The 57,671-nt window shown below is 65.3% G+C and carries 43 protein-coding genes, 1 pseudogene and 1 riboswitch (2 of these 45 cut by a window edge); of the genes and pseudogenes, 26 read left to right on the forward strand and 18 right to left on the reverse strand.

Annotated elements, in window-relative coordinates; translation table 11 throughout:
* The 7 genes from F3J45_RS09890 to F3J45_RS09920 form a co-directional block, all read left to right on the forward strand.
* Window positions 1-1,107, forward strand: the 3' portion of a protein-coding gene (locus tag F3J45_RS09890) for a serine/threonine transporter (RefSeq protein WP_167060996.1). The gene continues 174 nt to the left of window position 1, outside the view; the window shows 1,107 of its 1,281 coding nt (coding positions 175-1,281); the start codon falls outside the window, past its left edge; the stop codon is at window positions 1,105-1,107.
* Window positions 1,108-1,275: 168 nt separating this feature from the next.
* Window positions 1,276-1,776 carry a thiol peroxidase gene (gene tpx / locus F3J45_RS09895; RefSeq protein WP_167060999.1) on the forward strand — a complete coding sequence of 167 codons (501 nt, stop codon included), beginning with the start codon at window positions 1,276-1,278 and terminating at the stop codon, window positions 1,774-1,776.
* Window positions 1,777-2,119: 343 nt separating this feature from the next.
* Window positions 2,120-3,433: an MdtA/MuxA family multidrug efflux RND transporter periplasmic adaptor subunit gene (locus F3J45_RS09900; protein WP_167061002.1), complete on the forward strand. Its 1,314-nt coding sequence runs from the start codon at window positions 2,120-2,122 to the stop codon at window positions 3,431-3,433.
* Entirely contained in the window at window positions 3,430-6,528 is a 3,099-nt protein-coding gene (locus tag F3J45_RS09905; protein ID WP_167061005.1) for an MdtB/MuxB family multidrug efflux RND transporter permease subunit, read from the forward strand. The genes F3J45_RS09900 and F3J45_RS09905 overlap by 4 nt, the downstream gene beginning before the upstream one ends.
* Entirely contained in the window at window positions 6,525-9,632 is a 3,108-nt protein-coding gene (locus tag F3J45_RS09910) for an efflux RND transporter permease subunit (protein ID WP_167061008.1), read from the forward strand. The genes F3J45_RS09905 and F3J45_RS09910 overlap by 4 nt, the downstream gene beginning before the upstream one ends.
* On the forward strand, window positions 9,629-11,116 hold the full coding sequence (locus tag F3J45_RS09915; RefSeq protein WP_167061011.1) for an efflux transporter outer membrane subunit: 1,488 nt from the start codon (window positions 9,629-9,631) through the stop codon (window positions 11,114-11,116). The genes F3J45_RS09910 and F3J45_RS09915 overlap by 4 nt, the downstream gene beginning before the upstream one ends.
* A gap of 339 nt (window positions 11,117-11,455) precedes the next feature.
* Complete coding sequence (locus F3J45_RS09920) at window positions 11,456-13,543, forward strand: bifunctional diguanylate cyclase/phosphodiesterase (protein WP_167061014.1); 2,088 nt, start codon at window positions 11,456-11,458, stop codon at window positions 13,541-13,543.
* Here the strand turns inward: F3J45_RS09920 and F3J45_RS09925 are convergent.
* Complete coding sequence (locus tag F3J45_RS09925) at window positions 13,540-13,800, reverse strand: DUF1652 domain-containing protein (RefSeq protein WP_167061018.1); 261 nt, start codon at window positions 13,798-13,800, stop codon at window positions 13,540-13,542. The two genes, F3J45_RS09920 and F3J45_RS09925, sit on opposite strands and share 4 nt — an antisense overlap.
* Window positions 13,801-14,201: 401 nt before the next feature.
* Entirely contained in the window at window positions 14,202-14,849 is a 648-nt protein-coding gene (locus F3J45_RS09930; protein WP_167061021.1) for a DUF1345 domain-containing protein, read from the reverse strand.
* A gap of 126 nt (window positions 14,850-14,975) precedes the next feature.
* Here F3J45_RS09930 and xerC point away from each other — a divergent pair, with 126 nt between their 5' ends.
* Entirely contained in the window at window positions 14,976-15,890 is a 915-nt protein-coding gene (gene xerC / locus F3J45_RS09935) for a tyrosine recombinase XerC (RefSeq protein WP_167061024.1), read from the forward strand.
* 15 nt (window positions 15,891-15,905) lie between these two features.
* Here the strand turns inward: xerC and F3J45_RS09940 are convergent, their stop codons facing one another.
* Together F3J45_RS09940 and gspG are read right to left on the reverse strand one after the other, a co-directional pair.
* A complete protein-coding gene (locus F3J45_RS09940; RefSeq protein WP_167061028.1) occupies window positions 15,906-17,096 on the reverse strand; it encodes a type II secretion system F family protein in 1,191 nt (396 codons plus the stop codon).
* Between the two features lie 11 nt (window positions 17,097-17,107).
* Window positions 17,108-17,533, reverse strand: a complete 426-nt coding sequence (gene gspG / locus F3J45_RS09945) for a type II secretion system major pseudopilin GspG (RefSeq protein ID WP_167061031.1) — start codon at window positions 17,531-17,533, stop codon at window positions 17,108-17,110.
* 183 nt (window positions 17,534-17,716) lie between these two features.
* Here gspG and F3J45_RS09950 point away from each other — a divergent pair, with 183 nt between their 5' ends.
* The 4 genes from F3J45_RS09950 to F3J45_RS09965 all read left to right on the forward strand — a co-directional run bounded on the left by F3J45_RS09950 (window position 17,717) and on the right by F3J45_RS09965 (window position 23,051).
* The gene (locus tag F3J45_RS09950) at window positions 17,717-18,310 is read left to right on the forward strand and encodes a lytic transglycosylase domain-containing protein (protein WP_167061035.1); all 594 of its coding nucleotides are present in this window, start codon (window positions 17,717-17,719) and stop codon (window positions 18,308-18,310) included.
* 102 nt (window positions 18,311-18,412) lie between these two features.
* Complete coding sequence (locus F3J45_RS09955) at window positions 18,413-19,873, forward strand: HAMP domain-containing sensor histidine kinase (protein WP_167061039.1); 1,461 nt, start codon at window positions 18,413-18,415, stop codon at window positions 19,871-19,873.
* 288 nt (window positions 19,874-20,161) lie between these two features.
* Window positions 20,162-21,652 (forward strand): PAS domain-containing sensor histidine kinase, encoded by a 1,491-nt coding sequence (locus F3J45_RS09960; protein WP_167061042.1) that lies wholly within the window; start codon window positions 20,162-20,164, stop codon window positions 21,650-21,652.
* Window positions 21,627-23,051: a sigma-54 dependent transcriptional regulator gene (locus F3J45_RS09965; RefSeq protein WP_167061044.1), complete on the forward strand. Its 1,425-nt coding sequence runs from the start codon at window positions 21,627-21,629 to the stop codon at window positions 23,049-23,051. The genes F3J45_RS09960 and F3J45_RS09965 overlap by 26 nt, the downstream gene beginning before the upstream one ends.
* Window positions 23,052-23,296: 245 nt before the next feature.
* Here the strand turns inward: F3J45_RS09965 and F3J45_RS09970 are convergent, their stop codons facing one another.
* The 4 genes from F3J45_RS09970 to F3J45_RS09990 all read right to left on the reverse strand — a co-directional run bounded on the left by F3J45_RS09970 (window position 23,297) and on the right by F3J45_RS09990 (window position 26,507).
* Window positions 23,297-23,443, reverse strand: coding sequence for a hypothetical protein (locus tag F3J45_RS09970; protein WP_205300460.1), 147 nt, complete (start codon window positions 23,441-23,443; stop codon window positions 23,297-23,299).
* Window positions 23,444-24,114: 671 nt separating this feature from the next.
* Window positions 24,115-24,408, reverse strand: coding sequence for a hypothetical protein (locus F3J45_RS09980; protein WP_167061047.1), 294 nt, complete (start codon window positions 24,406-24,408; stop codon window positions 24,115-24,117).
* A gap of 83 nt (window positions 24,409-24,491) precedes the next feature.
* Window positions 24,492-25,844, reverse strand: a complete 1,353-nt coding sequence (locus tag F3J45_RS09985; RefSeq protein ID WP_167061050.1) for a GntP family permease — start codon at window positions 25,842-25,844, stop codon at window positions 24,492-24,494.
* A 123-nt stretch (window positions 25,845-25,967) separates the two neighbouring features.
* Window positions 25,968-26,507 carry a gluconokinase gene (locus tag F3J45_RS09990; RefSeq protein ID WP_167061053.1) on the reverse strand — a complete coding sequence of 180 codons (540 nt, stop codon included), beginning with the start codon at window positions 26,505-26,507 and terminating at the stop codon, window positions 25,968-25,970.
* A 207-nt stretch (window positions 26,508-26,714) separates the two neighbouring features.
* On the opposite strand from F3J45_RS09990, the gene F3J45_RS09995 reads away from it, so the two are divergent.
* The 3 genes and pseudogenes from F3J45_RS09995 to F3J45_RS30495 all read left to right on the forward strand — a co-directional run bounded on the left by F3J45_RS09995 (window position 26,715) and on the right by F3J45_RS30495 (window position 29,167).
* Complete coding sequence (locus F3J45_RS09995) at window positions 26,715-27,734, forward strand: LacI family DNA-binding transcriptional regulator (RefSeq protein ID WP_167061056.1); 1,020 nt, start codon at window positions 26,715-26,717, stop codon at window positions 27,732-27,734.
* Window positions 27,735-27,847: 113 nt separating this feature from the next.
* A pseudogene (locus F3J45_RS30490) lies at window positions 27,848-28,630 on the forward strand (PAS domain-containing protein); the annotation flags it as partial.
* 99 nt (window positions 28,631-28,729) lie between these two features.
* Window positions 28,730-29,167: a methyl-accepting chemotaxis protein gene (locus F3J45_RS30495; protein WP_370526364.1), complete on the forward strand. Its 438-nt coding sequence runs from the start codon at window positions 28,730-28,732 to the stop codon at window positions 29,165-29,167.
* On the opposite strand, the gene F3J45_RS10005 is transcribed toward F3J45_RS30495, so the two are convergent.
* The 5 genes from F3J45_RS10005 to F3J45_RS10025 form a co-directional block, all read right to left on the reverse strand.
* Window positions 29,142-32,411, reverse strand: a complete 3,270-nt coding sequence (locus F3J45_RS10005) for a transporter substrate-binding domain-containing protein (protein WP_167061061.1) — start codon at window positions 32,409-32,411, stop codon at window positions 29,142-29,144. The genes F3J45_RS30495 and F3J45_RS10005 overlap by 26 nt on opposite strands.
* 13 nt (window positions 32,412-32,424) lie before the next feature.
* The gene (locus F3J45_RS10010) at window positions 32,425-33,039 is read right to left on the reverse strand and encodes a response regulator transcription factor (RefSeq protein WP_167061064.1); all 615 of its coding nucleotides are present in this window, start codon (window positions 33,037-33,039) and stop codon (window positions 32,425-32,427) included.
* Between the two features lie 215 nt (window positions 33,040-33,254).
* Complete coding sequence (locus F3J45_RS10015; RefSeq protein WP_167061066.1) at window positions 33,255-33,497, reverse strand: DUF1272 domain-containing protein; 243 nt, start codon at window positions 33,495-33,497, stop codon at window positions 33,255-33,257.
* Between the two features lie 64 nt (window positions 33,498-33,561).
* Complete coding sequence (gene cobM / locus F3J45_RS10020) at window positions 33,562-34,314, reverse strand: precorrin-4 C(11)-methyltransferase (RefSeq protein ID WP_167061069.1); 753 nt, start codon at window positions 34,312-34,314, stop codon at window positions 33,562-33,564.
* Window positions 34,315-34,344: 30 nt separating this feature from the next.
* Window positions 34,345-34,755, reverse strand: a complete 411-nt coding sequence (locus F3J45_RS10025) for a cobalamin biosynthesis protein (RefSeq protein WP_167061071.1) — start codon at window positions 34,753-34,755, stop codon at window positions 34,345-34,347.
* A 408-nt stretch (window positions 34,756-35,163) separates the two neighbouring features.
* A riboswitch (cobalamin riboswitch) is annotated at window positions 35,164-35,379 on the forward strand.
* Between the two features lie 99 nt (window positions 35,380-35,478).
* On the opposite strand from F3J45_RS10025, the gene cobW reads away from it, so the two are divergent.
* From cobW to F3J45_RS10045, 4 genes are read left to right on the forward strand one after another with little or no spacing between them, the layout of a single operon-like run.
* Window positions 35,479-36,546 carry a cobalamin biosynthesis protein CobW gene (gene cobW, locus F3J45_RS10030; protein WP_167061074.1) on the forward strand — a complete coding sequence of 356 codons (1,068 nt, stop codon included), beginning with the start codon at window positions 35,479-35,481 and terminating at the stop codon, window positions 36,544-36,546.
* A gap of 3 nt (window positions 36,547-36,549) precedes the next feature.
* Window positions 36,550-40,311, forward strand: a complete 3,762-nt coding sequence (gene cobN, locus F3J45_RS10035; RefSeq protein WP_167061077.1) for a cobaltochelatase subunit CobN — start codon at window positions 36,550-36,552, stop codon at window positions 40,309-40,311.
* A gap of 1 nt (window position 40,312) precedes the next feature.
* Window positions 40,313-41,314, forward strand: coding sequence for an ATP-binding protein (locus tag F3J45_RS10040; protein ID WP_167061080.1), 1,002 nt, complete (start codon window positions 40,313-40,315; stop codon window positions 41,312-41,314).
* Window positions 41,315-41,349: 35 nt separating this feature from the next.
* Window positions 41,350-41,982 (forward strand): VWA domain-containing protein, encoded by a 633-nt coding sequence (locus tag F3J45_RS10045; protein WP_167061082.1) that lies wholly within the window; start codon window positions 41,350-41,352, stop codon window positions 41,980-41,982.
* A 102-nt stretch (window positions 41,983-42,084) separates the two neighbouring features.
* Here F3J45_RS10045 and F3J45_RS10050 read toward each other — a convergent pair whose 3' ends face one another.
* Window positions 42,085-42,351 (reverse strand): hypothetical protein, encoded by a 267-nt coding sequence (locus tag F3J45_RS10050; protein ID WP_167061085.1) that lies wholly within the window; start codon window positions 42,349-42,351, stop codon window positions 42,085-42,087.
* A gap of 355 nt (window positions 42,352-42,706) precedes the next feature.
* On the opposite strand from F3J45_RS10050, the gene F3J45_RS10055 reads away from it, so the two are divergent.
* The 4 genes from F3J45_RS10055 to F3J45_RS10070 all read left to right on the forward strand — a co-directional run bounded on the left by F3J45_RS10055 (window position 42,707) and on the right by F3J45_RS10070 (window position 48,543).
* Window positions 42,707-44,035: a sigma-54 dependent transcriptional regulator gene (locus tag F3J45_RS10055; protein ID WP_167061088.1), complete on the forward strand. Its 1,329-nt coding sequence runs from the start codon at window positions 42,707-42,709 to the stop codon at window positions 44,033-44,035.
* A gap of 353 nt (window positions 44,036-44,388) precedes the next feature.
* Window positions 44,389-45,048, forward strand: coding sequence for an ABC transporter ATP-binding protein (locus F3J45_RS10060; RefSeq protein WP_167061090.1), 660 nt, complete (start codon window positions 44,389-44,391; stop codon window positions 45,046-45,048).
* Window positions 45,045-47,492: an ABC transporter permease gene (locus F3J45_RS10065; protein ID WP_167061093.1), complete on the forward strand. Its 2,448-nt coding sequence runs from the start codon at window positions 45,045-45,047 to the stop codon at window positions 47,490-47,492. Before F3J45_RS10060 ends, F3J45_RS10065 begins: the two co-directional genes overlap by 4 nt.
* A complete protein-coding gene (locus F3J45_RS10070) occupies window positions 47,482-48,543 on the forward strand; it encodes a lipocalin-like domain-containing protein (RefSeq protein ID WP_167061096.1) in 1,062 nt (353 codons plus the stop codon). The genes F3J45_RS10065 and F3J45_RS10070 overlap by 11 nt, the downstream gene beginning before the upstream one ends.
* Before the next feature lie 344 nt (window positions 48,544-48,887).
* Here F3J45_RS10070 and F3J45_RS10075 read toward each other — a convergent pair whose 3' ends face one another.
* A complete protein-coding gene (locus F3J45_RS10075; RefSeq protein WP_167061098.1) occupies window positions 48,888-50,963 on the reverse strand; it encodes a methyl-accepting chemotaxis protein in 2,076 nt (691 codons plus the stop codon).
* A 261-nt stretch (window positions 50,964-51,224) separates the two neighbouring features.
* On the opposite strand from F3J45_RS10075, the gene feaR reads away from it, so the two are divergent.
* Window positions 51,225-52,109, forward strand: a complete 885-nt coding sequence (gene feaR / locus F3J45_RS10080; RefSeq protein ID WP_205300236.1) for a transcriptional regulator FeaR — start codon at window positions 51,225-51,227, stop codon at window positions 52,107-52,109.
* 277 nt (window positions 52,110-52,386) lie between these two features.
* On the forward strand, window positions 52,387-53,874 hold the full coding sequence (locus F3J45_RS10085; protein ID WP_167061104.1) for an aldehyde dehydrogenase family protein: 1,488 nt from the start codon (window positions 52,387-52,389) through the stop codon (window positions 53,872-53,874).
* A 195-nt stretch (window positions 53,875-54,069) separates the two neighbouring features.
* Here the strand turns inward: F3J45_RS10085 and F3J45_RS29835 are convergent, their stop codons facing one another.
* Genes F3J45_RS29835 through F3J45_RS10095 form a run of 3 tightly spaced genes read right to left on the reverse strand, consistent with a single transcriptional unit; the run spans window position 54,070 to window position 57,147 of the window.
* Complete coding sequence (locus tag F3J45_RS29835) at window positions 54,070-55,701, reverse strand: TonB-dependent siderophore receptor (protein ID WP_205300462.1); 1,632 nt, start codon at window positions 55,699-55,701, stop codon at window positions 54,070-54,072.
* Window positions 55,668-56,891 carry a FecR domain-containing protein gene (locus F3J45_RS29840; protein WP_205300463.1) on the reverse strand — a complete coding sequence of 408 codons (1,224 nt, stop codon included), beginning with the start codon at window positions 56,889-56,891 and terminating at the stop codon, window positions 55,668-55,670. The genes F3J45_RS29835 and F3J45_RS29840 overlap by 34 nt, the downstream gene beginning before the upstream one ends.
* Window positions 56,884-57,147: an RNA polymerase sigma factor gene (locus F3J45_RS10095; RefSeq protein ID WP_205300464.1), complete on the reverse strand. Its 264-nt coding sequence runs from the start codon at window positions 57,145-57,147 to the stop codon at window positions 56,884-56,886. The genes F3J45_RS29840 and F3J45_RS10095 overlap by 8 nt, the downstream gene beginning before the upstream one ends.
* A 247-nt stretch (window positions 57,148-57,394) precedes the next feature.
* Between F3J45_RS10095 and F3J45_RS10100 the strand changes: the two genes are divergently transcribed.
* A protein-coding gene (locus F3J45_RS10100) for a multidrug effflux MFS transporter (RefSeq protein WP_167061106.1) crosses the window boundary here: on the forward strand, window positions 57,395-57,671 show its 5' portion. Its footprint extends 941 nt past the window's final position; 277 of the gene's 1,218 nt are visible here — the first part of the coding sequence; it begins with the start codon at window positions 57,395-57,397; the stop codon falls past the right edge of the window.

Consider the following 57,671-nt stretch of genomic DNA (forward strand, 5'->3'; position numbering starts at 1 on the left):
CTGATCCTGGCGGCGCTGGCCTTCCCCATGACCTACTTCTCCCACCGTGCACTGACCCGTTTCGTGCTGTCCGGGCGCAGCGGTGGCGACATCACCCAGGTGGTCGAGGAGCATTTCGGCATCAAGGCCGGTGCGCTGATCACGGTGCTGTACTTCTTCGCCATCTTCCCGATCCTGCTGATCTACAGCGTGGCACTGACCAACACCGTCAGCAGCTTCATGGAGCACCAGTTGCACATGGCGCCACCGCCACGGGCGATCCTGTCGTTCGTGCTGATTCTCGGCCTGCTGGCGATCGTGCGCTGCGGCGAGCAAGCCACGGTCAAGGTGATGAGCCTGCTGGTCTACCCGTTCATCGTTGCCCTGGCGCTGCTGGGCCTGTACCTGGTGCCGCACTGGACCGGCGGCATCCTCGACAGCGCCGCCCAGGTGCCGTCGGGCTCGGCCTTCCTGCATACCCTGTGGCTGGCGATTCCGGTGATGGTGTTCTCGTTCAACCATTCGCCGATCATCTCGGCCTTCGCGGTGGACCAGAAGCGCAGCTACGGCGAGCACGCCGACCAGCGTAGCGGCCAGATCCTGCGCCGTGCCCACCTGCTGATGGTGGTGATGGTGCTGTTCTTCGTGTTCAGCTGCGTACTGACCCTCGACAGCGCCCAACTGGCCGAAGCCAAGGCGCAGAACCTGTCGATCCTGTCGTACCTGGCCAACCACTTCAGCAACCCGACCATCGCCTTTGCCGCACCGTTGATCGCGTTCGTGGCCATTGCCAAGTCGTTCCTGGGCCACTACATCGGCGCCAGCGAAGGCCTCAAGGGCATCATTGCCAAGACCGGCGCGCGTCCGGGCGCCAAGGCCCTGGACCGTGTGGTTGCCGCGCTGATGCTGGTGGTGTGCTGGGTGGTTGCCACGCTCAACCCAAGCATCCTGGGCATGATCGAGTCGCTGGGCGGCCCGATTCTCGCCGTGCTGCTGTTCCTGATGCCGATGTACGCCATTCGTCGCGTGCCGTCGATGCGCAAGTACAGCGGTGCGCTGTCCAACGTGTTCGTGGTCGTGATCGGCGTCGTGGCGCTGACCTCGGTGGTGTACGGCCTGATCCCGTGATACACCGCGCCAGATGAGCAATGTCCGGGTCGGCTGTCGCCACCCGGACATTTTTTTGTCCACAATAATTGTCCGGCAATAAAACAATTTCACGTTTGCTTATAGGCACTTGCGCTGCTTCATGCTTAACTCAGGGTCCTTTTCAAACCCCGCATAAGGATTTCCGCCATGGCTCAAGTGACTCTCAAAGGCAACCCGGTACAGGTCAAGGGCGAGCTGCCGAAGGCTGGCGCCCAGGCACCTGCTTTCTCCCTGGTAGCCGGCGACCTGGCCGACACCACGCTGGAAAGCTTCGCTGGCAAGCGCAAGGTGCTGAACATCTTCCCAAGCGTTGACACCCCAACCTGCGCCACCTCCGTGCGCAAGTTCAACGCCCAGGCCAACGACGTGGCCAACACCGTGGTGCTGTGCATCTCGGCCGACCTGCCGTTCGCCCAGGCGCGCTTCTGCGGTGCTGAAGGCCTGGAGAACGTGAAGAACCTGTCGACCCTGCGCGGTGCCGAGTTCCTGCAGAACTACGGCGTTGCCATTGCCGACGGCCCGCTGGCTGGCCTGGCTGCCCGTGCGGTGGTGGTGCTGGACGAGAACGACAAGGTGCTGCACAGCGAGCTGGTTGGCGAAATCGCCCACGAGCCGAACTACGAGGCAGCCCTGGCGGTGCTGAAGTAAGGATGGGCTGGGGCAGGGCGGGTTGTTGCAGCCTGTGCCGGCCCTTTCGCGGGGCAAGCCCGCTCCTACACGGCGCATTCCGTTGGGGATGTGACATCCCAGTGGGAGCGGGTTTACCCGCGAAAGGGCTGCGGTAGGTTAAGGAACTCGTCAGCCCGCCATCGCTCCAAGCAACACCCTGTAACGGCCCGGAACCTTTTCCGGGCCGTTTTCATTTAAAGTTCAGCGTCTTGGCAACGTCAGGCAAAGGTAAACCTCTGGTAAAGGGACTTTGCTATAACGGTGCCAGTGCTTATCGTTCACATCCCCCAGCCGCCATTTCTGAACAAGGTTCGTTCAACCCATGCAAGTGTCCAATTCCCGATCCCCTCGTCGCTGGCTCGTCGGCCTGCTGATCCTGCTTCTGGTGGCGTTGCTCGCCTGGTGGTTGTGGCCCGCAGCAACAGCGCCCGAGCACAAGGCCGCCGGTGGCGGGCGTGGCGGCAAGGGCGCAGGCATGGGCATGGGCGGGCGCCCGGGCTTTGGCGGCTCCACGGACCCGGTGCCGGTGCGTGTGGAACCTGTGAAAGTGGGTGACTTCCCGCTGTACTACAAGGCCCTGGGCACGGTCACCGCCACCAACACCGTCAACGTGCGTAGCCGCGTGGCCGGTGAGCTGGTCAAGATCCACTTCAAGGAAGGCCAGCAGGTCAAGGCCGGCGACCTGCTCGCCGAAATCGACCCGCGTTCCTACCGTATCGCCCTGCAGCAGGCCGAAGGCACGCTGGCACAGAACCAGGCGCAGCTGAAAAACGCCCAGGTCGACCTGGCGCGCTATAAAGGCCTGTTCGACCAGGACAGCATCGCCAAGCAGACCCTCGACACCGCCGAAGCCCAGGTAGGGCAGTTCCAGGGGCTGGTCAAGACCAACCAGGCGCAGGTCAACGATGCCCGCCTGAACCTCGATTTCACCCAGATCCGCGCACCCATCAGCGGCCGTGTGGGCCTGCGCCAGCTCGACCTGGGCAACCTGGTGGCAGCCAACGACACCACCGCGCTGGTGATAATCACCCAGACCGAGCCGATCAACGTGGCCTTCACCTTGCCGGAAACCGAGCTGAGCACCGTGCTTGAGCGCTACCGCAGCGGCGCCAGCCTGCCGGTCGAAGCCTGGGACCGCAGTGACAGCAAGCTGCAGGCCAGCGGCGTGCTGGGCAGCATCGACAACCAGATCGACACCACCACCGGCACCCTGAAGTTCAAGGGCCGCTTCGAGAACAAGGACCTGGCCCTGTTCCCCAACCAGTTCGTCAACGTGCGCCTGCTGGCCGACACCCTCAAGCAAGTGGTACTGGCCCCGGCGGCGGCCGTACAGTTCGGCAACGACGGCACCTTCGCCTATGTGGTGAACGCGCAGAACACCGTCAACGTTCGCAAGCTCAAGGTCGGCGCCAGCGACGGCCAGAACAGCGTGATCCTCGACGGCCTCAAGGCCGGTGACCGCCTGGTGCTCGAAGGCACCGACCGCCTGCGCGAAGGCACCAAGGTCGAAGTGGTCGAAGACAGCTCGCAGGTGCCCACCACCCCTGGCCAGCACTTGCAGGGCCAGGACGCCAAGGGCTCGGCCCAGGCCGATGAGCGGCCTTCGGCTAAAGCGGCAGCCAAGGCGGGCGCATGAACCTGTCCCGCCTGTTCATCCTGCGCCCGGTCGCCACCACGCTGACCATGCTGGCCATCGTCCTGGCCGGCCTGATCGCCTACAAGCTGCTGCCGGTGTCGGCCTTGCCCCAGGTCGACTACCCGACCATCCGGGTCATGACCCTGTACCCCGGCGCCAGCCCACAGGTGATGACCAGCGCCGTCACCGCCCCGCTGGAGCGCCAGTTCGGCCAGATGCCGGGCCTGGAGCAGATGGCTTCGACCAGCTCCGGCGGCGCCTCGGTGCTGACCCTGCGCTTCAGCCTGGACATGAACATGGACGTTGCCGAGCAGCAGGTGCAGGCGGCCATCAACGCCGCCAGCAACTTGCTGCCCAGCGACCTGCCGGCGCCGCCGGTTTACAACAAGGTCAACCCGGCCGACACCCCGGTGCTGACCCTGGCGATTTCCAGCAAGACCATGCCGCTGCCCAAGCTCAACGACCTGGTCGACACCCGCGTGGCGCAGAAGCTTGCGCAGATCAGCGGCGTGGGCATGGTCAGCATTGCCGGTGGCCAGCGCCAGGCGGTGCGGATCAAGGTCAATGTCGATGCCCTGGCGGCCAATGGCCTGAACCTTGACGATGTGCGCACCCTGATCGGCGCTTCCAACGTCAACCAGCCCAAGGGCAACTTCGACGGCCCGACCCGGGTGTCGATGCTCGATGCCAATGACCAGCTGCGTTCCCCCGAGGAGTACGCCAACCTGATCCTGGCCTACACCAACGGTGCGCCCCTGCGCCTGAAGGATGTGGCCGAGATCGTCGATGGCGCCGAGAACGAGCGCCTGGCGGCCTGGGCCAACCAGAACCAGGCAGTGCTGTTGAATATCCAGCGCCAGCCCGGTGCCAACGTGATCGAGGTGGTCGACCGCATCAAGCAGCTGCTGCCGTCGATCACCGACAACCTGCCGGCAGGCCTTGACGTGTCGGTGCTCACCGACCGCACCCAGACCATTCGCGCGGCGGTCAAGGATGTCCAGCATGAACTGCTGATCGCCATCGTGCTGGTGGTGATGGTCACCTTCGTATTCCTGCGCCGCTTCAGCGCTACCCTGATTCCGTCGATTGCCGTGCCGCTGTCGCTGATCGGCACCTTCGGCGTGATGTACCTGGCCGGTTTCTCGATCAACAACCTGACCCTGATGGCGCTGACCATCGCCACCGGCTTCGTGGTCGACGACGCCATCGTCATGCTGGAGAACATCTCGCGGCACATCGAGGAGGGCGAGACGCCGATGCAGGCCGCGCTCAAGGGCGCCCGGCAGATCGGCTTCACCCTGATCTCGCTGACCTTCTCGCTGATTGCGGTACTGATCCCGCTGCTGTTCATGGCCGATGTGGTCGGGCGCCTGTTCCGCGAGTTCGCCATCACCTTGGCGGTGGCGATCCTGATTTCCCTGGTGGTGTCGCTGACCCTGACGCCGATGATGTGCGCGCGCCTGCTCAAGCGCGAGCCCGAGGCCCACGAGCAGGGCCGCTTCTACCGCGCCAGCGGTGCCTGGATCGACTGGCTGATCGAACACTATGGCCGCGGCCTGCAGTGGGTGCTCCGGCACCAGCCGCTGACCCTGCTGGTGGCCGTGGCCAGCCTGGCGCTGACCGTGGTGCTGTACATGGCGGTGCCCAAAGGTTTCTTCCCGGTGCAGGACACCGGGGTGATCCAGGGTATTTCCGAGGCCCCGCAGTCGACCTCGTTCGCCGCCATGAGCGAGCGCCAGCAGGCGCTGAGCCAGCTGATTCTCAAGGACCCGGCGGTGCAGAGCCTGTCGTCGTACATTGGCGTGGACGGCGATAACGCCACGCTCAACAGCGGCCGCTTGCTGATCAACCTCAAGCCACACGGCGAGCGCGACGTCACCGCCAGCGAAGTCATCAGCCGCCTGCAGCCGCAGCTCGACAAACTGGTGGGCATCCGCCTGTACATGCAGCCGGTGCAGGACCTGAGCATCGAGGACCGGGTCAGCCGCACCCAATACCAGTTCAGCCTGTCGTCGCCCGACGCCGACCTGCTGGCGCAGTGGAGTGGCACGCTGGTGCGGGCCCTGCAGGCGCGCCCCGAACTGCAGGATGTGGCCAGTGACCTGCAGGACAAAGGCCTGCAGGTGTACCTGGTGATCGACCGCGACATGGCCAGCCGCCTGGGCATCAGCGTGTCGCAGATCACCAACGCCCTGTACGACGCCTTCGGCCAGCGGCAGATTTCCACCATCTACACCCAGGCCAGCCAATACCGCGTGGTGCTGCAGGCGCGGGATGCCGCGGTCATTGGCCCGGCGGCGCTGGAGTCGATCCACGTCAAGGCCACCGATGGCAGCCAGGTGCGCTTGTCGGCGCTGGCGCGCATCGAGCAGCGCCAGGCCCAGTTGGCCATCTCCCATATCGGCCAGTTCCCGGCAGTGACCCTGTCGTTCAACCTGGCCCATGGCGCCTCCCTGGGCGAGGCGGTGAAGGTGATCGAACAGGTGCAGCAGGACATCGGCATGCCGTTGGGCGTGCAAACCCGCTTCCAGGGTGCGGCCGACGCCTTCCAGGCGTCGCTGTCGAGCACCTTGCTGCTGATTCTTGCCGCCGTGGTGACCATGTACATCGTGCTGGGTGTGCTCTACGAGAGCTACATTCACCCGGTGACCATCCTCTCGACCCTGCCGTCGGCGGCGGTCGGCGCCTTGCTGGCGCTGATCCTCAGCGGCAACGACCTGGGCATGATCGCGATCATCGGTATCATCCTGCTGATCGGCATCGTCAAGAAGAACGCGATCATGATGATCGACTTCGCCCTGGAAGCCGAACGCCACCAAGGCATGAGCCCGCGCGACGCCATCTACCAGGCGGCGTTGCTGCGCTTCCGGCCAATCCTGATGACCACCCTGGCCGCGCTGTTCGGCGCCGTGCCGCTGATGCTTGCCACCGGTTCCGGTGCCGAGTTGCGCCAGCCACTGGGCCTGGTGATGGTCGGTGGGCTGCTGGTGAGCCAGGTGCTGACGCTGTTCACCACGCCGGTCATCTACCTGTACTTCGACCGCCTGAGCCGCCGCTGGCGCCCGGCCACTGACGCACGGCAGGCCGAGGCATGAACCTGTCCGCACCGTTTATTCGCCGCCCGGTGGCGACCATGCTGCTGAGCCTGGCGATCATGTTGCTGGGCGGGGTCAGCTTCGGCCTTCTGCCGGTGTCGCCGCTGCCGCAAATGGACTTCCCGGTGATCGTGGTGTCGGCCAACCTGTCCGGGGCAAGCCCCGAGGTCATGGCCGCTACCGTGGCCACGCCGCTGGAGCGCAAGCTCGGCAGCATCGCTGGCGTCACTACCCTGACCAGCAGTTCCAACCAGGGCTCGACCCGGGTGGTGATCGGCTTCGAGATGGGGCGCGACATCGACGGCGCCGCGCGCGAGGTGCAGGCGGCGATCAACGCCACCCGCAACCTGCTGCCCAGCGGCATGCGCAGCATGCCCACCTACCGCAAGATCAACCCGGCGCAGGCACCGATCATGGTGCTGTCACTGACCTCCGACGTGCTGCAGAAAGGCCAGCTCTACGACCTGGCCGACACCATCCTGTCGCAGAGCCTGGCCCAGGTCAGCGGGGTAGGGGAAGTGCAGATCGGTGGCAGTTCGCTGCCAGCGGTGCGCATCGCGGTGGAGCCGCAGTTGCTCAACCAGTACGGTGTGTCGCTGGACGATGTGCGCACTGCGGTGGCCAACGCCAACCAGCGCCGGCCCATGGGCTTCGTCGAGGACGCCGAACGCAACTGGCAGGTACGGGCCAACGACCAGCTGGAAAAAGCCAAGGACTACCAGCCGATCGTGATCCGCCAGGAAAACGGCACCATCCTGCGCCTGTCGGACGTTGCAACCATCACCGATGGCGTGGAGAACCGCTACAACAGTGGCTTCTTCAACGACCAGAATGCCGTGTTGCTGGTGGTCAACCGGCAAACCGGCGCCAACATCATCGAAACCGTCGACCAGATCAAGGCGCAATTGCCGGCCCTGGAGTCGCTGCTGCCGGCCAATGTGCAATTGAACGTGGCCATGGACCGCTCGCCGGTGATCAAGGCCACCCTCAAGGAGGCCGAGCATACCCTGCTGATCGCCGTGGGGCTGGTGATCCTGGTAGTCTACCTGTTCCTGGGCAGCCTGCGCGCCTCGCTGATCCCCAGCCTGGCGGTGCCGGTGTCGCTGGTGGGCACCTTTGCGGTGATGTACCTGTGCGGCTTCTCGCTGAACAACTTGTCGCTGATGGCGCTGATCCTGGCCACGGGGCTGGTGGTGGACGATGCCATCGTGGTGCTGGAGAACATCTCGCGGCATATCGAGGATGGCCAGCCGCCCATGCGCGCAGCCTTCCTGGGGGCCAAGGAGGTCGGCTTCACCCTGCTGTCGATGAACGTTTCGCTGGTGGCGGTGTTCGTCTCGATCCTGTTCATGGGCGGCATCGTGCGCAACCTGTTCCAGGAGTTCTCGATCACCCTGGCAGCGGCGATCATCGTCTCCCTGGTGGTGTCGCTGACCCTCACGCCCATGCTCTGCGCGCGTTGGCTGCAGCCACACCGTGCCGAGCCGTCGCGCCTGCAGCGCTGGAGCGACAGGCAGCACCAGCGCCTGGTCAATGCCTATGACCGCAGCCTGGGCTGGGCCTTGCGCCATCGGCGCCTGACCCTGGTCAGCCTGCTGGCGACCATTGCCTTGAACATCGCCCTGTACGTGCTGGTGCCCAAGACCCTGATGCCGCAGCAGGACACCGGCCAGCTGATGGGCTTTATCCGCGGCGACGATGGCCTGTCGTTCGGCGTGATGCAGCCGAAGATGGACATCTACCGCCGTGCCTTGCTCGCCGACCCAGCGGTGCAGAGCGTGGCGGGCTTCATCGGCGGCAACAGCGGCACCAACAACGCCATGGTGCTGGTACGCCTGAAGCCGATCAGCGAGCGCAAGCTCGATGCGCAGAAAGTGATCGAGCGCCTGCGCAAGGAAATGCCCAAGGTCCCTGGCGGCAGGCTGTTCCTGCAGGCCGACCAGGACCTGCAGCTGGGCGGCGGCGGCCGCGACCAGACCTCTTCGCAATACCTGTACACCCTGCAGAGCGGTGACTTGGCGGCCTTGCGCCAGTGGTTCCCGAAAGTGGTGGCGGCCATGCGTGCGCTGCCCGAGCTGACGGCCATCGACGCCCGCGACGGCTCCGGCACCCAGCAGGTGACCCTGGTGGTCGACCGCGACCAGGCCAAGCGCCTGGGCATCGACATGGACATGGTCACGGCGGTGCTCAACAACGCCTACAGCCAGCGGCAGATCTCGACCATCTACGACAGCCTCAACCAGTACCAGGTGGTGCTGGAAATCAACCCGAAATACGCCTGGGACCCCAGCACCCTGGAGCAGGTGCAGGTGATTACCAGTGACGGTGCGCGGGTGCCGCTGTCGACCATCGCCCATTACGAGAACAGCCTGGCCAACGACCGCGTCAGCCATGAAGGCCAATTCGCTTCCGAGGACATCGCCTTCGATGTTGCCGAAGGCTACAGCCCTGACCAGGCCATGGCCGCGGTGGAGCGCGAAGTCGCCAAGCTCGGCCTGCCCGAGGAAGTGATCGCCAAGCTGGGCGGCACCGCCAGTGCCTTCGCCAAGACCCAGGAAGGCCAGCCGTTCATGATTCTCGGCGCGCTGGTGCTGGTGTACCTGGTGCTGGGTATTCTGTACGAAAGCTACATTCACCCCCTGACCATCCTCTCGACCTTGCCGTCGGCCGGGGTCGGCGCGTTGCTTGCGCTGTACGCCACGGGCGGTGAGTTCAGCCTGATTTCGCTGCTGGGGCTGTTCCTGCTGATTGGCGTGGTGAAGAAGAACGCGATCCTGATGATCGACCTGGCGCTGCAGTTGGAGCGTCACCAGGGGCTGACCCCGGAGGAGTCGATTCGCCGAGCCTGCCTGCTGCGCCTGCGGCCGATCCTGATGACCACGCTGGCCGCCATGCTCGGTGCCTTGCCGCTGCTGATCAGCAGCGCCGAGGGGGCGGAAATGCGCCGGCCGTTGGGCATTACCATTATTGGCGGCCTGGTGTTCAGCCAGGTCCTGACCCTTTACACGACGCCGGTGGTGTACCTGTACCTCGACCGCCTGCGCCATCGATTCAACCGTTGGCGCGGTGTGCGCACCGACGCCGCCCTGGAAACCCCGCTATGACCTTTGCCCAGACTCCACTTCACCGTGCCTTGCAGCAGCTGACCCGCGGGCGTGGCTCGCGCCTGGTCGGTGCCGGGCTGTGCGCGGTGATGCTCAGCGCCTGTACCCTGAGCCCGGATTACCACCGGCCTGAGTTGAGCAGCCCGGCGCAGTTTAAGCAGGCCGAAGGCTGGACCCAGGCCAACCCGTCCGACGCCATCGCCCGTGGCGCCTGGTGGGAAATCTATGGGGACAGCGAGCTCAATGCGCTGGTCGAGCAGCTTAACCGCAGCAACCAGACCGTCGCCCAGTCCGAAGCCCAGTACCGCCAGGCCCAGGCGCTGGTGCGCAGCAGCCGCGCTTCGCTGTTTCCAAGCCTGGACCTGACCACCAGCAGGAACCGTTCGGCGCAGGGAACCGGCAGCTCCAGTTCCAGCCTGTCGAACAACAGCAGCGGTATCCGCGACACCTATAACGCCCAGCTTGGCGTGAGTTGGGAAATCGACCTGTGGGGCAAGTTGCGCGAAGCCATGAACGCCAACCAGGCCAGCGCCGAGGCAAGCTTTGCCGACCTGGCCGCGATTCGCCTGAGCCAACAGTCGGAATTAGTGCAGAACTACCTGCAGCTGCGGGTTATCGATGAACAGAAGCGCCTGCTGGAACGCACCGTGGCCACCTACGAGCGTTCGCTGCAGATGAACCAGAACCAGTACCAGGCCGGGGTGGCCGGCCCGGATGCGGTGGCCCAGGCACGCACCCAGCTCAAAAGCACCCAGGCCGACTTGATCGACCTGGCCTGGCAGCGGGCGCAATTCGAGAACGCCATTGCGGTGTTGTTGGGCAAGGCGCCGGCCGAGTTCTCCCTGGCCGACAGCAAGCAGGTGCCGGCGCTGCCGCAGGTGCCGGTGATGCTGCCCTCGCAACTGCTTGAGCGGCGCCCCGACATCGCCTCGGCCGAGCGCAACGTGATGGCTGCCAACGCCAATATCGGTGTGGCCCGAGCCGCCTATTTCCCGGATTTGAGCCTGAGCATGAACGGCGGCTATTCCAGCAGCAGTTTCAGCAACTGGATCGAGTTGCCCAACCGCTACTGGTCGGTGGGGCCGCAACTGGCGCTGACCTTGTTCGATGCCGGCAAGCGCAGCGCCGAGGTGGACCGTACCCGGGCGGTGTATGACCAGACGGTGGCGAAGTACCGCCAGACCGTGCTGGACGGTTTCAAGGAAGTGGAGAACTACCTGGTGCAGTTGAAGGTGTACGGCGACGAAGCGGTGGTGCGCCAGGAAGCGCTGGACGCTGCGCGGGACTCGTTGCGCCTGACCGAGAACCAGTACCGGGCAGGGCTGATCGGCTACCTCGATGTGGTGAACGTACAAACCACGGCGCTTAGCAATGAGCGCAGCGTGTTGAACCTGCTGCAAGGGCGCCTGGTGGCCAGCGTGCAGCTGATTGCCGCCCTGGGCGGCGGTTGGCAGGCCGAGCAGGCGTTTGCCCAGCAAGAGTGATAGCCGCAGCGCACACGCTGCACCCGTAGGAGCGAGCGCAGCTCGCGATGGGCTGCAAAGCAGCCCCGGCGTTATCAGCCGCGAAGCTGAAACCTGGGGCCGCGGCGCGCCCCATCGCGAGCTTTGCTCGCTCCTACCAACTCGGTGTCGTTCTGCTGTCAGGCGACAAGTGGCAATGTGCCGCCATTCGCCGCTGCACGGGCTCTAGCCCAAGCGCCACAGCGCCCAGGTACACCGGTTGGATCCATTCCCATTCGCAGAAACCCCGTGCGTTTCGCCAAAGCTTGAGTACAATCGTCAGTTTTTCCCGGGCCCCCTGTCCCGATGTTGGAACTGCCAATGCTGACCGGTAGCTACTCTTCCTCGCTGGTGTTGATCTCACTGTGTGTGGCCATCCTGGCGTCCTATACCGCCCTGGATCTCACGGGCCGCATCGCCACGGCGAAGGGACGCGCCGTGTACCTATGGATGGGCGGCGGCGCGCTGGCCATGGGGATTGGCGTCTGGTCGATGCATTTCATCGGCATGCTCGCCTTCAGCCTGCCCATCAGCCTGGGCTACGACATCGGCCTGACGGCGTTTTCGTTGCTGATCGCCGTCTTGTCCTCTGGCTTTGCCCTCTGGTTGGTCAGCCAGCCGAGCCTGCCCAGCCTGCAACTGGGCCTGGGCGCGTTGATCATGGGCGCAGGCATTGCCTGTATGCACTACACCGGCATGGCCGCCATGCGCATGCTGCCTGGCATCGACTACGACCCCACCCTGTTCGGTGCCTCGCTGGCCATAGCGGTTGGGGCTTCGGCCGCTGCCTTGTGGATCGCCTTCCGCCTGCGCCAGCATACGCCTTACGTGCGGCAGATCCGCGGCCTGGCGGCGATGTTGATGGGGGTTGCCATCGTCGGCATGCACTACACCGGCATGGCCGCGGCGAATTTCCCCGAAGGCAGCTTCTGCGGCGCGCTGGCCGGCGGCGTGCAAGGCGAGGGCCTGGTCTACCTGGTGCTGATCACCACCCTGGCGGTGTTGGCGGTGGCGCTGCTGACCTCGGTGCTGGATGCACGCCTGGAGGCGCGCACCGCCGAGCTTGCCCATTCGCTGACCCTGGCCAACCAGGAACTGACCCAGTTGGCCCTGCACGACACCCTCACCGGGTTGCCCAACCGCACGTTGCTGTCCGACCGGATCGACCAGGCCATTGGCAAGGTGGCGGAGCAGGGTGGCTGTTTTGCCCTGATGTTCATCGACCTGGATGGCTTCAAGCCGGTCAACGATGCCTTCGGCCACCATGTCGGCGACCTGCTGCTCAAGGCCGTGGCGGCGCGCCTGCGGGGCCACCTGCACAGCCAGGATACCCTGGCGCGCATCGGCGGCGATGAGTTCGTGCTGCTGGTGGAGTTGCAGGAACCGGACGATGCCATGGATGTGGCGGTCAAGCAGGTGAACCTGGTGTCGCGTACCTTCCGCGTTGCCGAGCACGACCTGCAGCTGACCGCGAGCCTGGGCATCGTCCTGTACCCCGGTAATGGCCAGGACCAGCTTGAGTTGCTGCGCAATGCCGACGCCGCCATGTACCATGCCAAGAGCGCGGGCAAGAACGGCTACAGCTTCTTCGACGCCTCGATGAACAGCAACGCGCGCCAGCAACTGCAGCTGCTGCAGGACTTGCGCCAGGCCCTGGAGCACAAGCAGTTCCGCTTGCACTACCAGCCCAAGTTCGACGCCCAGGCCTGCCAGCCAATCGGTGCCGAGGCCTTGCTGCGTTGGGAGCACCCCCAGCATGGGTTGCTGTTGCCCGACCGTTTCATCGGCCTTGCGGAAAAGACCGGCCTGATCATCCCGATTGGTGAGTGGGTACTGGATGAAGCCTGCCGGCAGATGCGCCAGTGGGTGGACCAGGGCCACGCCGAATGGCGCATGGCGGTTAACCTGTCGGCCATCCAGTTCTGCCATGCCAGCCTGGTCGACAGCGTTGCCCGCGCCCTTGCCGATAACGGCCTGCCGGCCAACCGGCTGACCCTGGAAATTACCGAAACCACTGCCATGCATGACGCCGATGCCAGCCTGATGGTGCTGCAGCGTTTGTCCGACATGGGTGTGGACCTGTCGATCGATGATTTTGGCACCGGGTATTCGAGCCTGATGTACCTCAAGCGCCTGCCGGCCAACGAGCTGAAGATCGACCGCGGCTTCGTGCGCGACCTGGAGCAGGACAGCGACGATGCGGCGATCGTTTCGGCGATTGTCGCTCTTGGCCAGGCGCTGGGCCTGCGAATTGTTGCCGAAGGGGTGGAAACCGACCGCCAGCAGGCATTCCTGACACGGCTGGGCTGTGATTCGCTACAAGGCTACTTGCTTGGGCAGCCGGTACCTGCGGAGGCGTTCATGGGTAATTTGCAGGCGTTGCGCGTGCAAAGCGAGTTGGCTGTCTAGCCTGCATCGCGCAGGCTGAAGGCCGGGGCGAAGGTTTCCATTTCGGCCTCGACGGCTTCGATGATGCGTTCCACATCCGCCGCGGCCATGATCGCCGTGCAGGGAATGCCGGCAATGGCCAGCAGGGTTTCACCGGTGGCCCGGTCGAACAGGCGTGCGACCATGCTGCGCGGCGCATCCATGCTGGCTTCGAAGCCCAGCGGGTGGAAATGCCAGCGCATCACCTGGCAGGCGTTGGGGAACGTCAGTTTGTTCATGCCAGCCTCCTTGCCCGTCCTGGGCAGGGTGATCGGGGCCACAGCGCGGCACCGGGATAGTAAACATAGCACTCGGCGCCGTTGAGAATGATGGGCGAATAAGACAAATGTACTAATGCATGACGGTGTTCACAGGCTTGTCATGCAAGGCGCTTGGGCGGCATGTGCGCAGGCAAACGTTTTCCATGGTGGTTACCGGCGGAAAAGGTGCTTAGCTGGCTATCTGATCGCAAGCGGGCGGGAGGGGCTGTTTCGGACGAACGGCTAGAGCGTGCGCAAGGTGCCAATTCCCTGTAGGAGCGGGCTTGCCCCGCGAACACCGGCGAAGCCGGTGCCATGCACCGCGGTGCCTGTTTCGCGGGGCAAGCCCGTTCCTACAAGGGGTTGAGGCGCCCAACCGCTCACCCCAACAACCCAGCCGCAATATTGATGGTAAACCCCAGAATCGCTGTATTGAACACGAACCCCACCAACGAATGGGCCAACACCACCCGGCGCATGCCACGCCCACCCACGCCGATGTCGGACGTTTGCACGGCAACGCTGATGGTGAACGAGAAGTAGTGGAAATCCCAATAATCCGGGTTGCGTTCACCGTCGGCGAAGCGCAGTGCCGGCTCATGGCGGTCGCCGGTATAGAACAGCCGGGCGTAATGCAGGCTGAAGATGCAGCCGATCAGCAACCATGAGCCGGCGACCGTCAACCCGGTGTACAGGTAGTGCAGCGCCAGCGCACCACCCTGCAGGCCGCGGCTGGACACCAACTGCAAGGTGACGGCGGCAAGGCTGGCGATGGCAGCGATGCACACGGTGAACAACACCAACCCCGCGTTCTCGTCCTCGACCCGGGCCACCTTGCGCACGGTTTCCGGGCTGGCCCGGCAGGTCAACCACAGCACCAGCAACAAGTAGAGCCAGACGCCGACGTTCCAGCCGCTGAGCACTCGCTGCACGGTGTCGTCGGCGGGTATCAGCCAGGCGCCGATCACGCCGGCGAGGGCGGCAATGCTCAGGCGGGGGTGGGTACGGGTGAGGCGATGAAGAACCATAGGGGCTCGCTGGCGTTTGCTTGGCTTGAACTCTAGACCACAGATCGCCCAGGCAGTGCGGGTTCGATCAACCGCCGCGCTTTGCGGTACCATTGCGCGCAGTCGTTTCGCTTCAGGATTCACGTTTTGTCCGATCTTTCGCACAGCCCCTTGCTGCAATACCTCGCCCGCCTGGCCCCCTCCAGCCAGCAAACCATGCGCTACGTGCTCCAGGACGCCGCCGACCGGCTCGGCTTCGTCGAATGCAACCTGGCCGACATGCCCTGGCACCTGCTGGAACCCGGCCACCTGATCGGCCTGGTGGCCGCCTTGCGCACCGATGGCTATGCGCCCAACAGCTCGTCGTTGTATGTCAATGCGGTGCGCGGGGTGATGAACGAAGCCTGGCGCATGGGCCTGATCGACCACGAGCGCCTGTTGCGCATCCGCGAGGTCAAGCCGGCCAGCGGTAGCCGCCTGCCGCCTGGGCGCAACCTGCGCCGTAGCCTGATTCGCGAGCTGATGGACGTGTGCGCCGCCGACCCAAGGCCCCAGGGCGTTCGCGATGCGGCGATCATTGCGTTGCTGTATGGCACCGGCATGCGCAAGTCCGAATCGGTGGACATCGACCTGAGCCAAGTGGATTTCCAGGCCCGTAGCCTGCAGGTTACCGGCAAGGGCAACCGGCAGTTGATCAAGTACGCGCCGCCCTGGGCCTTCGACAAGCTGCAAGCCTGGCTCGACCTGCGCCGCCAGGACCTGCCCGAAGGCGCATCGGACGACCCGTTCCTGTTCAACCGGATCCGCCGTGGCAGCCACATCACCCGTGCGCGCATCACCAAGCATGCGATCTACTACATCGCCCGCCAGCGCGGGGCGCAGGTGGGGGTGAAAATCATGCCCCACGATTTTCGCCGGGCGTTCATCACCCGGGTGATCGAGGAGCACGACCTGTCGATTGCACAGAAACTGGCCCACCATGCCAATATCCAGACCACGGCCAGCTATGACCGGCGCGATGACAATGAGCGGCGGCGGGCGGTGGACCGCTTCGACTATTGAGCTTACGGCCACAGGCTAGTGGATGCTCGACGCCAGCTCGAAGATCGGCATGTACATCAGAATCACGATAAAGCCGATCAGCAAGCCAATGAAGGTCATCAGCAGGGGTTCGAACAGCTTGACGAACCACTCCACCCAGCGGCCGATTTCCTGGTCGTGGAAATCCGCGCAGCGCTCAAGCATCTCGCCCAGGTTCCCTGACTGCTCGCCGGCGCGCAGCAGCCGTAGCGACACTGGGGTCACCAATTGCCCCTGTTCCAGTGCATCGGACAGCGAGAGCCCTTCGCCCACCCGCCGGCTGGCCTGCTCCAGGCCCTGGGCCGAGGTGCTGCCGAGCAGGCCGCGGGCCATGCCCATGGCGGTGAGGATCGGAATGCCGCCCTGCAGCAGGATGCCCAGGGAGCGGTAGAAGCGTGCCAGCTCATACATCACCAGCCGCTGGTGCAGGGCCGGCAGGCGCCGCAACTGGCGCGAGCCAAAGCGCCGCAGTTGGGGGTTGCGCCGCAACACCACCAAGGCGCCAATGCCGCCTGCCGTGGCCAGGGCCAGGGGTAGCTGTTGGGCATGCAGGAACAGGCCGATATCCATCAAAACCCGCGACAGCCAGGGCAGTTCGCTGCCCATGCCCTCGAACACCAGGCTGAAGCGCGGTACCACGTAGCCCAGCAGAAACAGCACCACGCCGCCGCCTACCAGCAACAGCAGCAGGGGGTAGACCGAGGCGCCCAGCAGTTTCTGCCGCACCAGGTCCAGGCGCTGGCGGTAGCCGATATAGCGGGCCAGGGCATCGCCCAGCGCGCCGGTGCGCTCGCTCGATTGCACCAGCGCCACATACAAGGGGGGAAATACCCGTGGCTGCTGGGCCAACGCCTGCGACAGCGAACGGCCTTCGTACAGCTGGCGCACCAGCTCGCTCAGCACCTTGCGCGGCGTGCCCAGGGGGGCCTTTTCCGCCAGGCTTTCCAGCGCGTCGATCAAGGGCAGGCCGGCGCGCAGCAAGGTGGTCAGCTCCTGACTGAACAGCACCAGGTCGAACACCGTTGCCCGGCGCCAGGCCAATGCCCGCCAGTTGCGGCCCTGGCCGCGCACGCTGACCACCCGCAAGCCTTGGTCCTGGGCCTGGCGGCGGGCCTGCTCGGCGTCTTCGGCGTCGATCTGGATCTGCACCACGCCCTGTCTGCCCAGGGCCTTGAGGCTATAGCGCATGGTCGTTCTCCTTATTGCCAGCTGGTGATTTCGGCGTTTTCGCCTTCGCCGCCGGGTTGGCCATCCTTGCCCAGCGACAGCAAGTCGTACTCGCCGCCGTTCTCGCCGGGTTGCCGGTAGATGTACGGGCGGCCCCAAGGGTCCTGGGGCACCGCCTTCTGCAGGTACGGCCCGGTCCAGCGCGGCTCGCCGCTGGGGGCGGCCACCAGGGCCTGCAGGCCTTGCTCACTGTTGGGGTAATGCCCCACTTCCAGGCGGTACAGGTCCAGGGCCTTGCCCAGGCCCTCGATCTGCGCCCGCGCCACCTTGGCTTCGGAACGGCCGAGCTGGCTGAAGTACTTGGGGGCGACGATGCCGGCCAACAGGCCGAGCACCACCAGCACGACCAGAAGTTCGAGCAGGGTAAAGCCGCGTTGGGGGTTGGGTTTGCGCTGCATGGTGTAGACCTCCGCTGCTGGGGACAGGCTTTTCACAGCCCCATGCAACAGCCGTGCACGTCTGCCTCGGGGCCTTGCGCCATGCGCCATGGCAAGCGGCACAGTGCTTGCGGTGTATCAGCAAAGCCCGGGTTTTCCGGGGCATTTCCCCCACAACGGGGGCACGGCGGGGAGGCGACCGACATGCGCGCGATGATCCTGGTGATGCTGTGGCTGGCGGCGGCAAGCGCCCAGGCCGATGTGTACATTTCCATCGATGCCAAGGGCGGCTACGTACTGAGCAACGTTCACCGGCCGGGGCGCCATTACGACCGGGTGATCAGCGAACCTGTGGCCCAGGCCGGCCCCCGCGATGCGCAGCTGATCACCGGCCGGCCCTATGCCGACCTGGTGGCGGCGGCGGCACGTGCGCACAATGTGCCCCAGGCGCTGTTGCATGCGTTGATCAAGGCTGAGTCCGGCTACAACCCCAAGGCCCGCTCACGGGCCGGCGCCGTGGGCTTGATGCAACTGATGCCCGACACGGCCCGGGAAATGGGCGTGGAGGATATCCTCGACCCCGAGGACAACGTGCAGGGCGGTGCGCGCTACCTCAAGCGCATGCTGACCTTGTTCGACAACGACATTACCCTGGCCGTGGCCGCCTACAACGCAGGCCCCGACGCGGTGCTGCGCCGCGGCGCGGTGCCGCCGTTCGCCGAAACCCGGCGCTACGTGCCGGCGGTGTTGCGCGAGTACCGCAAGCTGCAGGGGCTGGCCGACGATTCACCGCTGTAACCGGGGAGGGCTGCATAAAGCGCGCATTTCGTCCTGAACCACGCGGGGTTTCCCCAACACTGGGCTATAACCTTCAACAGGTGCCCAGCCGTGGAGTCCGACATGGACATCGCCCCCCGTCACGCCATGCCAGCGCCGCCTGCCGGCAGCGAGGCCAGCGCCGCGCGCAAGCCATTCGACCTGTTGCGCTGGTACGCCTGGGTCAGCCTGGCATTCATCCTCTCGGTGGCGGCAGGGCTGGGGCTGATCTCCAGCCGCTTCATCATCGATGAGAGCATCGAGCGCGACGCCTTGCTCACGGCGCAGTTCATCACCTCGATTGCCGATGCCGAGGTGCGCCATGTGTCGATCCCCGATATACGCACCATGGGCGAACTGCTCGACCCGCGCACCGACCATACGGCCATGCCGGGTGTCGACCCCCAGGCGCGGCGCAAGGCCCGTGGCGAGTTCCTGGACCATATCGCCCATCTGCCCGACATGCTGCTGGTGAACATCTATGCCCCGGACCGCACGGTGATCTGGTCGAGCAACCCGGCGTTGATGGGCAAGCTGATCGAAGGCGACGAGGACCTGGACCGGGCCTTCGAGTATCGCCTGCGGGTGTCGGCGAGCTACCACTCTGTCGAGCAGGCGCGCAGCGAGCAGAAGTTCATCACGCCCCCCGAGCAATTGTTCATCGAAAACTACATACCGCTGCTCGATGCCGACGCCGACGAGGTCATGGCCATGGTGGAGATCTACAAGGAGCCCCACGACCTGATCGTGCGTATCGAGCATGGCCTGATCCTGCTTTGGGTGGCCATCGCCGTTGGTGCTGCGCTGGTGTATGTCGGCCTGTACACCATCATGCGCCGGGCCGTGCGGTTGATGGCGGTGCAACAGAAACGCTTGATCGGCAGTGAAACCTATGTGGCCCTGGGCGAGGTGTCGTCGGCCGTGGCCCACAGCCTGCGCAACCCGCTGGCCAGCATTCGCTCCAGCGCAGAGCTGGCCCAGGCCTTCGACGAGGGCCCGGCGCAACGCAACATCAACGAAATCATCAGCCAGGTCGACCGCATGTCGCAGTGGATTCGCCAGCTGTTGCAGTCGCTGCGCCCGCTCAATGACGAGACGGTGCCGGTGGAGTTGTCCCAGGCCCTGCAAGAAAGCCTGCAGGCCTTCGCCGTGCCGTTGGCCCGTGCGGGTGTGGCCCTGGATGTTCCCGCGTTGCCGGCGGTTCAGGTGCTGGCTCAGCCGGCGTTGCTCGCGCAGGTGTTCAGCAGCTTGATCGACAACGCGCTGGAGTCGATGGGCGAGGGCGGGCGGCTGAAGGTGGAGCTGGTGAAGCGCGACCGGCGCAGCGTTACCCTGCGCCTGTCCGACAACGGCAAGGGCATGAGCGAGCAGCAGCAACGCATGGCCTTCAGGCCATTTTTCAGTACCAAGCAGGGCGGCCTGGGTGTGGGGCTGGTGCTGGTGCGGCGGATCATGGAGCGCTTCGGCGGCTCGGTCAGGTTGAGCAGCAGCCAGGGGCACGGCACCCGGGTATCGCTGACCTTTCGCTTGGCGAATAAAGGATAATTTGCATCAAGTATTTCTTGTAAATAACTGATAAATAAAGGCTTATGGTTTTTGGGTGAAAAATACCCAAATGTGGGGAATTTTCATGATAAGGAATCTAGGATGTAGTAGTAATGCATTGATATTTATGGATATTTAAATTGGGTTTACCGTTGGCTGATTTTTTGCTTTTACCCATGTGCGACACACGGCCGTTACGTCAGTCAGGGACAGCGCCACCCTATCGCTACCAGTCGTAGCAGTGAGTGGGTGGCCTTCTGAATAACATCCCCAAGCGGGAGCCATGCGATGCAGATGCTGGGAAACGACCTTCCAGGCAAAACGGCAAGCCTGCCTGCCAGTGGCCTTGCCGCGCCGTTTCAGCCGTTCAACCTGCTGCGCTGGTTCTCGCTGATCAGCCTGCTGATCATCACGGCGGTGGCCGGTGGCCTGGGCTATGTTTCCACCCGTTTCGTCGTGCGCGACAGCGTGCAGCGCGACGCCATGCTCACCGCCCAGTTCATCCAGGCCATGGCCCAGGCCGAGGTGCGCCACTCGCAGCTGCCGCCAGGTACCACCATGGGCGAGCTGATCGACGCGCGCTTTGACCAGCAGCACCTGCAGTTCAGCCCGGCCTTGGCCGAGTCGACACGGGAGGAATTCCTCGACCATGTCGCGCACCTGCCCGACGCCTTGCTGGCCAATGTCTATGCCAGGGACCGCAGTATCGTCTGGTCGACCAACCCGTCACTGGTGGGCAAGCGCATCAGCGATGACGATGACCTGGAGCACGCCTTCCGCTCGCGCAAGTCGGTTTCCGCCAGTTACCACAAGCCTGAGGAAGACCGCGAGGAGCAGCAGTTCGAGCGTGAGCCGCGCCACCTGTTCATCGAGAACTACATTCCGCTGTTCGACAGCCAGGGCGAGCAGGTGCTGGCCATGGTCGAGATCTATAAAGAGCCCCAGGACCTGATTCGCCGCATCCAGCGCGGCTATGTGCTGATCTGGGCCTCGACCCTGGTGGGTGGGGCGCTGATCTACTTCGGCCTGTTCTGGATCGTGCGCCGGGCATCGCTGATGCTGCAGCACCAGCAGGAGCGGTTGGTGGCCAGCGAAACCTATGTGGCGCTGGGGGAAATGTCCTCGGCGGTGGCCCACAGCCTGCGCAACCCGCTGGCCAACATTCGCTCCAGCGCCGAGCTGGCGCAGGAAATCGCCAGCCCGCTGGCGCAGAAGAACATCACCGACATCATCAGCCAGGTCGACCGCATGTCGCGCTGGGTGCGCGAGCTGCTGGTGTCGCTGCGCCCGACCAGCGACAACCCCGAAGTGGTGGACCTGGTGGCGGCCATCGAAGACACCTACCTGGCGTTCGCCCAGCAGATCGAGCGCAATGGCGTGCGGTTCACCTTCGAAGGGCCGCAGCTGCAATGGGTGGCCAGCCAGTCGCTGCAGCTTACGCAGATTCTCAACAGCTTGTTCTCCAACGCCCTGGAAGCCATGCCCAAGGGTGGCGAGCTGCGTGCCCAGGTGACTGTGCAGGACGGTGGGCGCGCGCAGTTGCTGTTGAGCGATACCGGCAAGGGCATGACCCAGCAACAGGAGCGGATGGTGTTCAAGCCGTTCTTCACCACCAAGCAGGGCGGCCTGGGCGTGGGCCTTGCCCTGGTCAAACGCATCATGGAACGTTTCGGCGGCTCGGTCAGCCTGAGCAGCCGTGAAGAGGAAGGAACCCGCGTCAGCCTCACTTTCAATATTGCAGCGGGAGGGGACCATGGACCACAGCATTCTGGTCGTTGAGGACGATGAGGTTCTCGGCGAGAACATTCGCACCTACCTGAGCCTCAAGGGCTACGAAGTGGTGCTCTGCGACACCGCGGAACTTGCCTTGGAGCAGATCAAGCGGGCGCAGCCCGACGCGGTGCTCACCGACAACTCGCTGCCCGGCATGAGCGGCCACGACCTGCTGCGTACACTGGTGGCGCAGGCGCCGGAGTTGAAGGTGATCATGATGACCGGCTACGGCAACGTCGAGGATGCCGTGCAGGCCATGAAGGAGGGCGCCTTTCACTACCTGACCAAGCCGGTGGTGCTGGCCGAGCTAAAGCTGACCCTGGACAAAGCGCTGGCCACCGAGCGCATGGAACGGACCTTGTCGTTCTACCAGGAGCGCGAGGCGCAGAAGTCGGGCTTGCAGGCGTTGATTGGCGAGTCGCCGGCGATGGTCAGCCTCAAGCACACCCTGCAGCAGGTGCTCGACGCCGAGCGGCGCATGGCCAGCGACGACTTGCCGCCGGTGCTGGTGGAGGGTGAAACCGGCACCGGCAAGGAGCTGGTCGCCCGGGCCCTGCATTTCGATGGCTCGCGTGCCAAGGGGCCGTTCATCGAGTTCAACTGTGCGTCGATCCCGGCCAACCTGCTGGAAGCCGAGCTGTTCGGCCATGAGAAGGGCGCCTTTACCGATGCCAAGGAGCGTCGCGTCGGGCTGGTGGAGGCGGCCGATGGTGGCACCTTGTTCCTCGATGAAATCGGCGAGATGGACCTGGTGCTCCAGGCCAAGCTGCTCAAGTTGCTGGAGGACCGCAGCATTCGCCGGATTGGTGCGGTGAAGGAGCGCAAGGTCGACCTGCGGGTCATCAGTGCCACCAACTGCAACCTGGAGCAGATGGTGCAGCAGGGCAAGTTTCGCCGCGACTTGTTCTTCCGCCTGCGCATCATTGCCCTGAAGGTGCCGCGCCTGCATGCGCGTGGGCAGGATGTGCTGTTGCTGGCCCGGCATTTCCTGGCCCACCACGGGCGCCGCTACGGCAAGCCGAACTTGCGCTTCAGTGCCGAGGCCGAAGCGCTGATGCTCAGTTACACCTGGCCCGGCAATGTGCGTGAACTGCGCAACATGCTGGAGCAAACGGTGCTGTTGGCGCCCAACGAGGTGGTGCAGGCGCACCAGCTAAACCTGTGCATGACGCTGGTTGACGAGCCGCTGGCGCAGCCCACGGCGACCGTGTACGAGATGCCCCGCTACGAGCCGCAAGCGTGCACCAGCTTGCCGGACATGGAGCGGGACCTGGTGTGCAAGACCCTGGACCGCACCGACTGGAACGTGACCAAGTCGGCGCGGATTTTGGGGCTTTCGCGGGATATGCTGCGTTACCGGATTGAAAAGCTCGGGTTGAGCCGGCCCGACAAGCGGCAGTGGTGAGCGCTCTGATTTAACGAAGCATCCTGTAGAAGATAACCCAGCCCCTGCGGGCTGCGCTGTCGCGCAGGGAACATTGCACGTAGGCGCGCCGCCATCCTTTGTAGGAGCGGGCTTGCCCCGCGAACACCGGCGCAGCCATGCACCGCGGTGCTTGCTTCGCGGGTCAAGCCCGCTCCTACAGGATTCTCCGTTAAATCAGATATTTGCGGTTTGTTCCATAGGGGCGGGGTGAGAGGGGCAACCTGTTAGCGCTGTGTTTCGCCGCTACCCTGGCCGCCCATGCCCTCCGAGCCACTGCCATCCATTCCCGGCAGGTCGCGGTCATCGTTCAGCTTGGCCGGCGGATTCTCGGGGGCGTCACCCTGTATGCGCGGGTCGGTGTCCCGTGGCATGGGCTTTTCGATCGGGTTCAGGGTGCTGTCGACCCCAGGCTGTGGCGCCGGGTTGTGCGGGTCGTCGGGGTAGACAGCACACGCCAGGCCAACGCCGCCCCGGTAGGAGCGAGCGTAGCTCGCGATGGGCTGCAGAGCAGCCCCGGCGGTAAGCGCCGCGAAGCTGAGAGCTAGGGGCCGCTGCGCGCCCCATCGCGAGCTGCGCTCGCTCCTACAGGGAATTCGCGATGCAATTAGGCTGGTGCGGCGAGGGGATAGGCTATCAGCGCTGTGTGTCGCCGCTACCCTGACGGCCCATGCCCTCCGAGCCACTGCCATCCATTCCCGGCAGGTCGCGGGGATCGTTCAGCTTGGCCGGCGGATTCTCGGGGTCGTCACCCTGTATGCGCGGGTCGGTGTCCCGTGGCATGGGCTTTTCGATCGGGTTCAGGGTGCTGTCGACCCCGGGCTGTGGCGCCGGGTTGTGGGGGGCGTCGGGGTAGACAGCGCACGCCAGGCCAACGCCGCCCCGGTAGGAGCGAGCGTAGCTCGCGATGGGCTGCAGAGCAGCCCCGGCGGTAAGCGCCGCGAAGCTGAGACGTTGGGGCCGCTGCGCGCCCCATCGCGAGCTGCGCTCGCTCCTACAGGGAATTCGCGATGCAGTTAGGCTGCCGCGGCGAGGGGATAGGCTATCAGCGCTGTGTGTCGCCGCTACCCTGGCGGCCCATGCCCTCCGAGCCGCTGCCATCCATCCCCGGCAGGTCGCGGTCATCGTTCAGCTTGGCCGGCGGATTCTCGGGGTCGTCACCCTGTATGCGCGGGTCGGTGTCCCGTGGCATGGGCTTTTCGATCGGGTTCAGGGTGCTGTCGACCCCAGGCTGTGGCGCCGGGTTGTGCGGGTCGTCGGGGTAGGTTGGCCCGGTGCCGATGGCCAGGGCCAGCGGCGAGGCGAGCAGGGCGGCAAGCAGAAGACTTGAACGGGTCATGGCAGGCTCCTTTGCTTCGGGCAGGGCATGTACCCCTTTTGTCCCTGCCCGAAGCCGCAACGTGCCAGACCGCCGATCAGCGGTCACACCACCGTGGAAAGGGCCATGATCAGGATGATGCCGACGATCGACAGGATCGTCTCCATCATGCTCCAGGTCTTGAAGGTTTCGGCCACGGTCATGTTGAAATACTGCTTCACCAGCCAGAAGCCGGCATCGTTGACGTGGGACAGAATCAGCGACCCCGCGCCAGTGGCCAGCACCAGCAGTTCACGGTTCACCCCCGGCACCAGGTCGATCACCGGCGCGACGATGCCAGCACCGGTGATGGTGGCCACAGTGGCAGAACCGGTGGCGATGCGGATCACCGCCGCCACCAGCCAGGCCAGCAGGATGGGCGAAATCTGGGCTTGCACGGCCATTTGCCCGATCACGTTGCCCACGCCGGTGTCCACCAACATCTGCTTGAAGCCGCCACCGGCGCCGACGATCAGCACGATCGCGGCGGTTGGCGCCAGGCTCTGGTCGAGCATCTTCATGATCTGCTGGCGGCTGAAGCCGCGCGCCGAACCAAAGGTGTAGAAGGCCAGCAGCAGGGCCGCGAGCAGGGCCGTGATCGGGTGGCCGATCAGGTCCATCCACTGGCGCACGATGTGCTCGGCAGGCAACACCACGTCGGCGAAGGTCTTGAGCAGCATCAGCACCACCGGCAGCAGCACGGTCACCAGGGTGATGGTGAAGCTGGGCAGGTTGCTTTGGTCGGACTCCTTGGCGATCTGCTCCATCAGTTCCTGGGACGGGTTGCCCGGGATATGGCGGGCGATGAAGCTGCCGAACAGCGGGCCGGCAATGATCGCGGTAGGCAGCGCCACCAGCAGCCCATAGAAGATGGTTTTACCGATGTCGGCGTGGAAAATGCCGATCGCCAGCAGTGGGCCCGGGTGCGGTGGAACCAGGCCGTGGACCACCGACAGGCCGGCCAGCAGCGGGATGCCGATCTTGATCAGCGACACGCCAGAGCGCCGGGCGACGATGAACACCAGCGGCACCAGCAGCACGAAGCCGATTTCGAAGAACAGCGGGATGCCGACCAGGAAGGCGGCGCACATCATGGCCCAGTGCACGTTCTTCTTGCCAAAGGCGCGGATCAGCGTCTGCGCGATCTGGTCGGCGCCGCCGGAGTCGGCCATCAGCTTGCCAAGCATGGTGCCCAGGGCGAGGACGATGCCGACGAAGCCGAGCACGCCGCCGAAGCCGTCCTGGAACGACTTCATCACCTTGGCCACCGGCATGCCGGAGGTCAGGCCGAGGAACCCGGCAGCGAGGGTCAGGGCGACGAAGGGGTGAACCTTGAAATGGGTGATCAGCAGAATCAGCCCGACGATGGTTACCAGGGCGTCGAGCAGCAGGTAGGTGTCTGTAGCCAGTCCGAACATGGTTTTGAGGCCTCGGTCTTATCGTTGTTTTTGGCGTTGCGTTAATAGAGCAGTTTTTTGGAACTTTCGCCGCGCTTTGGCGTCGAGACAGCGCTGTCTTTGGTGAGCGGGAAAACCGCCGGGTCAGGCAGTGTGCGCCAGGTCCTGCTCACCGCAGGGCTTTAGCCAGGTGTCGACCGAGGCGGCGAGTTCAATGATCGGCCGGGTAGCGTCCAGGGCCAGGGTCAGCGGCTCGCCGTGGGGCGCTTCGAGGGCCGCGAACTGGCTGTCGATGAGGCTGGCCGGCATGAAGTGGCCGGGGCGGGCCAGCACGCGTTTCTCTGCTTCGGCGGGGGTCAGTTCGAGGAACACGAAGGCCAGTTCCGGCATGGCGGCGCGCAAGGTGTCGCGGTAACGGCGCTTGAGCGCCGAGCAGGTGAGGATTGGCCGTTCGCCAGCCTTCACCGTGGCTTGCAATTCCTGGCCCAGGCGTACCAGCCAGCCGGCACGGTCGTCGTCGTCCAGGGGAATGCCGGCGCTCATCTTGCGAATGTTTTCGGCAGGGTGGAATGCGTCGCCTTCGATCAGGCGACCGCCGCTCTTGTGGGCAATGGCCTCGCCGACGCAGCTTTTGCCGCAGCCGGCCACGCCCATCACCACGATGGCGGACAGGGGAGAATTCATCAGTACCTCCTGCGGGGTGAGACAGCGCTGTCTCGCTATGAACGAAACGCCGCCTCCCCGGTGTTATTGGTCTTGTCCTCACGCAGTATGGACGCTTGGCAGGGTGCGTGTAGTCGCCACTACCAAAGATTACATTGCCTGCATCCTGAGACAGCGCTACCTTAGTGGCCGTTCCCCATTCCTGCAAGTAGTAAAATTACAACATTCATGTCGCGCACAGGCTCTCGCACCACCGGTCGTCCCACTCTGGCGGAAGTTGCCAGGCTTTCCGGGGTTTCCCCGATTACCGCTTCGCGCGCGCTGCGCGGGGTGAGCACGGTTGCCCCGGAGCTGGCGGAAAAAGTCGCTGCAGCCGCGGCGGCGCTGGGCTATGTCGCCAACCCTGCAGCGCGGGCACTGGCCTCGGCGCGCAGCCATTCGGTGGTGGTGTTGATCCCGTCGCTGTCCAACCAGCTGTTCATCGACACCCTGGAGGCCATTCACGAAGTGATGCGCCCGCGCGGGCTGGAAGTGCTGATTGGTAACTATCACTACGACAGCGAGGAAGAAGAAAACCTCATCCGCAACTACCTGGCCTACCAGCCCTGCGGCATGCTGCTCACCGGCTTCGACCGAAGCGACGCGGCGCGGCAGATGCTCGCCGCCAGCGGCGTACCCTGCGTGCACATGATGGAGCTGGGCGGCGAGGCGGGCGCCTTGTCGGTGGGCTTCTCCCAGCAACAGGCCGGCCGCGCCGCAGCGCAGCACCTGATCGAGCGTGGCCGGCGGCGCCTGGCGTTCATCGCCGCCCAGCTCGACCCGCGGGTGATGCAGCGCGCCGAGGGTTTCCGCCAGGCACTGGCCGAGGCCGGCTTGCAGGCCACCGAGCTGGAGATGCTGACGCCGCAACCGTCATCCATTGCCCTGGGCAGCGAGCTGTTCAGCCAACTGCTGGCCCAGGCACCGGACGTCGACGGCATTTTCTTCTGCAACGACGACCTGGCCCAGGGCGCGGTGCTGCAGGCGTTGCGCCAGGGCGTGGAGGTGCCACGCCAGGTCGCCATGGTCGGTTTCAACGACTTGCCAGCGTCGGCGCACATGGTGCCGCGCCTGACCTCGATCCGCACGCCCCGGGCCGCCGTTGGCCGGGGTGCAGCCCAGGCCTTGCTGGCCTTGCTCGATGGCAAGCGGGTGGCCACCGAACAGCAGGACCTGGGGTTCGAGCTGATGGTGCGGGAAAGCTCATGAGCCTTTTATCGCCTGGGCGGAGCAGACTAATTACAAGGTGATATTAGATTGCTTGCATGGCGACGGCGCCGATCTATGCTCAGGAAACCCTGCGCATAGAGGATGCCGGCGTCATGTTCGACTTCCACAATAAATCCGACTTGCTTGAGCTTCAGCGTGCTCGCCAAGCCCTGGCCGACAGCCAGGCCAAACTGGCCGCGATCAGCCGTTCAATGGCGATGATCGAGTTCGCCCCTGACGGTACCATCCTCGATGCCAACAGCCAGTTCTGCCAGGCCATGGGCTACGCGGCCGATGAACTGCGCGGCAAGCATCACCGGCTGTTCTGCGACCCCACCTACACCAAGAGCGCCGAATACCAGCAGCTGTGGCGCGAACTGGGGCAGGGCAAGGCCATCAGCGGCACCTTCGAGCGGCTGAACAAGGCTGGCCGGGAGGTATGGCTGGAGGCCAGCTACATGCCCGTGCTCGACGAGCGCCAGCAGGTCACCAGCGTGATCAAGGTGGCGTCCGATATCACCCAGCGGGTGCAGCATGAGCACGAGAGCGAAAGCTTGCTCAAGGCCATTGGCCGCTCCATGGCGGTGGTGGAGTTCACCCCCGAAGGGCGGGTGATGAAAGCCAACGACAATTTCCTGCTGACCATGGGTTACCGCCTTGAGGAAGTGCTGGACCGCCATCACGGGTTGTTCTGCTTGCCCCATGAGCGCGAATCGAGCCACTACCGTGAGTTCTGGGCCTCGCTCAACCGCGGCGAATACCATTCGCACCGCTTCGAACGGGTCAACAAGCAGGGGCAGACGGTGTACCTCGAAGCCTCCTACAACCCCATCTTCGACAGCAAGGGCCGCCTGTACAAGGTGGTGAAGTTCGCCAGCGACATCACCGCGCAGGTCAGCACCCAGCAAAGCGCCGCAGAGGCGGCCCATGCCAGCTCCGTGCAAACCGATGCTTGCGCGCGCAAAGGCTCGGAAGTGGTGCAGCAGACAGTGGAAGTGATCGAGCAGATCTCCCATGAGCTCAATGACGCCGCGCGCACCATCGATGCGGTGAGCAAGCAGTCGGACGTGATCGGTCAGATCGTGCTGACCATTCGCGGTATTGCCGACCAGACCAACCTGCTGGCGCTCAATGCCGCCATCGAAGCGGCCCGCGCCGGGGAGCATGGCCGCGGCTTTGCGGTGGTCGCCGACGAAGTACGCAGCCTGGCCGCGCGCACCAGCAAGGCAACGCTGGAGATCGTCGACGTGGTGCGGCAGAACCATGACCTGTCACTGACCGCCGTGGCCAGCATGCAATCGAGCCTGACCCGTACCGGACGAGGGGTGGCGTTGGCCAACGAGGCCGGCACGGTGATCATGGAAATCCAGCAGGGGTCGCGGCATGTGGTCGATGCCATCAGCCAGATCAACTCGACGTTGCAATTGCACTAAGGGCTTCGGCCAGTTCCTGCTGCAGGGCCTGCAGGCTGGCATCCAGCCGCAGGTGCAGGGCATGGGTCGGCAAGCCGTTGGCCAGGGCCTGCTCCAACGCCTCGCAGTCATTGGCCAGGCCACGCACCCTGAGCATCTTGGCGCCGCCCTTGATGCGGTGGGTGATGGCATGCAGGGCGCCCTGCTCGGGCGCAGCGCCCAGGGCGCGCAGGGTGGCCAGGTCTTCACTGGCGCTTTGCGCCACCTGTTCGAGCAGGTGCCGCGTCAGTTGCAGGTCGCCTTGGGTCAGGTGCTGCAGTTCGTTGAGGTTGAAGCCGCTGGCCGTGGCCACTGGGGTGTCAGCAACCGGGTGTACCTGGGGTAGATGGGCTTTCAGGGTACGCAGGCCGATGGGCTTGAACAGGCAGTCGTCCATGCCACTGGCCAGGCAGCGTGCGCGCTCCTCGGCCTGGGCATTGGCGGTGACGCCGATGATCCGGCAGGCGCGCAGGCCAAGCGCCTTTTCCTGCTGGCGGATGGCACGGGCCAGCGCGTGGCCATCCATGACCGGCATGCTGCAGTCGGTCAACAGCAGGTCGAAGTGTTCGTTATGCCACAAGGCCAAGGCCACCTCGCCATTTTCGGCCAGCTTCACCTGGTGCCCCAGGCTCTTGAGCTGTTTCTCCAGCAGCATCAGGTTGGCCGGGTAGTCGTCCACCACCAGGATGTGCAGGGGTTCGGCGCTGCCTTCCTGCGCGGGTGCGTCCGCCTCGATGGGGGCCGGCGCCTGGCTGGCCGGCAGCTGCAGTTGGACTTCGACCCGGGTGCCGACGCCTTCGACGCTTTGCAGGGTCAGCGTGCCGCCCATCAGCTCGGCCAGCGAGCGGCTGATTACCAGCCCCAGGCCTGCGCCCTGGCTGGCCCGTGGCCCGTCGGCCTGGGTGAAGGCATTGAACAGCCGGGCCTGGTCGGCAGCGCCAATTCCTATGCCGCTGTCGCGCACATGCAGCACCAGGTGCAGGCTGTCGCCACGGCGGGTGCTTTGCAGGCAGGTGTGAACGTCGCCGCGGTCGCTGAACTTGATGGCATTGCTCAGCAGGTTGGACAGGATCTGCTTGAAACGCAAGGGGTCGGCCTGCACCCAGATCGGCTCGTCTGGCAGCTCGCTGCGCAGGTGCAGCCCCTTGGCCCGGGCGTTGCCGTCGAACACCCGCATGATGCTGCGCACCAGCTCGGCCAGGTCGGTGGCCACGGGGTGCAGGGTCATGTGGCCGGATTCGATGCGTGAAATATCCAAGGTGTCGCCGATCAGCCCTAGCAGGCCGACGGCCGAATCATGTGCGGTTTGCAAGGTTTGCGGGTCGCTGCGGCCGGCCTGGCTGTCTTCGACCGCCAGTTCCAGCAGGCCGATCACCGCGTTCATCGGCGTGCGGATTTCATGGCTCATGGTGGCCAGGAAGGTGCTTTTGGTCTGGCTGGCCTGTTCGGCTTCGTCCTTGGCCTGGCGCAGTTGTTCGAGCAGGCCGCGGCTCAGGCTTAATTGCGCCTGCAGTGCCCGTTGCGCCTCGGTGCGCTGGTGTATCAACTTGCGCAGGTAGCTGTTCCAGAACACCACGCCCGCCAGCAACAACGCCGACAGCACCAACACCTGCAAGGCCAGGGCGCGGTAATTGCGCCACGGCCCGTCGCTGACCAGGGTGCTGCTGCGCCAGCGGTTGACCAGTTGGTCCAGCTCCTCAGGCGGAATGCTCAGCAACGCCTTGTCGAGGATAGACTGCAGTTGCGGTTGGTCCGGCGCCACGGCAAACGCCGCAGTGGCCGGGTCGTCTCCCAGCACGCTGGCGATCTTCAGCCTGCCCTTGAACACGTGGTTGAGGTAGTAGCTGGCGTTGATGTAGCTACTGTAGGCGACATCGGCTTCGCCGTTGGCCACGGCTTCCATCAGGCCCAGGGGGTTGTTCACTTCCACCACCCGAGCGGTGGGGTACTGTTGTTGCACCTCGGCGCGCAACGGCGAACCGCGCAGCAAGGCGACCCGTTGCCCGTCCAGGCTGCTGCCGCGCAGTGGCCAGTTGGCCTGTTGCGCGGTTACCAGCACGCGCGGGCTGACCAGGTAGGGGCGGGTATAACGCAACAGGTTCGCACGCCCCTGGCCATAGCCCAGCGCACCGATCATCTGCGCGTCGCCGCGCCCTACCTGCTCGACCATCTGCTGCACCGAGTCACGGGTATGGAAGCTGAACTGCAGCCCGGTGCGCAGGCTGATCTGCTTGAGTAGGTCGACGGTGATGCCGCTTGGCTGCTGCTGCGCATCGTTGAAGGTCAGGGGGGCCAGCGCGGGGTCGATCAGTACGCTGACGGTCGGGTTGTGGCTGATCCAGGCCTGCTCTTCGGCGCTGAGCGCTGACAGGTGACGTTCCAGCAGCAGGCTGGTATTGCCGCTGGTCCAGCGGCGCAGGATACCCAGCCGCTCGCTTTCGCTGATTCTGCCCAGGGCAGCGTCCACCAGGCGGATCAGCCGGGGGTTGTCCTTGGCCATGGCGAACGAGAAGGCACCCGGCGGCGCGGGGGAGAAGTGATCGATCTTCATGGTGCCCTGGTAACTCTTGCCAATCAGGTAATCGGTACTGATGGCATCGCCCAGGTAAGCGTCCGCCTCCCCGAGCCCTACGGCGGCCAGCCCGGCCAAGGTCGAGCGGTACAGGCTCAATTGGGCAAGGGGGTAGAGCTTGCGCACGGCGTCGCTGGGCAAGTAGTGGTCAACCATCGCCAGGCGCAGGCCGGCCAGGGTCGGGTCATGCTCGAAGTCGCGGTCCTGGCGGGTGGCAATCACTGCCAGGTCGTCGGCGTAGGGCTGGCTGAGGCTGACATGGGCATCAGCGGCTTCGAAGGCATTGGAGCTACCCAACAGGTCGATCTTGCCTTCATGCAGGGCGGCCATGGCGTCGCTGCGGCTGGGGTAGCGCCTGACTTCGATGGGAATGCCCAATTGTTCGGCGATCAGCCCGGCGTAATCGGCAGTCAGGCCTTCATAGTCGCCCAGGCTGACGTTGATCTCGAACGGCGCGTAGTCCGGGCGCGAGCTGCCCAGGCGCAGGGCACCGCGTTGGGCCAGCCACTGCCGGTCGGCTTCGTTCAATTGCAGGGGCTGGGCGGCGCCGGTTGCGCGTGCCAGCAGGTGACGGGGTTCGCCATCGGCCGGGGCGGCCTGCGCCTGGCAGGCAAGGCCGATGGCCAGGAACAGGCTGGCCAGCAATCGCATCATGGCGGCCAACCGCTCAGTAAACGTGATTGCGTTTGGCCAGGTCTACCATCTCGACCAGTGATTCGGTCTTGAGTTTGTCCATGATGCGCCCACGGTAGGTGCTGATGGTCTTGGCGCTGAGGTTCATGCAGGCGCCGATGTTCTTGTTGTTCTCGCCGCGGGCCAGGCGCCTGAGCACTTCCATTTCACGGTTGGACAGGCTGCCCAGGCGCATGGGTTCGCTGTCGAGCGTGTTGCTGTTGACCGACATCTGCGGGAAGGTCGAATAGCCTTTGATCAGCGCCTTGAGGGCGAAGATCAGCGCGTCGTGGTCTTCATCCTTGGTAACGAACGCACCGATGCCGGCGTCCAGGCAGCGGCGCACATACAGGTCGGTGGCCTGGCCGGTCAGCACCATGATTCTGGGGGCCGATTCCAGTTGCTGCAGGCGCTTGATGACTTCCATGCCGTCCAGGCCAGGCAAGCCGATGTCGAGGATTACCACATCGGGGCGCAATTCCCGCGCAACCTGGGCAACTTCGCTGCCATTGCCGACTTCGCCAACCACCTTGAAACGCTCGCGCTCAAGCAGTAAACGCAGGGAAAGCCGCACGATGGGGTGGTCATCGACGATCAACACAGTGGTCATGTAGGTAACTCCTGTCGGAATGTGGTCCGCTTCCTGGGGTAATTCAGGAATACGTCTGCAAGTTCTTTCGCCTGTGCAGCACGATACGTCCATTCCGGCCCCGTGATAACGGCCAGTATAGTTCTGTTGATTAAGCGGCGGAGTTTGTGGAAAAGTCCTACAAAAAACAGGGGTAAGGCCCTGTTTGATGGCACAGGGCCGGTGTTTATACGGAATCAATTACACGCGGCATGGGGTTTCAAGGTGCGCTCGGTGGACGCCGGGTTGTTGCGCAGCGCTTGGCCAACCCGGGTAGGGCGTGCCACCAGCTGCCCAGCGCAGTTCGGGCAGCGGCCCTGGAAGCGGCCTTCGGCGCAGGTGCGGCAGAAGGTGCATTCAAACGAGCAGATCAGCGCATCGGGGCTGTCGCCGGGCAGGTCGAGGTCGCAGCATTCGCAGTTGGGGCGTAGCGCCAGCATGGGCATGACTCCGGTTCAGGGGGATGTCCGGAGTCTGCTACGGCGCCGCTTTACTTGGCAATGCTCAGTTGCCGGGGCGATAGAGGTGGGCGTGGCCGGCGCGGTAGAGGGCCGAGGCGGCGAAGGGGGCATCGCCCAGCACGTGCCCGACGAGAATCAGCGCAGTGCGCTTGAAGCCCTTGGCGGCCACTGCCTCGACGATGTTGGCCAGCGTGCCGCGTACCCAGTCCTGGTCGGGCCAGGTGGCGCGGTGCACCACGGCGATCGGGCAGTCGGCGCCGTAATGCGGCAGCAACTCGTCGACGATGCGCGGCAAGTGTTTCACCCCAAGGTGAATGGCCAGGGTGCTGCCATGGCGGGCCAGGTCGCCCAGTTGTTCGCCAGGCGGCATCGGTGAACTGTCACCGTAGCGGGTGAGGATTACGGTTTGCGCGATGTCCGGCAAGGTCAGCTCGCAGCCCAGTAAGGCGGCGCTGGCGGCGGTGGCGGTGACGCCGGGGATGATCTGGTAATCGATGTTGCGTTCGCGCAGCAGGCGAATCTGCTCGCCGATGGCGCCGTACAGGCTGGGGTCGCCACTGTGCACGCGGGCCACGTCCTGGCCTTTGGCATGGGCCAGGCTGATGGCCTCGATGATCTGTTCCAGGTGCAGCTCGGCGCTATTGATCACCGTCTCGGCCTGGTGCCCGTCGAGCACGGCAGCAGGCACCAGGGAGCCGGCATAGATGATCACCGGGCACTGACGGATCAGGCGCTGGCCTTTGACCGTAATCAGTTCCGGGTCGCCGGGGCCGGCGCCGATGAAGTAGACCGTCATGGAAAATCCTTGGGTAGATGAAGCGGACGATTATACGGCGCAGGCCAGGGCAACGGTCGCGTTGCCGGTCGCCTGGCGCGCGACTGCCAGCCTGGCGCTGCCGTGTTGCTGCTCGGCCAGGGCCAGTGCGCAGCTTTCGGCAACGCCCCAGCAGCCGCAGTGGGCGTAGGCGGTGGCAGAGCGGTGGCTGAGCAGGGGTTCGAAGGCTTGCAACTGGGCGGCGTCGAGCAGGACCAGGGGCAGGGCAAGGCGCTCGGCGAGCAGGCGCAGGCCGGGCTCGTCGGCTTTGCGGCTGAGGCTGGCGATGCCGCGCACAGCCGCCAGGGGCAGGCCGTGTTGGGCGAGGGCGTGCCGAAGCAGCGCGTCGAGGTCTTCCACCGGGCAGCCGCGGCGGCAACCAAAGCCGGCATATAGCGCTGGCTGCAGGTGTGAAGGTGTCATCTGCTTTTTCTATAGAGGGGCCCGGGGGGCGCAGGGCGTAAAGGAGAGCATGGGGCGGTGGGGGAGTCAAATGGCAGGTGGGGATTGGTTTTAGCCTTGTAGCGCCTGTGAAATCGAGCGCCGCCCGCGCGGCGCTTCGCGAGCTGCGCTCGCTCCTACGTTTGTTTCGGGCCAGTGAGTCCTGGGGGATTGGCGCGCGAACGCCTTGGCGCATGGCGCAATATCGCGTCGTACCAACAAGGCGGTCGCGCGCGCCTGTCACAGGCGTTACTGGCCAAAAACAAACGTAGGAGCGAGCGCAGCTCGCGATGCACCGCGCGGGCGGCGCTCGATCTCGCAGGCGCTGCATAGCTAAACCCAAACCCATCCCCAACCCCATCATTCAGTTGACCACCCGCCACCCCCCGCGTAGCCTTGCCGCTTCGAGGTTCTTCGGCCAGGCCGAAGCTAAGACGGGAACGCGGTTCAAGCCGCGGCTGCCCCCGCAACTGTAGGCACCGACAACGGATCGACACAGCCACTGCGCCCCCGGCGCGGGAAGGCGTCATCCCGCCAGCCCCTGTATTGCACAGCGGCGCTGGCACGGTGCAAGCCAGGAGACCTGCCTCGTCACGTTTTCGACTTTCAACCGGGCGGGGTGATCCGGTGGCGAACGAGCCCGGCCGGCCTGGCCCGAGGCTTTCGTCCCGCATGCCCGCGCCAACCTGCCAAGGGCAACGCGACATGAAAACACTGGCCAAGCTCCCCGTCACCATCGTTACCGGCTTCCTCGGCTCGGGCAAGACCACCTTGCTCCGCCATATGCTCGACAACGCCCAGGGCCGCCGCATCGCGGTCATCGTCAACGAGTTCGGCGAGCTCGGCATTGACGGCGAAATCCTCAAGCAGTGCAGCATTGGTTGCACCGAGGAAGAGGCCAGCGGCCGGGTCTACGAGCTGGCCAACGGCTGCCTGTGCTGCACCGTGCAGGAAGAATTCTTCCCGGTGATGCGCGAGCTGGTGGCGCGCCGCGGCGACCTCGACCACATCCTCATCGAAACCAGCGGCCTGGCACTGCCCAAACCCCTGGTCCAGGCCTTCCAATGGCCGGAAATTCGCAATGCCTGCACCGTCGATGCGGTGATCACCGTGGTCGACAGCCCGGCCGTGGCCGCCGGCACCTTCGCCGCCTACCCGGAGCAGGTCGATGCACAGCGCAAGCTCGACCCCAACCTGGACCACGAGTCGCCCCTGCACGAACTGTTCGCTGACCAACTGGCCAGCGCCGACCTGGTGGTGTTGAACAAGGCCGACCTGATCGATGCCGAGGGCCTGGCCAAGGTCCGCGCCGAAGTGGCCGAAGAGTTGCCGCCGGCGGTTAAGGTGATCGAGGCCAGCAGTGGCCGCCTGCCTCTGGACGTGCTGTTGGGTGTGGGCGCCGAGGCCGAAGCGCATATCGATGGCCGCCGTACCCACCACGATTCGCACCATGACGGTGATGACCACGACGACCACGACCACGACGCCTTCGACTCCATTTCCATCGACCTGCCAGAAGCCGACGAGCGCCTGCTGCTCGACGCCCTGAACCAGCTGGTGGTGGAGTTCGGCATCCTGCGCGCCAAAGGTTTCGCTGCGATTCCCGGCAAGCCGATGCGCCTGCTGGTGCAAGGCGTGGGTACCCGTTTCGACAAGCACTTCGACCGCGCCTGGCGCGCCGACGAGCCGCGTATCACCCGCCTGGTGCTGATTGGCCAGGACCTTGACGCCGCCCAACTGGAAGCGCGCCTGCGCCAAGCCCTGGGCGCCTGACCCATGCACCTGCTGCGGACCCAGCCCGGCGGCTTCGTGCCGGACGACAGCATTGCCGACCTCGGCCAGACACCCGCCGAGCTGGTGATCCTCTGCAGCGGCGACTCGCACCTGGCGCTGCTGGCCGAAACCGCCGAGCAGCTGCCGGCAGACTACCCCAGCCTGCGCCTGGCCAACCCGATGCAGGTGCAGAACCACGCCTCGGTCGACCTGTATGTCGACCAGGTGCTGCGCCATGCCAAGGTGATTCTGGTGTCGCTGCATGGCGGTGTCGGTTACTGGCGCTATGGCGTCGAGCAACTGGTTGAACTGGCCCCCCGCGGCGTGCAGGTGATCATGGTGCCCGGCGACGACCGCCCAGACCCGGAACTCACCGGGCTGGGCTCGGTGGCCGGGGCGCCCGCCGAACGGCTCTGGCACTACCTGCGCCAGGGCGGCAAGGCCAATGCGCTCAACCTGTTCAACTGCCTGGCCAACCAGTGGCTGGGGCGTGACTATGCCTGGGACGAGCCGCAGCCACTGCCGCGAACCTCGGTGTATCACCCGGCCAAGGCCGCCGCGCAGCTCAGCGACTGGTACAGCCAATGGCACCCGGAGCACCCGGTGGCACCGCTGCTGTTCTACCGCTCGCACCTGCAGGCGGCCAACACCGCGTTCATCGACGTGTTCTGCGAGCGCATGCTGGCCGCCGGGCTCAACCCATTGCCCATCGCCGTGGCCAGCCTGAAGGAAAGCGCCTGCCTCGAACAGGTTGAAAACTGGCTGGATGAGGTGGGTGCCGAGGTACTGGTCAATACCACCGGCTTTGCCCTGTCCAGCCCCGAACGCCCCAACCTGCGCCCGTTTCGCCGCGACATCCCGGTGTTGCAGGCGATCTGCGCGCAGGACAACCAGCCCGGCTGGGAGGCCAGCGAGCAGGGCCTCGGCGCCCGTGACCTGGCCATGCACATCGCCTTGCCGGAGCTGGACGGGCGCATCATCACCCGCCCGGTGAGCTTCAAGGACATGGCCTGGCGCAGTGAGCGCAGCCAGTCCGACGTGGTGTGCTACCGCGCCCACCCTGAGCGCATGGATTTCGTCGCCGAACTGGCCCGCCGCTGGGTCGAGCTGGCGCGCCTGCCCAATGCGCAGAAGCGCGTGGCGCTGGTGCTGGCCAACTACCCGACCCGGGATGGGCGCATTGGCAATGGCGTGGGCCTGGACACCCCGGCCGCTGCCTTGAACATCCTTCAAGCGCTGCAGGCCCAGGGTTACCCGGTGGCGGCGCTGCCGGGCACGGGCACGGCATTGATCCAGCAACTGCTGGGCGGGGTGACCAACGACCTCGACCACCTCGACCAGCGCCCCTGCGCCCAGAGCCTGGCCCTGGCCGATTACCAGGCTGCCTTCGCGCGCCTGCCTGAAGCCAACCGCCAGGCCGTGCTGGAGCGTTGGGGCCCCCCCGAGCAAGACCCGATGTACCGCGCAGGCCGGCTGATGGTGGCCGGCCTGCGCTTTGGCCTGACCTTCGTCGGCATACAGCCGGCACGCGGTTACCAGGTCGACCCCAGCGCGGTGTACCACGACCCCGACCTGGTGCCACCCCATGGCTACCTGGCCTTCCACTTCTGGTTGCGCCACACCTACGCCGCCGACGCGGTCATCCATGTGGGCAAGCACGGCAACCTTGAATGGTTGCCCGGCAAGGGGGTTGGTTTGTCCGCCACCTGCTGGCCAGACGCGCTGCTCGGGCCTTTGCCCAACATCTACCCGTTCATCGTCAACGACCCGGGCGAGGGCGCCCAGGCCAAGCGCCGCACCCAGGCCGTGATCATCGACCACTTGATGCCACCGTTGACCCGCGCTGAAACCTACGGGCCGCTGCGCCACCTGGAACAGCTGGCCGACGAGTTCTACGAAGCGCAGCTGCTCGACCCACGCCGTGCCCGCGAGCTGCAACGGGATATCCTGGAACTGGTCAAGGCCAACCACATTGATCGAGAACTGCAGCTCGAAGGGCAATTGGACGACGCCGCCGTCTGGCTGCCACGCCTGGATACCTACCTGTGTGACCTGAAGGAATCGCAGATTCGCGACGGCTTGCATGTGTTTGGCCAGTCGCCCGCGGGCCGCCTGCGCCTGGACACCTTGCTGGCCTTGCTGCGGGTGGAGCGTGGCGATGGCCGGGGCGGCAATGCCAGCCTGTTGCGCAGCCTGGCCAAGGCCCTGGTGCCGGGCTTCGACCCGTTGGACTGCGACCTCGGCCAACCTTGGCCGGGGCCGTTCCCGGCGCAGTTGCAGGCACTGAGCGCAGAGCCCTGGCGCAGCTGCGGGGACACCCGTGAACGCCTCGAACTGCTGGCCTTGCAGGTGATCGAGCAGGCGCTGGACGGCAGCCTGCAGCTGCCCGCCGAGGCCCAGTGGCAGCCCGTCAGCGACGTGGTGCTGGCCCTGCGCGAACAGGTGGCGCCAGACCTGGATGCTTGCGGCGGCGCCGAACTCAATGGCCTGCTTGCCGCGCTGGCGGGCCGTTTCGTGCCCGCTGGCCCAAGCGGCGCGCCCAGCCGTGGCCGCCTCGACGTGCTGCCTACCGGCCGCAACTTCTATACCGTGGATGTGCGCAACCTGCCCACCACCACAGCCTGGCGCCTGGGTTTCGCCTCGGCCAACCTGATCCTCGAACGCCACCTGCAGGACCACGGCGACCATCTGCGCCAGCTGGGCCTGTCGGTGTGGGGCACGGCAACCATGCGCACCGGCGGCGACGACATCGCCCAGGCCATGGCGCTGATGGGTGTGCGCCCGGTATGGGCGACCGGCAGCCAGCGGGTCGACGACTTCGAGATTCTGCCGCTGAGCCTGCTGGACCGCCCACGGGTAGACGTTACCCTGCGCGTCTCGGGCTTCTTCCGCGATGCCTTCGGGAACCTTATCCGCCTGTTCGACGCGGCGGTGCAGGCCGTGGCGGCGCTTGACGAACCGGCCGACCTCAACCCGCTGGCCGCCCGCGTGCGCAGCGAGCGCGAAGCGCTGCAGGCCCAGGGCCTGGCGGCCGATGACGCTGCCCGCCAGGCGGGCTGGCGGGTGTTCGGCGCCAAGCCCGGCGCCTATGGTGCGGGGGTGCAGAACGCCATTGACGGGCGCCTGTGGCACAGCCGCGACGACCTGGCCGAGGTGTACCTCAACCATGGCGGTTACGCCTATGGTGCCAAGGACGAGGGCACCCCGGCGCGCGCCCGCTTCGCCCAGCGCCTGAGCCAGGTGCAGGCGGTGCTGCAGAACCAGGACAACCACGAGCATGACCTGCTCGACTCCAACGATTACTACCAGTTCCAGGGCGGCATGCTGGCGGCGTCGGAAACCCTGGCCGGTGCCAGCGTGGCCAGTTACCACGGCGACCACAGCCAGGTCGACCGGCCACGCATCCGTACCCTGAAAGAAGAGCTGAACCGGGTCATCCGTGCCCGCGCCCTGAACCCCAAGTGGATCGAGGGGGCCAAGCGTCATGGCTATAAAGGTGCCTTCGAGATGGCAGCGACGGTCGACAACCTGTTCGCCTTCGACGCCACCACCCACCTGATCGACGACCATCATTACCAGGCGCTGGCCGATGCCTATGTGCTCGACCCAGCGACCCGCGACTTCATGCGCGAGCACAACCCCGAGGCCCTGCGCGACCTCACCGAGCGTTTGCTCGAAGCCCAGCAACGAGGGCTTTGGGAAGCGCCCGGCGATTACCGCGAGGCGCTTGAGGAACAACTGCTCGACGGCGAGGAACAGGCTTGAAATGAGTGAACCCGTGCAATTTCCCTTGGCTGCCGTGGTTGGCGCCGACGACCTCAAGCTGGCCCTGTGCCTGACGGCCATCGACCCGAAAATCGGTGGCGTGTTGATCGAAGGCCCGCGCGGCATGGCCAAGAGCACCCTGGCCCGGGGGCTGGCCGACCTGCTCGGCGAAGGGCCGTTCGTCACCTTGCCGCTGGGCGCCAGTGAAGAGCGCCTGGTCGGCACGCTGGACCTGGATGCAGCGCTGGGCCAGGGCAAGGCGCAGTTTTCCCCGGGGGTACTGGCCCATGCCGATGGGGGCGTGCTCTATGTGGACGAAGTCAACTTGCTGCCCGACACCCTGGTCGACCTGCTGCTGGACGTGGCCGCCAGCGGCACCAACCGCATCGAGCGGGATGGCATTTCCCACCGTCACAGCGCCCGTTTCGTGCTGATTGGCACGATGAACCCGGAAGAGGGCGAGTTGCGCCCGCAACTGCTTGACCGTTTTGGCCTGAACGTAGCCCTTGAAGGCCTGCCAGCCCCTGAGGCGCGGCAGCAGATCATCCGTCGCCGCCTGGCTTTTGACAGCGACCCGCAAGCCTTCTGCGCGCAGTGGGCTGAAGCGCAGGCGCAACTGCGTGCGCGCTGCCAGGCCGCGCGCCAGGGCTTGGCGGCGATTGCCCTGGACGACCAGGCCCTGGCCTGGATCACCGAGCGCTGCTTTGCCGCGGGCGTCGATGGCCTGCGCGCCGACCTGGTCTGGCTGCGCGCCGCCCGTGCGCATTGCGCCTGGCGGGGCGGGCAGGCGATCGAGGAGCAGGATGTGGACGCGGTGGCCGAATTCGCCCTGCGCCATCGCCGCCGCGTGGCGCCGGACGCCGCGCCACCCTCGGCACCGCCCCAGGGCGGGCAGGGTGAGGCCCAGGGCCAGGGCGGGCAGGGTGACTGGGGCGCATTGCCCACCCAACCTGTTGCCAGCGGTGCCCGGCGCGAGGTGCCGAACTGGGCAAAAAAGCCCTGAGCATCCGCCCACCAGGTAACCCACGGGCGGATGCCATGCCGCGCAAAGGCAAGCAGGCCGGTGCCAGCCGTGGCCGTGCGCGCACGGCCGCCAACGGGCGGGTAGCCTGGTTGCCAACCCTGCTCAAAGGCCGCCCGCAGCAACGCCAGGACCTGTGCTGGCAACAGCGCCAGGCACAGCCGACAGCACTGTGGTTGGTGATCGTCGATGCCTCGGCATCGACCCGTCGGCACCAGGCGTTGGCCCAGTGCAAGGGCCTGCTGGCCGAACTGTTCGACCAGGCCTATCGCCAGCGTGCCCGCCTGGCGCTACTCACCGCCAGTGGCGGTGCGCCCCAGTGGCAGCGCCACGGCCTGAAAGCCTCGGCGGCCTTGCAGCCTTGGCTGCAAGCCTTGGGCGCTGGTGGCGGAACGCCGCTGATCGCTGCACTGGAGCAGGCGCGTCGCTGGTTGCAGGCGCGGCAGAACGCTCACCCCCACGAGCCACAGCGTTGCCTGGTATTTACCGATGGTCGCCTGCAGCGCTGGGGCACGGTGCAACCGCTGCCGTGTTCAACCCTGTTGGTCGACATGGAATTGGCGCCAATTCGCCTGGGCCGCGCCAAGCAATTGGCCACGCAACTGCAGGCCGAGTATCAGCACCTGGAACAATTCAAGGTCAAGGAGTAAAGGAATAAGCGACACTTTGTCGCAAGGGGAAAGTTACCCAGCGGGCAAGTCGGATAGTTGCTCAAGTGCGTGGCGGGCACGCACTTGCAGGGAGCAGCGCTATTAGGTTGGCATCGACCAAGGCTGCAGGTCATAGCCCTTCTGCGACAATTCGGCGCGCACTTCCTCGATAAGGCTGGCCCATTGTGCCGGGTCCGAATAGATACGCGACGACACTTGCTTGCTACCGATGCGGGTGTTGGTCCGGTCGATCACTGCCAGGCTCAGTTCACCCGTACCGTTGGGGGCATCCCAGGCTACGCACTGGAACGGTTCAAAGGCGTGGTCGGCGATCAGCAAGGCTTCGTTGACACGGAGCGGGGCATTCATGGTTCGGTCTCTCTATGGTCCCAAACATCGACATTAAAGTCCGCGTGGCTGCGGGGTCGCATTAACCGAATGGCGATCTGCAGTGCGGGGTTACTCGTACTGATGCTCCAAGTTAGCGGTGGAGTCACACAGCCGTTATAAATTTTTTTTCAGGTCGCGCGACGGGCGTTGCCGTTTTGTTTCCTGCGCCGCCTGTGACGCCAATAACAATAAAAGATTCCCGCGGCCAATTGACGCGCCGGCGGCGGGCAGACCAACGGTCGTGGGCAGCGTCAAGTTCGTTGCTACTGTTAATTAGGCGCCGCAACTTACTGTTTTTCGTATAAAAACCAACTATTGGCGCCAAGGAACGGTCATGCACGAAACCGCCGCCCTTCGTCGCTTGCTGATCGTCGACCCGTGCGACGACTGCCACCGCTTGCTGCCAGGTTTGGAATCGGCCGGTTGGGATGTGCGCAGTTGCAGCCTGGACCTGGCCCTGGAGCATCGCTGCGATGTTGGCCTGCTGCGCCTGCAGGACTCGCACTTGCGCCACCCGGATGCGGTCAAGGACATGATCAAACGCAGCAACACCGAATGGATTGCGGTGCTCAATGCCGAGCAGTTGCGCATGCAGAATGTGGGTGACTTCGTTTGCGAGTGGTTTTTTGACTTCCACACGTTGCCATTCGACGTCTCCCGGGTACTGGTTACCCTGGGGCGCGCCTTTGGCATGGCGCGCCTGCGCGGCGGCAAGGGTGCCGTGCAGGTCGATGGCCTGGAGCATGAATTGCTGGGCGACAGCCGGCCGATCCTGGAGCTGCGCAAGCTGTTGGGCAAGCTGGCGCCCACCGAGTCGCCGGTGCTGATTCGCGGCGAGAGTGGCACGGGCAAGGAGTTGGTCGCGCGCACGCTGCACCGCCAGTCGCAACGCTGCGAGAAGCCGTTCATCGCGATCAATTGTGGCGCGATACCGGAGCACCTGATTCAGTCCGAGTTGTTCGGGCATGAAAAGGGCGCCTTCACCGGTGCGCACCAGCGCAAGGTCGGGCGAATCGAAGCGGCCCATGGCGGTACGCTGTTCCTGGATGAAATTGGTGACCTGCCGTTGGAGTTGCAGGCCAACCTGTTGCGCTTTCTGCAGGAAAAGCACATTGAGCGGGTGGGGGGCAGCCAGCCGATTCCGGTGGATGTGCGGGTACTGGCGGCGACTCACGTGGACCTTGAAAAGGCCATCGAGCAGGGGCGTTTTCGTGAAGACCTGTATTACCGCTTGAACGTGCTGCAGGTGGTCACCGCGCCGCTACGTGACCGGCACGGTGACCTGTCGATGCTGGCCAACCACTTTTCCCATTTCTACAGCCTGGAAACCGGCCGTCGGCCGCGTTCGTTCAGCGAGCATGCCTTGGCGGCGATGGGGCGGCACAACTGGCCCGGTAACGTGCGTGAACTGGCCAACCGGGTTCGACGTGGGCTGGTGCTGGCCGAAGGGCGGCAGATCGAGGCCCAGGACCTCGGCTTGCAGGGCTTGGAGCCTGAGGAGCAGCCGTTGGGCACCCTGGAAGACTACAAGCACCGGGCCGAGCGCCAGGCGCTGTGCGATGTGCTGGACCGGCACAGCAACAACCTGAGTGTTGCGGCCAAGGTTCTGGGGGTGTCGCGGCCCACCTTCTATCGGCTGCTGCACAAGCACCAGATTCGCTGAACCGGTGTTCGCGGCGGTTCGACAAGCCCGCTCCCACAGGACCCGGTAGGAGCGAGCGCAGCTCGCGATGGGCTGCAAAGCAGCCCCAGCACTATGAGCCGCGAGGCTGAAACCCTGGGGCCGCTGCGCGCCCCATCGCGAGCTGTGCTCGCTCCTACCGGGGGCGGCGCTGGCCTGGAGATGGGCGCTTGATCGGCAGCCCAGGGTTGAGGTGTAGGTCAAGCGCCGGTGTTCGCGTATCGCATTTTTGTGCGGCGCGGCTGCAGGCAATGTTCCCTCCTTGAACCTTACCCTTGCCGCCCCGGGCCAATCATGCTGATCTGTCGTTACCGCCCCACAGGTAACCAACCCCCATGCTGGTCGTCGAGCAACTGCAAAAAACCTTCCCCACTGCCCAAGGCCCGCTCCAGGTCCTGCGGGGTGTCGACCTGGCCCTGGCCCGCGGCGCCAGCCTGGCGCTGATGGGCGAGTCCGGCAGCGGTAAAAGCACCTTGCTGCACCTGCTGGCGGGCCTTGACCGCGCCGATGGTGGGCGCATCCTGATCGACGGCGAACCCCTCGACACCTATGGTGAAAACGCCCTGGCCCGCTGGCGGCGCGAGGGCATTGGCCTGGTATTCCAGCAATACAACCTCATCAGCAGCCTGGATGTGGCCGCCAACCTGGCCTTCCAGGCTCGGCTGGCCGGGCGCCACGACCCACACTGGGTGGCCTACCTGGCCGAACGCCTTGGGCTGGCCGGCCTGCTTGAGCGCTACCCGGAGCAATTGTCCGGCGGCCAGCAGCAACGGGTTGCCATTGGCCGGGCGCTGGCCAGCCGGCCCGCCTTGGTGCTGGCCGACGAGCCCACCGGCAGCCTGGACGAGGCCAGCAGCGACGAGGTATTGGCGCTGCTGCTGCAGTTGGTGGGCGAGGCGGGCAGCAGCGTGCTGATGGTCACCCACAGCCCGCGCCTGGCCGCTTGCCTGCAGCAGCGCTGCGTGCTGCACCAAGGCCGGGTGCAGGTGCCATGAGCCCGCTGACCATTGCCTTGCAGGCCCTGACCAGCCATTGGCGCCGCCACCGCCTGCAGTGCGTTGCCATCTTCACCGGCCTGTGGCTGGCCACGGCCCTGTGGACTGGCGTGCAGGCGCTCAACACCCAGGCCCGCAGTGACTATGCCCAGGCCCGCGCGGTGCTGGCCGGGCCGATGCAGGCGCAGATCGTGGCCCGCGATGGCCAGCGTTTCGACCAGGCGCTGTACGTGCAACTGCGCAGGCAGGGTTGGCAAGTGACGCCGGTGCTGGAAGGTCAGCTGCAGTTGGTTGGCGAGCAGGAGGCCAGCGTGCGGCTGATCGGCATCGAGCCTTTGAGCCTGCCACCGGGCATGGCGGTAGCAGGCGCCGACCCGGCCGGCTTCGACCTGCAGGCCTTTATCGAGGCGCCCGGGCAGGCCTGGGTGGGGCCTGATACCTTGCGCCAGCTGGGGCATGATGCCCACACGGCTGCGGGTAAGGCGCTGCCGCCGCTGGTCTTGAACGAGCACTTGGCGCCCGGTGTTGTGCTGGTCGACATCGGCCAGGCGCAAACATTGCTGGAGGCACCGGGGCAGTTGTCGCGGTTGTTGGGCGACAGTGACCGGCCACTGCCACAGGCATTGGCCGGTCGCCTGAAGGTACAGCCCGCGGAAGATGACACCGACCTGCAACGCCTGACCGAGAGCTTCCACCTCAACCTCACCGCCCTTGGCCTGCTGGCCTTCGTGGTGGGGCTGTTCATTGCCCATGCCGCGATTGGCCTGGCCCTGGAGCAGCGCCGAGGCCTGATCCGCACCTTGCGCGCCTGTGGCCTTAGCCTGAAGGTGCTGCTGACCGCGCTGGCCCTGGAGCTTGGTCTGTTCGCCCTGGCCGGTGGCATTGCGGGGGTGGTGCTGGGTTACTTGCTGGCGGCATCGCTGCTGCCCAACTTCGCCTCCAGCCTGCGCGGGTTGTATGGCGCCCAAGTGGCCGGGCAATTGCACTTGCCGCTGTACTGGTGGCTAGCCGGCATCGGCGTCAGCCTGCTGGGCGCGCTGCTGGCCGGCTTGGACAGCGTATTGCGTGCGGCACGGTTGCCGCTGCTTGCCCTGGCACAACCCCAGGCCTGGCGCCTGGCCCAGGTGCCCTGGTTGAGGCGCCAGGCGCTGGCCGGCGTGTTGTTGCTGGCAGCGGCCCTTGCATGCGGCTATGGGGGCAGCAACCTGGCCACTGCGTTCATGCTGCTGGCGACCCTGCTGCTGGGGGCTGCGCTGCTGTTGCCGACGGCGCTGGCGGGGTTGCTTGCGGGCCTTTCGCGCCATTGCCGGCGGCCTTTGGCACAGTGGTTCGTGGCCGACAGCCGCCAGCAATTGCCTGCGCTGAGCCTGGCGCTGATGGCCTTGCTGCTGGCGATGGCGGCCAGCGTTGGCGTGGGCGGCATGACCGAGGGTTTTCGCCGCACCTTTGTCGGCTGGCTGGACCAGCGGCTGGCCGCAGACCTGTATATCTCGCCCCGCGACAGCGCCCAGGGCCAGCAGATGCTGAGCGACTTGCAGGCCAACCCGGCGGTGCGTGCGCTGTTGCCTGCCTGGCGGGTGGAATGGCGCCTGCAGCGTTGGCCGGTGCAAGTTCAAGGGGTGGTCGATGATGGCTTCTACCGCAGCCATTGGCCCCTGCTGGCGCAAGCGCCCAACGCCTGGGAGCAATTGGCCGAAGGCCAGGGGGCGATGCTCAGCGAGCAGCTGGCGCGGCGCCTGGGGCTGGCCCTGGGCGACACCCTGCAACTGCCGAGCGAGCCGCCCCAGGCGCTGCCCGTGGTGGGCATCTATGCCGACTACGGCAACCCCAAGGGCCATGTGCTGGTCAATGCCAGCTGGCTGCGCGCGCACGCGCCGGGTGCAAGCCTCACGGGCCTGAGCCTGATGCTACAGCCTGGCCAGGCGTCGACAGTGGCTACCGAATTGCGCCAGCGCTTCGGCCTCGATGACCGCCAGGTGGTGGAGCAGGCCAGCCTCAAGGCCTGGTCTACCCAGGTGTTCAACCGCACCTTCGCGGTTACCGCCGCGCTCAACAGCCTGACCCTTGGCGTGGCCGGGGTGGCGCTGTTCATCGGCCAGCTGACCCTCGGCCAGCGCCGCCTGGGCCAGCTGGCGCCGTTGTGGGCACTGGGCGTGCCCAGGCACCGGCTGGCATGGCTGAGCCTGGGGCAGACGCTGATGCTCAGTGGCTTTACCGTGGCCCTGGCGTTGCCACTGGGCCTGCTACTGGCGTGGTGCCTGGTGGCGGTAGTGAACGTGCAGGCGTTTGGCTGGCGCCTGCCGTGGCAGGTGTTTGCCGGCCAATTGGTACAACTGGCGTTGCTTGGCCTGCTCACCAGCCTGCTGGCCAGCGCCTGGCCGTTGTGGCAACTGGCGCAGCGCCAGCCGGCCGACTTGCTGCGCAGGTTCGCCGATGAAAGCTGAAGCCTGCTGCCTGTTGGCCTGCCTGCTGCTGGTCGGCTGCGACGCGCCTGCGCCGCCGCCCAAGGGTTACGCCGGGCTTGGCGCCGAAGCGGCGGCGTTCAAAGCGGTGACGCCCGGCGTGGCGCTGGCATTCCCCCGCGACCATGGCGCCCATGACGGTTTTCGCATCGAGTGGTGGTACGTCACGGCCAACCTGCAGGATGCCCAGGGGCGCGACTGGGGTGTGCAATGGACGTTGTTCCGTTCCGCCTTGCGCCCTGGGCCGGACACTGCCGGCTGGAACAGCCCCAACCTGTGGATGGGCCACGCAGCGCTCACCGGGCCCGGCGGGCACCAGGTGGGCGAGCGCCTGGCCCGTGGTGGCATTGGCCAGGCAGGCGTCGAGGCCCAGCCGTTTCGCGCCTGGATCGACGACTGGTCGTTACAGGGCGAAAACCTCGACCACCTGCGCATGGCTGCCAGCGGCCAGGGCTTTCGCTACGCGCTGACGTTGGCCAGTGGCAGGCCGCTGGTGTTGCATGGCGCCCAGGGGTATAGCGAGAAGTCCGGCAAGGGGCAGGCGTCGTATTACTACAGCCAGCCGTTCTACCGTGTCAGCGGTGAGGTGGAGCGGGATGGCCAGCGCATACCGGTCACTGGCCAAGCCTGGCTGGACCGGGAATGGAGCAGCCAGCCCCTGGCGGCTGGGCAACGCGGTTGGGACTGGTTTTCCCTGCACCTGGAAAGCGGCGCCAAGTTGATGCTGTTCCAGGTGCGCGAAGACCAGGGCACCCCTTACCGGGCCGGTACCTGGGTGGGGCCCCAGGGGCAGGTGCGGGCGCTGCAGGGTGGTGAGGTGCAACTGACGCCATTGGCATGGACCCGGCAAGACAACGGCAAGCAGGTGCCGACCCGGTGGCGGGTACAGGTGCCGGCGGTGCAGGTGGATGTGCAGGTTGATGCCGTGCAGGGCAAGGCCTGGATGGGCACGCGGTTTCCCTACTGGGAGGGGCCGGTGCGGGTGAGTGGCGGTGGGCAGGGGCGGGGCTACCTGGAGATGACGGGGTACTAAGCCCGCACCGTGATCCCGCTCCTATGGAAAAAATCGTAACTATCTGATTTAACGGTGAATCCTGTAGGAGCGAGCGCAGCTCGCGATGGGCTGCAAAGCAGCCCCAGCACTATGAGCCGCGAGGCTGAAACCTTGGGGCCGCTGCGCGCCCCATCGCGAGCTGCGCTCGCTCCTACCGGGGCGGCGCTGGCCTGGAGATGGGCGCTTGATCGGCAGCCCAGGGTTGTGGTGTAGGTCAAGCGCCGGTGTTCGCGTATCGCATTTTTGGGCACCCACGCATTGCGGCGCGGCTGCTGGCACGGTTCCCTGCGCGACAGCGCAGCCCGCGAGGGCTGGGTTATCTCCTACAAGGCCTTGAAGCGCTGGATCAAGCCTTGTTGCCGCATGGCCAATCCATTGAGTTGCTGGCTGATGGCCGATGATTGCTCGGCCTGGCCCGACAGCGTGGTAACGACCGTGCGCACTGCCTCGACATTGCGGTTGATCTCTTCGGCAACGCTGCTCTGCTCTTCGGCTGCGCAGGCGATCTGCACGTTCATGTCGGTGATGATGCCCACGGCCTGGCGAATCTCTTCCAGCACCACCAGGGCTTGGCGGGTCTGTTCGACATTGTGGTGGGCCTGGCTGTTGCTGTGCTGCATGGCGGCGGTGACATCACGGGTGCCTTCGCGCAGGTTGTCGATCACCACCGCAATTTCTTCCACCGATGCCTGGGTGCGCTGGGCCAGCCCGCGCACTTCGTCGGCCACCACCGCGAAGCCGCGCCCGGCATCACCTGCGCGCGCGGCCTCGATGGCCGCGTTGAGCGCCAACAGGTTGGTTTGCCGGGCGATGGCGAGGATCACGTCAAGCACCGAGCCAATCTGCTCGCTGCTGGCCGCCAGTGCCTGCAGGCGCTGCATGGCATCGCCCATGCCAGCGGCCAGTTCGCCAATGCCTTGGGTGGAGCGTTCGATCACCTGCACGCCGTTGCCGGTGGCGCGTTCGGCATGGCGAGCGGCATCAGCGGCCTGGGCCGCACTGTGGGCGGCGGCTTGGGCGGTGGCAGACATTTCGTGCAGGGCGGTTGCCATCTGCTCGATTTCCTCCACCTGCTGCCGCATGCCCTGGCTGGTGCGGCTGGCGATGCGCTGGGACTGGTCGGCGGAGCCGTGCGTTTCGTGCACCGCCTGCTGCACCTGGGCAATCACCGGCTGCAGGCGGTCGAGAAAGCGGTCGAAGGCAGCGCTCAGGCGGCCCAGTTCATCGCGGCGCGGGTAAGCCAGGCGCCGGGTAAGGTCGCCTTCTCCATCGGCGATGTCGTCGAGCAGGGCGGCTACGTGCAGGATCGGCCGGGTGACGCTGCGCGCGGCCCAGGCCATCATCACGATACCGACCACCGCCAACAGCAGGCCCAGGGCAACTTCGCTGGCCAGGCTGCGCACCTGTTGCGCCTGCATCTGCTGCATTGCCAGCACCGGCGCTTCCAGCACCCGGCGGGGTACGCTGACCTGAACGTGCCAGGGCTGGGCATCGGCGATCGGCTGGATGGGCACCTGCACGGCCAGTTGCGCGGCATCGGCAACCGCCTGATCGTGCGCGGCCTTGCCCAGCCGTTGCGGGTTGGCGCTGTCGGCTGCCACAACGCCGGTGGGGCTGATGACCGACAGCGCGCCCTGGCCCTGGTAGAGCGCGGCGCTTGCCGCGCTGGCCGTGTCCTGCAGCGCATCCAGGCTGATGTCCAGCCCCAGCACGCCGAGCACCCGGCCTTCGACGATCAGTGGCACGGTAACGCTGGTGACCAGGTGTGGCGTGCCACTGGAGTCGTCCAGATACGGCTCCAGCACACAGGGCCGGGCACTTTGCCGTGAACAGGTGAAGAAGGCATTGAAGGGCGCACCGGTCGGCCCAGGCGTACCGTTGGCCAGTAGCGCCTCGGTGCCTGGCACTGCCTGGAACTGGCCGGGTTGCGGTTGGAGCCAGTAGAGGGTGAAGCGGCCGCTGTCGTTGCTGCCCAGGGCAGGCTGGTCGACGAAGGCGGCGTCGTGCCCGTCCAGGGCATTACGGTCGAAGGCGACGAACAGGCCGAGCAGGTCGTGGCGCTCGCCAATCGCCTCGCGCAGTACCTGGGCCAGGGTCTGGCGCAGTTGCCGGGAGGCCGCAAGGTCGGAACCGGCCTGGGTGCGCAGGTGCAGTACTTGCCGGGCCATGCCTTGGGCGAACTCGTAGGCCTGCCCGAAGCGTTGCTGCAGGTGCAGTGCTTGGGCCTGGCCTTCAGCGTGCAGGTTGTCTTGGGCGGCTGCACGCAGCAGGGCGCTGGAGGTGTCGACGATGGTTTGCGCGTCATCGCGCCGTTGTTCCAGTGAAAGCCCTGCCAACAGGCCGACGACCGTGACCAGGCAGGCGCTGGCCAGCAGGATGATCTTGTTCTGAATGCTCAAAGGCGAGGTTCCTTTCTTGTTTTATGCAGTGCCGGGCGTTGTCGCAGGCTACCGGGGCCGGGCGACAAACCCCATCACTGCAGGTGCCTTTGGCAAGCCGGCACAAGGGTACGGCAGGCTCGGACAAATTCACCGCCGAGCAAAGTGGCGCGGTATGTGCTTGCCCATCGTGCAACCGGGTTTTTGTTACCCAAAATCACGTGAATACTGCACTATTGTGGCGCGTGTTTTCGATAGAGGTGATTCATGAGCGGTCATGCAATGTCTGTCTGGAATGAGAGTGTCCACGCCATTTGCGGGCGCTTCGAAACCCGCTATGACCACTGCCAGAGCCTTTTCATCGGGGATTTTCGGCCCGCATTGTTAGGCAGTACGCGGGTGGCGCACATCCGCAGCAATGCCAATGCGATCGCTCGCTCAGGGCGTGAGGCGGGGCGGGACAACGACCCACATTGTTTCCTTGTGTTACAACACCACGGGGAAATGTCCATCGAACTGGGCGACCAGGTGATGGACCTGCGCGAGGGCGACATGGCACTGCTCGACTCGGCGCAGGCCATGAAGATGGTCCCGCGCGGGCTGTTCTCGCACGTGTCCATCCACCTGCCGCGCGAGCGCCTGAAAAACTGTGACCAGAGCCGTTTCGGCAAGCTTTCCACCGCCGGTGCGTGCGGGCAGTTGCTTGCCAGTATGGTGCGCCAGGTGGCCGAGGGCGAGCTTGAGCAGTGGGCCTGCGCCGAAGACGGCGATGGCCTGCAGGCCGCGCTGCTGGGGCTGCTAGGCTCGGTGCTGGAGTACCGGGCACGCGACAGCTCACCCGGGCTGTACCTGCACGAGGTGCAATCGCTGATTCTGCAGCGCCTGGACTCAGCGCGCCTGACCCCGGCCGCATTGGCGCAGGAGCTGGGTATTTCCAGCCGCCAGCTGTACCGCCTGTTCGAGGCCAGCGGCGACAGCGTGTGCCGTTACATCCTGCGCGAGCGCCTGCTCAAGGCCGCCCAGGATTTGCGCAACCCAGCCTATGGCCATCGCTCGATCACCGACATCGGCACCCGCTGGGGGTTTGCCGACTCTGCGCATTTCTCCAAAACCTTCAAGAAACAACTGGGGGTAACACCGCGCAGCTATCGCAGCCAGGGGCAGTAGGCGAGGGCTGACCGCCTTGCCGGCGTTGCATGCCTGGCGCTGGCAGGCACGAGCCAAAATGTGGCAGGGGTGAACCTGAACGGTCAGGGGCGTTGTTGCAGACTCAAGGCCTGGGGCAACAACGCCCACTACCGTAACGGTCACAGGAGATTTGACATGTCTGTCGCACACGTCGTCCAGCAATTGCAGGCAAGCTGCCAAGCCCACGATATCGAGGGTGTGCTGAAGAAATGTACCGCGGATTTCTGCGGCTTGGGCGAGTTCGAGGGCTGATGGCATGAGCGACATTCCCCTGCTTGCCAGCGTGCAGCGTTTTCTCGACAGCAACCCCGGCAGTTTCGTCGACGGCCACCCGGTCAGCGAGGCCGGCGCCGAGCGCTTCGACGTGTTCAACCCCTCAACCGCTGCAGTATTGACCCAGGTATCCCACGCCAGCGAGGCACTGGTGGAGCGGGCAATCGATGCGGCGCGCAACTGTTTCCAAGGCGACTGGGGCAGCACCACGCCTTACCTGCGCGGCGTGGCACTGAACCGCCTGGCCGACCTGATCGAGGCCCATGGTGAGGAACTGGCGCAACTGGAGTCGCTGAGCTCGGGCAAGTCGATTCACCTGACCCGGCAGCTGGAAGTGCCCCAGAGCGTGGTGTTCCTGCGCTATTTCGCAGGCTGGGCGACCAAGATCCACGGGCAGACCATGACCCCGTCGCTGCCCTCGTTCCAGGGCGAGCAGTATGCGGCGTTCACCCGGCGTGAAGCGGTGGGGGTGGTCGCGGGTATCACCCCGTGGAATTTCTCGCTGATGATCGGTATCTGGAAGATCGCCTCGGCCTTGACCTGCGGCTGTACCATCGTGCTCAAGCCCAGCGAGTTCACGCCCTTGTCGCTGCTGCGCATTGCCGAGCTGGCGGTGCAGGCCGGCATTCCGGCAGGCGCCCTGAATATCGTCAATGGCAGCGGGCGCATTGGCCAGCAACTGATTGGCCACGACGGCATCGCCAAAGTCTCGTTCACCGGTTCCGTGCCCACTGGAGTGGCGGTGGGCAAGGCTGCGCTCTGCGCCAACCTGACCCGGGTCACCCTGGAGCTGGGTGGCAAGAACCCGGCGGCATTCCTGGCCGACGTGGATGTCGATGCGGCGGTCGAGGGCATTCTGCAAACTGCCTATGTCCACCAGGGGCAGGTGTGCGCGGCCCCTGAGCGGTTGTACATCCACCGCAGCAAAGTCGACGCGATCTGCGCCAGGCTGGCCGAGCGCCTGGGCGCGCTGAAGGTGGGTGGTGCGCTGGACGAGGCGGCCCAGTTCGGGCCGTTGGCCAACAAGGCGCACCATGACAAGATCCTTGGCTTCTTCGCCCAGGCCAATGCGCGCGGCCAGGTGATCTGCGGTGGCCAGCCGCTGCCGGGGCCGGGCTACTTCGTGCAGCCGACCTTGCTCAAGGCGTTGGACGAGCACGACCCGTTCCTGCAGGAAGAAACCTTCGGCCCAATCGTCACCGTGCTGCCATTCGACGACGAGGATGAACTGGTGCGGCTGATGAACGATTCGCCGTTCGGCCTTGGCGCCAGTGTGTGGACCAACGACCTGGCCAAGGCCATGCGCCTGATTCCGCGTATCGAGGCGGGCACGGTGTGGGTCAACATGCACACCTTCCTCGACCCGGCGGTGCCATTTGGTGGGGTCAAGGGCTCGGGCATCGGGCGGGAGTTCGGCAGTGCGTTCATTGACGACTATACCGAGCTCAAGTCGGTGATGATGCGCTTCTAAGCCTCTGGTGAGGCACCTGCACGCAGATGGCAGCCCCTCCAGAGATAGGGTAGGAGCGAGCGATAGCTCGCGATGGGGCGCGTAGCGGCCCCGGGTTTTCGGCTTTGCGGCACAGGATGCCGGGGCTGCCTTGCAGCCCATCGCGAGCTGCGCTCGCTCCTACGAGGGCGGGGGGAGCGGCGCAAAATATGGCGTTCAGTATTGGTAGCGTAAGGTGACTGCGAAGTTACGCGGGTCACCGAAGTACAGGCCACCAAAGTTGTTGGAGGTGGGCAGGGACTGGTAGTAGACCTTGTCCAGCACGTTGTTGAGGTTGTACTGCACGCTGAACTGCTGGTTGATCTGATAATGGGCATGCAGGTTGAGCAAGGCGTAGCCGCCTTGCTTGATCGTGTACCCGCTGACATCGGCTGCGGTGCGGCTCTGGGCATACACATCGCCGCCCACGCGCCATTGGTCCAGGGCACCGGGCAAACGGTAGTCCGTCGACACCTTGAGCAGGCGGCGGGGGATCTTGCGGTAGTAGTCCGAGCCCTTGCTGCTGCCGGCCACATACTCGGGATCGCTGTAGGTGTACCCGGCGCTGACGTTCCAGTTCTCCAGGGGTTCGCCGGAAATCTCCAGTTCGAAGCCGCGGTTGCGCACTTTTGCGCCGGCTTCATAGCACTTGCTGGTGCCCGTCACGCCGCAGGTGGGCGACACCGACAGTGCCTCGGGCATGTTTTCCAGGTCGGTCTGGAAAATGGCCAGCGACGTGTTCAGGCGGCCATCGAAGTATTCACCCTTGATCCCGGTCTCGTAGTTTTCGCCTTCGATCGGGTCAAGCAAGGTGTTGCCGACACCGTAGTAACTTTGCGTCTTGTAGATCTCGGTATAGCTGGCATACCAAGTGTGGTGCTTGTCCAGGTCCAGTACCACCCCGGCATAGGGCACCAGCCGGCCATTTTCCCGGTATTGGTCATTGGTGTAGGGGCTGGCCACTTTGTAGTCCGACCAACTCACCCGCGTGCCGAGGATCAGGCTCAGGTCATCGGTGAGGCTCAAGCGCGTGGCACCATAGAGGCCGCGTTCCTTGCGCGTGTAGTTGTAGTCCGCGCCAATCGCGTTGAGGATCGGGGCGGGCAGGGCGCTGTAGTCGAAGCCGGTGATGGTGATCGTCGGGTTGTTGGTGGCGCTCTTGATTACCGCGTCGAACTCGTCCTGGCGGCTGTTGGCCCCCAGCATCAGTTGATGCTTGCGCTCGAACAGCTCGAAGGGCCCGGTGGCGTAGAGTTCCAGGGCGTATTGGGTGTCCTCGTAGTCGGCCTGGGAGACGGTCATGCGATAGTTGTCGCCCGATACCCGGCTTGGGTACGCGGACAGGAAGTCGGCGTTCGACCAGATCGCGTTCATGGCCAGGGTCAGCTTCCACTCGTTGTCAAAACGCTGGGTCACATCGCCGAACAGCGTGTAGTTGTTGCGGTCCAGGTGGGCCCATTTACCGTTGAGGTTGGTGGAGCGGGACAAGGGGTAGAAGGCGCCGTTGCTGCGAGTGTTCAAGCCACCCCAGTCGTAGCCGTTCTGATTGTCTTTCTGCACCGTGGCGCCGAGGGTCAGCACGGTGGAATCGGTGAGGTCCGCTTCCCCGACCAGGTACAGCAACTGGTTGTCCCGCTCGGCGCCGTCGCGGTAGCTGTTGGCATTGTTGTAGTAGGCCACGGCGCGGCCGCGCAGGTTGCCGGTGGCGGTCAATGGCCCGGAAATGTCGACCTGGCTGCGGTAGTTGTCCCAGGAGCCCGCACCGAGTTCCGCCCCTAGGCGAAAGTCCTGAGTCGGGCGCTTGCGCACCAGGTTGATCGCCGCTGACGGGTTGCCCGTGCCTTATCACCGTTACCGACTGCGGTATTTCGCGCAGGCTCAGGGCGAGCTTGGTCGCCGTATTGGTCGACCCCGTGGTGTACGACCCGGTGCCTTCGGTGGTTGCGCCTGCTGCGCTGCCGGAGCTGGTAACCGTCGTCAGTCGGTATTGCCACCAACCCCGAGCCCGCCAGTACCTGGGCAAAACCGGCTTCGGTGGTGAAGCTACCCCGCACACCGGGGCTGGTCAGCCCTTGCACTTGGCTGGACTGAAACGAAATCGGGGCGGCGCTGGCTTGGGCGTAGTGGCTCAGGACTTCTCCCAGGGGGCCTGCCGCGATGTCATAGCGCTGCACCCGTTGCTCGGCCAGGGCGCCGTGATCGATCCACAGCAGGCCAGGGTAGTGCCTCGACAGGCGGGTCAGCACCTCGCTCAGCGGCTGGTCCTCTGCCAGCAACTGGTGTTGGTGCCAGGCCTGCTCAAGGGTGCCTGCCTGCACCTGCTCAACCTCGCCTGGGCCTGTTGCGTCAAGGCGCACACGCTGGTTGGCGGTCAGGTTCAACGCGCGGCCTGCACTGCTGATGGCGGTGGTCGATTCGATCATGGTCACTTGCGTGGTGTCGCCCTGGCGTTCCACCGTAAAGCGCGTACCAAGGGCGCGGACACTGCCGTGGGCTGTGACCACCAGGAACGGGCGCGGGTCCTTGGCCACATCGACCAGCACTTCGCCACGCAGCAATTCGATTCTTCGCTCGCGTGCGTCGAAGCGCACGTTCACCGCCGAGCCCCCGTCCAGGTGGATCTGGCTGTTGTCATCCAGCCGGCGGTCAAGCCAGCTGCCCCCGGAGGTACTCAGGTCCGCCAGCCAATACCCCTGTTGCCAGCCCGTGGTGGTGAGCCACGCCGCTGGAACCAGTGCCAGCACCAAGGCCAGGGCCTGCACGCCGCTAAGCCTGGGCGCCCGTGGTGCGCGGCGCAGGGCCTTGCCTGCCGCTTGGCCGGGGAGTTGCTGCAATGCTCCCATGCGGCCCTGCAGGCGAGCCACCGCGGCGGCATGTTCAGGGGCTGCGTTCACCCAGGCCTGGAATTGCGCCTGTAATTGCGCGTCGGCCTGGTTGTCGAGCAGCACCAGCCATTGCGCGGCCTCGCGCAGGGCTGAATGGGCCGTGTGCTCAGCCACCGTTCACCGCCATTGCAGCGTCGCACGCCAGCATGGCTTCGACCAGGTCGGCCTGTACGGTCCTCACCGAGATGCCGTGGTGGCGGGCGATGTCATCCTGGGCCAAGCCGTCAAGGTGGCGCAGGATGAAGGTTTCTCGCACCCTGGGTTTCATGCGTGAAAGGGCCTGGTCGATACGTTCCAGCAGTTCGATGGCCTGCAGGATTTCTTCATGCCTGGCACGTCCCCCCGGCGGCGGGCAGCAAACTTCTCTCATTCCGTTACAAAATGCTGGGGCATTCCTAGTTTGGGCTTCTTGACTCTTGACTTGGCTGTAAATAGCATCGCCCACGAACTCTACCGACCGGTCGGTAGGTTTGCTTCCTTGTAGGAGCGGGCTTGCCCCGCGAAGCAGGCGACGCGGTGCATGGCACCGGCTGCGCCGGTGTTCGCGGGGCAAGCCCGCTCCTACAGGGTTATTAGTTAAATCATAGATTTACGATTTGTTTCTTAGAGGCGTTGTCATGAGTGAAGTCACCACCCGCGTGCCAGTTCGCATCGCGGTAGCGTTGGGATTGATCGGTGCCCTGGGGCCATCGGCCGTCGACATGTACCTGTCGAGCCTCCCAGAGATTGCACGTGAATTTGATACGAGCTTTGCCAGTGTGCAACTGACCCTGACGTTCTTCCTGTTGGCCATGGGCGCAGGGCAACTGGTGTTCGGGCCTGTGGTCGATGCTTACGGCCGGCGCCGGCCGCTGCTGGTCGGGCTGGCACTGTTCACCTTGTGCGCCTTCGGCG

It is taken from the genome of Pantoea sp. Ap-967 (assembly GCF_011752565.1).
Taxonomy (GTDB): Bacteria; Pseudomonadota; Gammaproteobacteria; order Pseudomonadales; family Pseudomonadaceae; genus Aquipseudomonas.

What these genes read in the sequence shown, in the direction of transcription:
- tpx (WP_167060999.1), top strand. Translation starts at nt 1,276, where the DNA reads ATGGCTCAAGTGACTCTCAAAGGCAACCCGGTACAGGTCAAGGGCGAG.
- F3J45_RS09900 (WP_167061002.1), top strand. Translation starts at nt 2,120, where the DNA reads ATGCAAGTGTCCAATTCCCGATCCCCTCGTCGCTGGCTCGTCGGCCTG.
- F3J45_RS09905 (WP_167061005.1), top strand. Translation starts at nt 3,430, where the DNA reads ATGAACCTGTCCCGCCTGTTCATCCTGCGCCCGGTCGCCACCACGCTG.
- F3J45_RS09910 (WP_167061008.1), top strand. Translation starts at nt 6,525, where the DNA reads ATGAACCTGTCCGCACCGTTTATTCGCCGCCCGGTGGCGACCATGCTG.
- F3J45_RS09915 (WP_167061011.1), top strand. Translation starts at nt 9,629, where the DNA reads ATGACCTTTGCCCAGACTCCACTTCACCGTGCCTTGCAGCAGCTGACC.
- F3J45_RS09920 (WP_167061014.1), top strand. Translation starts at nt 11,456, where the DNA reads ATGCTGACCGGTAGCTACTCTTCCTCGCTGGTGTTGATCTCACTGTGT.
- F3J45_RS09925 (WP_167061018.1), bottom strand. Translation starts at nt 13,800, where the DNA reads ATGAACAAACTGACGTTCCCCAACGCCTGCCAGGTGATGCGCTGGCAT.
- F3J45_RS09930 (WP_167061021.1), bottom strand. Translation starts at nt 14,849, where the DNA reads ATGGTTCTTCATCGCCTCACCCGTACCCACCCCCGCCTGAGCATTGCC.
- F3J45_RS09940 (WP_167061028.1), bottom strand. Translation starts at nt 17,096, where the DNA reads ATGCGCTATAGCCTCAAGGCCCTGGGCAGACAGGGCGTGGTGCAGATC.
- gspG (WP_167061031.1), bottom strand. Translation starts at nt 17,533, where the DNA reads ATGCAGCGCAAACCCAACCCCCAACGCGGCTTTACCCTGCTCGAACTT.
- F3J45_RS09950 (WP_167061035.1), top strand. Translation starts at nt 17,717, where the DNA reads ATGCGCGCGATGATCCTGGTGATGCTGTGGCTGGCGGCGGCAAGCGCC.
- F3J45_RS09955 (WP_167061039.1), top strand. Translation starts at nt 18,413, where the DNA reads ATGGACATCGCCCCCCGTCACGCCATGCCAGCGCCGCCTGCCGGCAGC.
- F3J45_RS09960 (WP_167061042.1), top strand. Translation starts at nt 20,162, where the DNA reads ATGCAGATGCTGGGAAACGACCTTCCAGGCAAAACGGCAAGCCTGCCT.
- F3J45_RS09965 (WP_167061044.1), top strand. Translation starts at nt 21,627, where the DNA reads ATGGACCACAGCATTCTGGTCGTTGAGGACGATGAGGTTCTCGGCGAG.
- F3J45_RS09970 (WP_205300460.1), bottom strand. Translation starts at nt 23,443, where the DNA reads ATGCCACGGGACACCGACCCGCGCATACAGGGTGACGCCCCCGAGAAT.
- F3J45_RS09980 (WP_167061047.1), bottom strand. Translation starts at nt 24,408, where the DNA reads ATGACCCGTTCAAGTCTTCTGCTTGCCGCCCTGCTCGCCTCGCCGCTG.
- F3J45_RS09985 (WP_167061050.1), bottom strand. Translation starts at nt 25,844, where the DNA reads ATGTTCGGACTGGCTACAGACACCTACCTGCTGCTCGACGCCCTGGTA.
- F3J45_RS09990 (WP_167061053.1), bottom strand. Translation starts at nt 26,507, where the DNA reads ATGAATTCTCCCCTGTCCGCCATCGTGGTGATGGGCGTGGCCGGCTGC.
- F3J45_RS09995 (WP_167061056.1), top strand. Translation starts at nt 26,715, where the DNA reads ATGTCGCGCACAGGCTCTCGCACCACCGGTCGTCCCACTCTGGCGGAA.
- F3J45_RS10005 (WP_167061061.1), bottom strand. Translation starts at nt 32,411, where the DNA reads ATGATGCGATTGCTGGCCAGCCTGTTCCTGGCCATCGGCCTTGCCTGC.
- F3J45_RS10010 (WP_167061064.1), bottom strand. Translation starts at nt 33,039, where the DNA reads ATGACCACTGTGTTGATCGTCGATGACCACCCCATCGTGCGGCTTTCC.
- F3J45_RS10015 (WP_167061066.1), bottom strand. Translation starts at nt 33,497, where the DNA reads ATGCTGGCGCTACGCCCCAACTGCGAATGCTGCGACCTCGACCTGCCC.
- cobM (WP_167061069.1), bottom strand. Translation starts at nt 34,314, where the DNA reads ATGACGGTCTACTTCATCGGCGCCGGCCCCGGCGACCCGGAACTGATT.
- F3J45_RS10025 (WP_167061071.1), bottom strand. Translation starts at nt 34,755, where the DNA reads ATGACACCTTCACACCTGCAGCCAGCGCTATATGCCGGCTTTGGTTGC.
- cobW (WP_167061074.1), top strand. Translation starts at nt 35,479, where the DNA reads ATGAAAACACTGGCCAAGCTCCCCGTCACCATCGTTACCGGCTTCCTC.
- cobN (WP_167061077.1), top strand. Translation starts at nt 36,550, where the DNA reads ATGCACCTGCTGCGGACCCAGCCCGGCGGCTTCGTGCCGGACGACAGC.
- F3J45_RS10040 (WP_167061080.1), top strand. Translation starts at nt 40,313, where the DNA reads ATGAGTGAACCCGTGCAATTTCCCTTGGCTGCCGTGGTTGGCGCCGAC.
- F3J45_RS10045 (WP_167061082.1), top strand. Translation starts at nt 41,350, where the DNA reads ATGCCGCGCAAAGGCAAGCAGGCCGGTGCCAGCCGTGGCCGTGCGCGC.
- F3J45_RS10050 (WP_167061085.1), bottom strand. Translation starts at nt 42,351, where the DNA reads ATGAATGCCCCGCTCCGTGTCAACGAAGCCTTGCTGATCGCCGACCAC.
- F3J45_RS10055 (WP_167061088.1), top strand. Translation starts at nt 42,707, where the DNA reads ATGCACGAAACCGCCGCCCTTCGTCGCTTGCTGATCGTCGACCCGTGC.
- F3J45_RS10060 (WP_167061090.1), top strand. Translation starts at nt 44,389, where the DNA reads ATGCTGGTCGTCGAGCAACTGCAAAAAACCTTCCCCACTGCCCAAGGC.
- F3J45_RS10065 (WP_167061093.1), top strand. Translation starts at nt 45,045, where the DNA reads ATGAGCCCGCTGACCATTGCCTTGCAGGCCCTGACCAGCCATTGGCGC.
- F3J45_RS10070 (WP_167061096.1), top strand. Translation starts at nt 47,482, where the DNA reads ATGAAAGCTGAAGCCTGCTGCCTGTTGGCCTGCCTGCTGCTGGTCGGC.
- feaR (WP_205300236.1), top strand. Translation starts at nt 51,225, where the DNA reads ATGTCTGTCTGGAATGAGAGTGTCCACGCCATTTGCGGGCGCTTCGAA.
- F3J45_RS10085 (WP_167061104.1), top strand. Translation starts at nt 52,387, where the DNA reads ATGAGCGACATTCCCCTGCTTGCCAGCGTGCAGCGTTTTCTCGACAGC.
- F3J45_RS10095 (WP_205300464.1), bottom strand. Translation starts at nt 57,147, where the DNA reads ATGAGAGAAGTTTGCTGCCCGCCGCCGGGGGGACGTGCCAGGCATGAA.